The organism is Pedobacter sp. ASV1-7, assembly GCF_040203335.1.
Classification (GTDB): domain Bacteria; phylum Bacteroidota; class Bacteroidia; order Sphingobacteriales; family Sphingobacteriaceae; genus Pedobacter.
On record NZ_JBEHBV010000004.1, the window covers coordinates 403,701 to 461,371 of the forward strand.

Annotated in this window: 58 protein-coding genes, 1 tRNA gene, 1 other RNA gene and 1 pseudogene (2 of these 61 cut by a window edge); 34 read left to right on the plus strand and 27 right to left on the minus strand. The window is 36.3% G+C overall.

The features are described 5' to 3' along the window. On the plus strand, positions 1-632 hold the 3' portion of the coding sequence (locus ABDJ41_RS12100) for an agmatine deiminase family protein (protein WP_349786276.1). It extends 361 nt beyond the left edge of the window; the window shows 632 of its 993 coding nt (coding positions 362-993); the start codon falls outside the window, past its left edge; the stop codon is at positions 630-632. Between the two features lie 161 nt (positions 633-793). Here the strand turns inward: ABDJ41_RS12100 and ssrA are convergent. From ssrA to ABDJ41_RS12115, 3 genes are all read right to left on the minus strand, one after another. Beyond that, positions 794-1,158, minus strand: a transfer-messenger RNA (tmRNA) gene (ssrA, locus tag ABDJ41_RS12105). 65 nt (positions 1,159-1,223) lie between these two features. After that, positions 1,224-2,426 (minus strand): pyridoxal phosphate-dependent aminotransferase, encoded by a 1,203-nt coding sequence (locus ABDJ41_RS12110; RefSeq protein WP_349786277.1) that lies wholly within the window; start codon positions 2,424-2,426, stop codon positions 1,224-1,226. A 94-nt stretch (positions 2,427-2,520) separates the two neighbouring features. After that, positions 2,521-2,913, minus strand: a complete 393-nt coding sequence (locus ABDJ41_RS12115; RefSeq protein ID WP_349786278.1) for a DUF1573 domain-containing protein — start codon at positions 2,911-2,913, stop codon at positions 2,521-2,523. Between the two features lie 131 nt (positions 2,914-3,044). On the opposite strand from ABDJ41_RS12115, the gene ABDJ41_RS12120 reads away from it, so the two are divergent. After that, positions 3,045-5,468: an alpha-ketoacid dehydrogenase subunit alpha/beta gene (locus tag ABDJ41_RS12120; protein WP_349786280.1), complete on the plus strand. Its 2,424-nt coding sequence runs from the start codon at positions 3,045-3,047 to the stop codon at positions 5,466-5,468. Positions 5,469-5,561: 93 nt separating this feature from the next. Here ABDJ41_RS12120 and aroC read toward each other — a convergent pair whose 3' ends face one another. The 6 genes from aroC to ABDJ41_RS12150 all read right to left on the minus strand — a co-directional run bounded on the left by aroC (position 5,562) and on the right by ABDJ41_RS12150 (position 11,542). Then, a complete protein-coding gene (aroC, locus tag ABDJ41_RS12125) occupies positions 5,562-6,650 on the minus strand; it encodes a chorismate synthase (RefSeq protein ID WP_349786281.1) in 1,089 nt (362 codons plus the stop codon). A 23-nt stretch (positions 6,651-6,673) separates the two neighbouring features. Next, a complete protein-coding gene (gene aroA, locus ABDJ41_RS12130; RefSeq protein WP_349786282.1) occupies positions 6,674-7,933 on the minus strand; it encodes a 3-phosphoshikimate 1-carboxyvinyltransferase in 1,260 nt (419 codons plus the stop codon). Between the two features lie 2 nt (positions 7,934-7,935). Beyond that, on the minus strand, positions 7,936-9,075 hold the full coding sequence (locus ABDJ41_RS12135) for a chorismate mutase (RefSeq protein ID WP_349786283.1): 1,140 nt from the start codon (positions 9,073-9,075) through the stop codon (positions 7,936-7,938). Positions 9,076-9,130: 55 nt separating this feature from the next. Beyond that, on the minus strand, positions 9,131-9,964 hold the full coding sequence (locus ABDJ41_RS12140) for a prephenate dehydratase (protein WP_349786284.1): 834 nt from the start codon (positions 9,962-9,964) through the stop codon (positions 9,131-9,133). A gap of 304 nt (positions 9,965-10,268) precedes the next feature. Next, positions 10,269-11,336, minus strand: coding sequence for a 3-dehydroquinate synthase (gene aroB, locus ABDJ41_RS12145; RefSeq protein ID WP_349786285.1), 1,068 nt, complete (start codon positions 11,334-11,336; stop codon positions 10,269-10,271). Beyond that, complete coding sequence (locus tag ABDJ41_RS12150) at positions 11,336-11,542, minus strand: RNA-binding S4 domain-containing protein (protein WP_349786286.1); 207 nt, start codon at positions 11,540-11,542, stop codon at positions 11,336-11,338. The genes aroB and ABDJ41_RS12150 overlap by 1 nt, the downstream gene beginning before the upstream one ends. A gap of 96 nt (positions 11,543-11,638) precedes the next feature. Here ABDJ41_RS12150 and ABDJ41_RS12155 point away from each other — a divergent pair, with 96 nt between their 5' ends. Both ABDJ41_RS12155 and ABDJ41_RS12160 read left to right on the plus strand, forming a co-directional pair. Further along, complete coding sequence (locus ABDJ41_RS12155) at positions 11,639-12,820, plus strand: proline dehydrogenase family protein (protein ID WP_349786287.1); 1,182 nt, start codon at positions 11,639-11,641, stop codon at positions 12,818-12,820. 123 nt (positions 12,821-12,943) lie between these two features. Continuing rightward, positions 12,944-13,020, plus strand: a tRNA-Ile gene (locus tag ABDJ41_RS12160). A gap of 36 nt (positions 13,021-13,056) precedes the next feature. Here ABDJ41_RS12160 and ABDJ41_RS12165 read toward each other — a convergent pair. After that, positions 13,057-13,602: an AAA family ATPase gene (locus tag ABDJ41_RS12165; protein ID WP_349786288.1), complete on the minus strand. Its 546-nt coding sequence runs from the start codon at positions 13,600-13,602 to the stop codon at positions 13,057-13,059. 369 nt (positions 13,603-13,971) lie between these two features. Between ABDJ41_RS12165 and ABDJ41_RS12170 the strand changes: the two genes are divergently transcribed. From ABDJ41_RS12170 to ABDJ41_RS12180, 3 genes are all read left to right on the plus strand, one after another. Then, positions 13,972-14,370, plus strand: a complete 399-nt coding sequence (locus tag ABDJ41_RS12170; RefSeq protein WP_349786289.1) for a hypothetical protein — start codon at positions 13,972-13,974, stop codon at positions 14,368-14,370. 91 nt (positions 14,371-14,461) lie between these two features. Then, entirely contained in the window at positions 14,462-15,763 is a 1,302-nt protein-coding gene (locus ABDJ41_RS12175) for a sensor histidine kinase (RefSeq protein WP_349786290.1), read from the plus strand. 30 nt (positions 15,764-15,793) lie between these two features. After that, positions 15,794-16,291, plus strand: a complete 498-nt coding sequence (locus ABDJ41_RS12180; protein ID WP_349786291.1) for a GNAT family N-acetyltransferase — start codon at positions 15,794-15,796, stop codon at positions 16,289-16,291. Positions 16,292-16,296: 5 nt separating this feature from the next. On the opposite strand, the gene ABDJ41_RS12185 is transcribed toward ABDJ41_RS12180, so the two are convergent. After that, the gene (locus ABDJ41_RS12185; RefSeq protein ID WP_349786292.1) at positions 16,297-17,778 is read right to left on the minus strand and encodes an aminotransferase-like domain-containing protein; all 1,482 of its coding nucleotides are present in this window, start codon (positions 17,776-17,778) and stop codon (positions 16,297-16,299) included. A gap of 64 nt (positions 17,779-17,842) precedes the next feature. Here ABDJ41_RS12185 and ABDJ41_RS12190 point away from each other — a divergent pair, with 64 nt between their 5' ends. The 4 genes from ABDJ41_RS12190 to ABDJ41_RS12205 are packed head-to-tail and all read left to right on the plus strand — an operon-like array spanning position 17,843 to position 21,122. Beyond that, positions 17,843-18,469 (plus strand): hypothetical protein, encoded by a 627-nt coding sequence (locus tag ABDJ41_RS12190; RefSeq protein ID WP_349786293.1) that lies wholly within the window; start codon positions 17,843-17,845, stop codon positions 18,467-18,469. A 6-nt stretch (positions 18,470-18,475) separates the two neighbouring features. After that, complete coding sequence (bioB, locus tag ABDJ41_RS12195) at positions 18,476-19,462, plus strand: biotin synthase BioB (protein WP_349786294.1); 987 nt, start codon at positions 18,476-18,478, stop codon at positions 19,460-19,462. Continuing rightward, entirely contained in the window at positions 19,450-20,715 is a 1,266-nt protein-coding gene (gene bioA, locus ABDJ41_RS12200) for an adenosylmethionine--8-amino-7-oxononanoate transaminase (RefSeq protein WP_349786295.1), read from the plus strand. Before bioB ends, bioA begins: the two co-directional genes overlap by 13 nt. Positions 20,716-20,753: 38 nt before the next feature. After that, positions 20,754-21,122: a VOC family protein gene (locus ABDJ41_RS12205; RefSeq protein WP_349786296.1), complete on the plus strand. Its 369-nt coding sequence runs from the start codon at positions 20,754-20,756 to the stop codon at positions 21,120-21,122. Here the strand turns inward: ABDJ41_RS12205 and ABDJ41_RS12210 are convergent. The 3 genes from ABDJ41_RS12210 to ABDJ41_RS22995 all read right to left on the minus strand — a co-directional run bounded on the left by ABDJ41_RS12210 (position 21,112) and on the right by ABDJ41_RS22995 (position 22,163). Next, positions 21,112-21,447, minus strand: a complete 336-nt coding sequence (locus ABDJ41_RS12210; RefSeq protein ID WP_349786297.1) for an OmpA family protein — start codon at positions 21,445-21,447, stop codon at positions 21,112-21,114. The genes ABDJ41_RS12205 and ABDJ41_RS12210 overlap by 11 nt on opposite strands. Before the next feature lie 63 nt (positions 21,448-21,510). Next, positions 21,511-21,705 (minus strand): hypothetical protein, encoded by a 195-nt coding sequence (locus ABDJ41_RS12215; RefSeq protein WP_349786298.1) that lies wholly within the window; start codon positions 21,703-21,705, stop codon positions 21,511-21,513. A 215-nt stretch (positions 21,706-21,920) separates the two neighbouring features. Next, positions 21,921-22,163, minus strand: a complete 243-nt coding sequence (locus ABDJ41_RS22995; RefSeq protein WP_502930337.1) for a Pr6Pr family membrane protein — start codon at positions 22,161-22,163, stop codon at positions 21,921-21,923. 209 nt (positions 22,164-22,372) lie between these two features. Here ABDJ41_RS22995 and ABDJ41_RS12220 point away from each other — a divergent pair, with 209 nt between their 5' ends. Beyond that, on the plus strand, positions 22,373-23,263 hold the full coding sequence (locus ABDJ41_RS12220) for a phosphodiester glycosidase family protein (RefSeq protein WP_349786299.1): 891 nt from the start codon (positions 22,373-22,375) through the stop codon (positions 23,261-23,263). A gap of 20 nt (positions 23,264-23,283) precedes the next feature. Here the strand turns inward: ABDJ41_RS12220 and ABDJ41_RS12225 are convergent, their stop codons facing one another. Further along, a complete protein-coding gene (locus ABDJ41_RS12225; protein ID WP_349786300.1) occupies positions 23,284-24,201 on the minus strand; it encodes a bestrophin family protein in 918 nt (305 codons plus the stop codon). 129 nt (positions 24,202-24,330) lie between these two features. Between ABDJ41_RS12225 and ABDJ41_RS12230 the strand changes: the two genes are divergently transcribed. The 4 genes from ABDJ41_RS12230 (at position 24,331) to ABDJ41_RS12245 (ending at position 27,687) form a co-directional block, all read left to right on the plus strand. After that, positions 24,331-24,813, plus strand: a complete 483-nt coding sequence (locus ABDJ41_RS12230) for a nuclear transport factor 2 family protein (protein ID WP_349786301.1) — start codon at positions 24,331-24,333, stop codon at positions 24,811-24,813. Between the two features lie 51 nt (positions 24,814-24,864). Further along, the gene (locus tag ABDJ41_RS12235) at positions 24,865-25,413 is read left to right on the plus strand and encodes a hypothetical protein (RefSeq protein WP_349786302.1); all 549 of its coding nucleotides are present in this window, start codon (positions 24,865-24,867) and stop codon (positions 25,411-25,413) included. 21 nt (positions 25,414-25,434) lie between these two features. Further along, on the plus strand, positions 25,435-26,070 hold the full coding sequence (locus ABDJ41_RS12240) for an HAD family hydrolase (protein ID WP_349786303.1): 636 nt from the start codon (positions 25,435-25,437) through the stop codon (positions 26,068-26,070). A gap of 108 nt (positions 26,071-26,178) precedes the next feature. Continuing rightward, positions 26,179-27,687 (plus strand): catalase, encoded by a 1,509-nt coding sequence (locus ABDJ41_RS12245; protein WP_349786304.1) that lies wholly within the window; start codon positions 26,179-26,181, stop codon positions 27,685-27,687. 66 nt (positions 27,688-27,753) lie between these two features. Here ABDJ41_RS12245 and ABDJ41_RS12250 read toward each other — a convergent pair whose 3' ends face one another. The 5 genes from ABDJ41_RS12250 to ABDJ41_RS12270 are packed head-to-tail and all read right to left on the minus strand — an operon-like array spanning position 27,754 to position 34,419. Then, complete coding sequence (locus ABDJ41_RS12250) at positions 27,754-28,164, minus strand: response regulator (RefSeq protein ID WP_349786305.1); 411 nt, start codon at positions 28,162-28,164, stop codon at positions 27,754-27,756. Beyond that, on the minus strand, positions 28,154-29,230 hold the full coding sequence (locus tag ABDJ41_RS12255) for a hybrid sensor histidine kinase/response regulator (protein WP_349786306.1): 1,077 nt from the start codon (positions 29,228-29,230) through the stop codon (positions 28,154-28,156). The genes ABDJ41_RS12250 and ABDJ41_RS12255 overlap by 11 nt, the downstream gene beginning before the upstream one ends. 14 nt (positions 29,231-29,244) lie before the next feature. Beyond that, positions 29,245-31,359, minus strand: coding sequence for a sensor histidine kinase (locus ABDJ41_RS12260; RefSeq protein ID WP_349786307.1), 2,115 nt, complete (start codon positions 31,357-31,359; stop codon positions 29,245-29,247). Positions 31,360-31,400: 41 nt separating this feature from the next. Next, positions 31,401-32,117 (minus strand): hypothetical protein, encoded by a 717-nt coding sequence (locus ABDJ41_RS12265; protein ID WP_349786308.1) that lies wholly within the window; start codon positions 32,115-32,117, stop codon positions 31,401-31,403. Next, positions 32,104-34,419, minus strand: coding sequence for an Rv1355c family protein (locus ABDJ41_RS12270; protein WP_349786309.1), 2,316 nt, complete (start codon positions 34,417-34,419; stop codon positions 32,104-32,106). The genes ABDJ41_RS12265 and ABDJ41_RS12270 overlap by 14 nt, the downstream gene beginning before the upstream one ends. Before the next feature lie 118 nt (positions 34,420-34,537). Here ABDJ41_RS12270 and ABDJ41_RS12275 point away from each other — a divergent pair, with 118 nt between their 5' ends. From ABDJ41_RS12275 to ABDJ41_RS12290, 4 genes and pseudogenes are all read left to right on the plus strand, one after another. After that, positions 34,538-34,993 (plus strand): response regulator, encoded by a 456-nt coding sequence (locus tag ABDJ41_RS12275; RefSeq protein WP_349786310.1) that lies wholly within the window; start codon positions 34,538-34,540, stop codon positions 34,991-34,993. Positions 34,994-35,154: 161 nt separating this feature from the next. Beyond that, positions 35,155-36,290: pseudogene (locus tag ABDJ41_RS12280) on the plus strand (IgGFc-binding protein); the annotation flags it as partial. Between the two features lie 24 nt (positions 36,291-36,314). Then, a complete protein-coding gene (locus ABDJ41_RS12285) occupies positions 36,315-38,582 on the plus strand; it encodes a PKD domain-containing protein (RefSeq protein WP_349786381.1) in 2,268 nt (755 codons plus the stop codon). Position 38,583: 1 nt separating this feature from the next. Then, entirely contained in the window at positions 38,584-39,603 is a 1,020-nt protein-coding gene (locus tag ABDJ41_RS12290; RefSeq protein ID WP_349786311.1) for a PorP/SprF family type IX secretion system membrane protein, read from the plus strand. A 5-nt stretch (positions 39,604-39,608) separates the two neighbouring features. Here ABDJ41_RS12290 and rpoN read toward each other — a convergent pair whose 3' ends face one another. The 3 genes from rpoN to ABDJ41_RS12305 all read right to left on the minus strand — a co-directional run bounded on the left by rpoN (position 39,609) and on the right by ABDJ41_RS12305 (position 42,444). Continuing rightward, positions 39,609-41,081, minus strand: a complete 1,473-nt coding sequence (gene rpoN, locus ABDJ41_RS12295; protein ID WP_349786312.1) for an RNA polymerase factor sigma-54 — start codon at positions 41,079-41,081, stop codon at positions 39,609-39,611. 64 nt (positions 41,082-41,145) lie between these two features. Beyond that, the gene (locus ABDJ41_RS12300; RefSeq protein WP_349786313.1) at positions 41,146-41,781 is read right to left on the minus strand and encodes a DUF6266 family protein; all 636 of its coding nucleotides are present in this window, start codon (positions 41,779-41,781) and stop codon (positions 41,146-41,148) included. Between the two features lie 21 nt (positions 41,782-41,802). Then, entirely contained in the window at positions 41,803-42,444 is a 642-nt protein-coding gene (locus tag ABDJ41_RS12305; RefSeq protein WP_349786314.1) for a DUF6266 family protein, read from the minus strand. Between the two features lie 466 nt (positions 42,445-42,910). Here ABDJ41_RS12305 and ABDJ41_RS12310 point away from each other — a divergent pair, with 466 nt between their 5' ends. The 11 genes from ABDJ41_RS12310 to tsaB all read left to right on the plus strand — a co-directional run bounded on the left by ABDJ41_RS12310 (position 42,911) and on the right by tsaB (position 49,480). Beyond that, positions 42,911-43,654 carry a porin family protein gene (locus ABDJ41_RS12310; RefSeq protein ID WP_349786315.1) on the plus strand — a complete coding sequence of 248 codons (744 nt, stop codon included), beginning with the start codon at positions 42,911-42,913 and terminating at the stop codon, positions 43,652-43,654. A 31-nt stretch (positions 43,655-43,685) separates the two neighbouring features. After that, positions 43,686-44,150: a hypothetical protein gene (locus tag ABDJ41_RS12315; protein ID WP_349786316.1), complete on the plus strand. Its 465-nt coding sequence runs from the start codon at positions 43,686-43,688 to the stop codon at positions 44,148-44,150. Between the two features lie 71 nt (positions 44,151-44,221). Continuing rightward, entirely contained in the window at positions 44,222-44,653 is a 432-nt protein-coding gene (mscL, locus tag ABDJ41_RS12320; protein ID WP_349786317.1) for a large conductance mechanosensitive channel protein MscL, read from the plus strand. Between the two features lie 196 nt (positions 44,654-44,849). Further along, the gene (locus ABDJ41_RS12325) at positions 44,850-45,647 is read left to right on the plus strand and encodes a LiaF transmembrane domain-containing protein (RefSeq protein ID WP_349786318.1); all 798 of its coding nucleotides are present in this window, start codon (positions 44,850-44,852) and stop codon (positions 45,645-45,647) included. Positions 45,648-45,658: 11 nt separating this feature from the next. Further along, positions 45,659-46,024: a DUF4288 domain-containing protein gene (locus ABDJ41_RS12330; protein ID WP_349786319.1), complete on the plus strand. Its 366-nt coding sequence runs from the start codon at positions 45,659-45,661 to the stop codon at positions 46,022-46,024. Continuing rightward, positions 46,021-47,082, plus strand: coding sequence for a sensor histidine kinase (locus tag ABDJ41_RS12335; RefSeq protein ID WP_349786320.1), 1,062 nt, complete (start codon positions 46,021-46,023; stop codon positions 47,080-47,082). The genes ABDJ41_RS12330 and ABDJ41_RS12335 overlap by 4 nt, the downstream gene beginning before the upstream one ends. Then, positions 47,060-47,797, plus strand: coding sequence for a LytR/AlgR family response regulator transcription factor (locus ABDJ41_RS12340; protein WP_349786321.1), 738 nt, complete (start codon positions 47,060-47,062; stop codon positions 47,795-47,797). The genes ABDJ41_RS12335 and ABDJ41_RS12340 overlap by 23 nt, the downstream gene beginning before the upstream one ends. Before the next feature lie 113 nt (positions 47,798-47,910). After that, positions 47,911-48,069, plus strand: coding sequence for a 50S ribosomal protein L34 (rpmH, locus tag ABDJ41_RS12345; protein WP_316815381.1), 159 nt, complete (start codon positions 47,911-47,913; stop codon positions 48,067-48,069). A 65-nt stretch (positions 48,070-48,134) separates the two neighbouring features. Then, positions 48,135-48,548, plus strand: a complete 414-nt coding sequence (locus ABDJ41_RS12350) for a ribonuclease P protein component (RefSeq protein WP_349786322.1) — start codon at positions 48,135-48,137, stop codon at positions 48,546-48,548. Continuing rightward, entirely contained in the window at positions 48,535-48,765 is a 231-nt protein-coding gene (gene yidD, locus ABDJ41_RS12355; RefSeq protein WP_349786323.1) for a membrane protein insertion efficiency factor YidD, read from the plus strand. The genes ABDJ41_RS12350 and yidD overlap by 14 nt, the downstream gene beginning before the upstream one ends. 28 nt (positions 48,766-48,793) lie before the next feature. After that, positions 48,794-49,480, plus strand: coding sequence for a tRNA (adenosine(37)-N6)-threonylcarbamoyltransferase complex dimerization subunit type 1 TsaB (gene tsaB / locus ABDJ41_RS12360; protein ID WP_349786324.1), 687 nt, complete (start codon positions 48,794-48,796; stop codon positions 49,478-49,480). A 5-nt stretch (positions 49,481-49,485) separates the two neighbouring features. On the opposite strand, the gene ABDJ41_RS12365 is transcribed toward tsaB, so the two are convergent. Together ABDJ41_RS12365 and ABDJ41_RS12370 are read right to left on the minus strand one after the other, a co-directional pair. Further along, positions 49,486-50,925 (minus strand): DUF5723 family protein, encoded by a 1,440-nt coding sequence (locus ABDJ41_RS12365; RefSeq protein WP_349786325.1) that lies wholly within the window; start codon positions 50,923-50,925, stop codon positions 49,486-49,488. A 7-nt stretch (positions 50,926-50,932) separates the two neighbouring features. Beyond that, positions 50,933-52,501, minus strand: coding sequence for a hypothetical protein (locus tag ABDJ41_RS12370; RefSeq protein ID WP_349786326.1), 1,569 nt, complete (start codon positions 52,499-52,501; stop codon positions 50,933-50,935). A gap of 109 nt (positions 52,502-52,610) precedes the next feature. Here ABDJ41_RS12370 and ABDJ41_RS12375 point away from each other — a divergent pair, with 109 nt between their 5' ends. From ABDJ41_RS12375 to ABDJ41_RS12385, 3 genes are all read left to right on the plus strand, one after another. Then, positions 52,611-52,997, plus strand: coding sequence for a DUF423 domain-containing protein (locus ABDJ41_RS12375; protein ID WP_349786327.1), 387 nt, complete (start codon positions 52,611-52,613; stop codon positions 52,995-52,997). Between the two features lies 1 nt (position 52,998). Then, complete coding sequence (gene priA, locus ABDJ41_RS12380; protein WP_349786328.1) at positions 52,999-55,590, plus strand: replication restart helicase PriA; 2,592 nt, start codon at positions 52,999-53,001, stop codon at positions 55,588-55,590. Between the two features lie 100 nt (positions 55,591-55,690). After that, on the plus strand, positions 55,691-56,347 hold the full coding sequence (locus ABDJ41_RS12385) for a protein-L-isoaspartate(D-aspartate) O-methyltransferase (protein ID WP_349786329.1): 657 nt from the start codon (positions 55,691-55,693) through the stop codon (positions 56,345-56,347). A 4-nt stretch (positions 56,348-56,351) separates the two neighbouring features. Here the strand turns inward: ABDJ41_RS12385 and smpB are convergent, their stop codons facing one another. Next, positions 56,352-56,801 (minus strand): SsrA-binding protein SmpB, encoded by a 450-nt coding sequence (gene smpB, locus ABDJ41_RS12390; RefSeq protein WP_349786330.1) that lies wholly within the window; start codon positions 56,799-56,801, stop codon positions 56,352-56,354. A 23-nt stretch (positions 56,802-56,824) separates the two neighbouring features. Beyond that, positions 56,825-57,671, minus strand: partial view of an Nramp family divalent metal transporter gene (locus tag ABDJ41_RS12395; protein WP_349786331.1) — the 3' end only. Its footprint extends 1,025 nt past the window's final position; only the last 847 of its 1,872 coding nucleotides appear in the window; its start codon lies beyond the right edge, outside the window; it ends in the stop codon at positions 56,825-56,827.

The following is a 57,671-nucleotide window of genomic DNA, read 5'->3' on the forward strand; positions in this document are numbered from 1 at the left end:
GTCATTTTATTAACAAACCAATAATTGATCTTCCTTTGATTTGGGATGGTGGTAATTTAGTGCATAACAATAAAATTGGCTTTATTACTTCCAAAATTGTAGAGGACAATTCGTCTTTCAATCAGGAGTATATAGAGAAAATGATTGAGGAAAAACTGAATATAACACCTATTATAATTCCAAGGCAAGAAAATGATGTCATTGGGCATGTAGATGGCTATATGGCTTTTGTTAATAAAAATAATATTGCAATTAGTACTTACCCAGATATGGCCTTTTTAAAAAAGGATAACGAGTATTTAGAGCAGTTAAGGCTAATTGCTTCCATGAAGAGTATAAATGTTACCAGAATAAATGACAGGCCGGTAGATGAAGCAATAGCATGCAACTGCAATGAATTTAGACGGAAAGGCTGCTTTTATACGGCAAAAGGTAACTACATCAATAACTTAAGAATAAATGATACAGTAATATTGCCTGAGTACACTTTATCTACCAAACGAGAAACAGATTACTACAATCAATCTAATAAAGAGTTGTACGAAAGTATGGGGTTTGATGTAAAGACTGTTAACTGTGATGCTTTAGCACAATTTGGTGGTTCTTTACATTGCTTGAGTTTTACATACTGATAATTGGCCGAAAGGAAATCTTAAAAATTCTTAAAAAATTCAACTTATTATAATCTTTAAATGACCTTAATTGGCACTATAAAACGAAATTGTATGGGATCTTGTATGGGGAAAAAAGAAATCCGCGAGATTATTGAAATTTCGCGGATTCTTAATAAAATTTGTGGAGCCGAAGGGGTTCGAACCCTTGTCCAGTCGTGCGATAAATTATGCCTTCTACATGCTTATTTTCCAATTAATTGTAGGGATCTGGCGGGCTGGAAACCGACCTAACCGTTCACCTTAGGTGCTTTATCTCACAACTGTATCGCACCTTACAATTGCCAGCGTTGTTATTTCGATGCCCCATATTCTAACCTAACATCGCAGCAGTTAGAGGGACAAAAGCTATTTAATTCTAAATTAAGCAGCTAAGGCGTAGTTATTTTCGCCAATTATAGTGTGAACGTTCACTTTAAGTGCTCTCCGTACAACGCACTGCATGCTAACATACCTAGCATCACCCTGTCAAATCCAAAACGGCCCCAGTATGTCCTGATGGTGTGTGGTTAACAACTCCTTTCCAACCATCAGGATACAAAAATACTAAAATTATGCCATACTTCTACCAGGATATTGCTTTAAAGCGATATCAAGGCAATCCATGGCTTTATTAAGATCCTTGGTATTAAGTACATAAGCCATTCTGACTTCGTTTTTTCCTGATCCTTCTGTCGAATAAAATCCAGTAGCGGGAGCCATCATAACCGTTTGTCCATCATTATTAAAGCTTTCCAGTATCCACTGACAGAATTTATCAGCATCATCAATAGGCAATTTCGCTACTACATAAAAGGCTCCACCTGGGTTAGGACAAAATACACCTTCCATAGCATTTAATCTTTTTACCAATGTATCTCTGCGCAAGGTATATTCTTTGTTTACCGCTTCGAAATAACTATCAGGAGTGTCAACAGCTGCAGTACCTGCAATTTGTTCAACCATTCCCGGACTAAGTCTTGCTTGTGCAAATTTTAATCCAGCCTTAATTACTTCTTTATTTTTGGTGATTAAACAACCTAATCTTGCTCCACAAGCACTATATCTTTTTGAAACTGTATCTATTATAACTACATGCTCATCCAAGCCATCCAAATGCATTGGTGAGATAAATTCTCTGCCATCATAACAGAATTCGCGGTAAGCCTCATCAGAAAGTAGGAAAAGGTCATATTTTACGCATAAAGCTTTTAAAGCTTCCAGTTCTTCTCTTGAATATAAATAACCCGTAGGATTATTAGGGTTACAAATGATGATTGCTCTTGTACGCTCTGTAATTAGTTTTTCAAACTCAGCAATTTCCGGAAGTGCAAAACCATTTTCAATATGAGAGAGAATTGGCTTTACAACTACATTGCTCATACAGGCAAAACCATTATAATTTGCATAAAAAGGCTCGGGAATGATGATTTCATCACCTTCGTTTACACAGGTCTGCATTGCTATGGTAATCGCTTCAGATCCGCCAACAGTAACCAATATATCTTCAGGCGTAATGTTATAGCCTAATTTATTGTAATACTCTGTAAGCTTAGTTCTGTAACTAAGCGTTCCTTCTGATGGAGTGTATGCCCAAACACTAAAATCAATGTTTTTAATGGCATTTAACATTCCTTCAGGAGTAGCAATGTCGGGCTGACCAATATTTAGATGGTACACTTTTTTACCGTCCTTTTTTGCCTGGTCAGCAAATGGGGTTAGTTTTCTTATAGGCGAAGCAGGCATTTGGAAGCCCTTTTCTGAAATATTTGGCATAATGCAAAATTAATAAGTTAGTTTTTTCTAAAAGGTACAAAATTAAAAAACCTCGTTGATTAACGAGGTTTTAATCAAATATCTTTTCTGATTTCTATTTAGATGCCGCTGCTACAGTTTCGCCTTTAATGTATAATACCTTAGTAGTAGTTTTTGCATTTGAAGTAATTGTAATGCTTTTGCTAAATGGAAGTGCTCCGCCTGTAGGGTTGTAAGTAACTTTAATTGATCCCGATTCGCCTTTTTTAACTGGGATCTGAGTGTATTCAGGAACTGTACATCCACATGTAGTCTCAACCTTAGTAATAATTAAGGGCTGATCACCAATGTTAGTATACTTAAATTCAAATGTAGCAGGTTTATTCACAGGAATTTTACCAAAGTCATGTGTTTCTTTTTCAAACTTGAATTCAGCTGGTTTTGACTGTGCATTGACTGCAACACTTATACCTAGGATTAGCGTAAATAACAGAATTAGTTTTTTCATTTTAATGTTGTTTTAAAACAAATTTAATGTTTTCATTTATAAAACAAAAAGTATTCCATTATATAAATTCGGCTACACAGTTAAGTCATACTTTAGATTTTATGTATCTTTGCCGCATAATTGATTTGCTTATGATGCCAAATAGTAAACTTACCACTAATCCAATAGACACCTCGGAGTTAAGTTTTGATGACTTCAAGACCATCGTTGTAAACGACTATAAAATTGCGTTTGAGAGTAGACAGGCTAGTTTATTAGGACGAAAGGAAGTATTAACAGGCAAAGCTAAGTTTGGTATTTTTGGTGATGGTAAAGAGTTACCTCAGATTGCTATGGCAAAAGCCTTTAAAAATGGCGACTGGCGTTCGGGTTATTACAGAGATCAGACTTTTGCTTTCGCAGCAGGGATTTGTACCATTAAGGAATTCTTTGCACAATTATATGCTAACCCAAGTTTAGAGGCCGATCCTGCTTCTGCAGGCAGACAAATGAACTGCCATTTTGCATCTCGTTCTATAAATGAAGATGGAAGCTGGAAAGATTTGACAGATATGAAAAACTGTTCGTCTGATATCGCACCTACTGGTGGACAAATGGCTAGATTGGTAGGTTTAGCTTATGCTTCTAAATTATATAGACAAAATCCTGAACTCGAATATTTAAAGAATTTCTCAGTAAAAGGAAATGAAGTAGCATTTGGTACTATAGGAAATGCCTCCACTTCTGAAGGCGTGTTTTTTGAAGCCATTAATGCTGCTGGTGTTTTGCAAGTGCCAATGGCCATGTCGGTATGGGATGATGGTTACGGAATTTCTGTTCCTGCAAAGTACCAGACTACTAAAGAAGATATATCTGAAATATTAAAGGGTTTTCAGCGCGATGAAAATGGTGCTGGTTACGAAATATTTAAAGTTAGAGGTTGGGATTATCCTGCTTTATGTGAAACTTATCAACGTGCAATAGACGTATGTAGGGAGGAACATGTTCCTGTATTGATTCATGTTACTGAAGTAACCCAGCCGCAAGGACATTCAACTTCTGGTTCTCATGAACGGTATAAAGATAAAGCCAGGCTAGAGTGGGAAAAGGAATATGATTGCATTGTTCAGATGCGTAAATGGATGCTGGAATCAGCAATCATTTCTGAAGAAGAAATCTTAGAGTTGGAAGCTAAAGCCAAGACTTTGATCCGTGAAACTCAAAGAGAAGCCTGGAATGAGTTTTTGGCATCAATAAAAACTGAAAAGGATGAAGTTATCGCATTGATCACTAGTATGGCTAATGGGGATCCTACATTGTTAAGAATCAGCAGTCTGTTAGCAGGGACACCAGATGCACAGAGAAGAGAAGTAATTTCTTCTGCCAGAAAGGCTTTGCGATTGACAGTTAGAGATACATCTTCAGCAAGAAATAGTCTTTTGAACTGGTACAATGAGCAGATTGGACTAAATGAAGATAGATACAATTCTAAATTATTTACTGATGGGGCTGAAAGTCCGTTTTTAGTGAATGAACTGAAACCTGTATATCATGAAGATAGCAAAATGGTGGATGGACGTGAATTGTTAAATGCTTGTTTTGACTCTAATTTTGCACGTGACCAGAGACTTGTTGCTTTTGGTGAAGATTTAGGGGCTATTGGTGATGTAAACCAGGGTTTTGCAGGCCTTCAGGCTAAGTATGGCGATTTAAGAATTACAGATACAGGCATTAGGGAAATGACTATTGTTGGACAGGGGATAGGTCTCGCTTTACGTGGATTACGTCCGATTGCCGAAATACAGTATTTAGACTATCTATTATTTGCTTTAAATGTATTAAGTGATGATCTGGCAAGTTTATCATACCGTACTAAAGCAGGTCAAAAAGCCCCGGTAATTATTAGAACTCGTGGACATAGGCTGGAAGGTGTTTGGCATTCAGGCTCTCCGATCGGTATGATTTTAGGCTCATTAAGAGGTATGCATATTTGCGTACCACGTAACATGACACAGGCGGCAGGTATGTACAATACGCTTTTCCGTTCTGATGAACCGGCATTGGTAATCGAGTGTTTGAATGGATATCGTTTAAAAGAAAAGCTTCCTGAAAATATAGGAGAATACACTGTACCATTTGGAAAGGCTGAAATAATTAAAGAGGGGACTGATATTACAGTTGTATCCTATGGTTCTACTTTAAGAATTGTAGAGGAAGCCGCACAAGAATTAGCACAATTTGGAATATCGATAGAGATTGTAGATCCACAAACTTTGTTACCGTTTGACACAGAGCAAATCTGTGTACAATCATTAGCAAAAACCAATAAATTATTGGTGGTTGATGAAGATGTTCCAGGTGGTGGAACGGCTTTCTTATTGCAACAAATATTGGAAGAGCAGAAAGGATATTATCATTTGGATGGACAACCTAAAACATTGAGTGCAAAAGCCCATCGTCCTCCATACGGATCGGATGGAGATTACTTTAGTAAGCCGTCTGTTGATGATGTAATTGAAGTGGTTTATAGCATGATGAATGAGAGTAATCCAAATAAATACCCCGCTATTTTTTAAAATTGTTTTCATGACCTCTCCCGAGGTTTAAGTATAAAAGAAAAGCCCTGCAAAATTTTGCAGGGCTTTTTATTTGGACAGATTCGCTTGTTCTTATAGCTTAACGCTTTTATTTCTTAGCAAATGATCTGCAATAACCAAGGCTGCCATTGCTTCAACAATCACAACAGCTCTTGGCACTACACATGGGTCATGTCTGCCTTTACCTTTAATTTCTGCTGCTTCACCTGCAGCATTAATCGTTTGCTGATTATGCATAATTGTAGCAACTGGTTTAAAAGCAACAGTAAAGTCGATTTCCATGCCATTAGATATTCCACCTTGTATACCACCAGAAAAATTAGTGAGTGTTTTAGGTTGACCTTCATTGACCAGGAATATATCATTGTGTTCAGAACCTCTCATTTCACTACCACTAAAGCCAGAACCGTATTCAAAACCATGTACAGCATTGATGCTGAGCATTGCTTTACCAAGATCGGCATGTAATTTATCAAATACAGGTTCTCCAAGTCCTACAGGACAGTTTTTAATGATGCAGCTTACTTTGCCACCAACTGTATCTCCATCTTTTCTAATCCCATCAATGAATTCAATCATTTGATGTGCGGTTGCAGGATCAGCACAGCGTACAATGTTTTCTTCTCTTATTTCAAGCAATGAAGGAATATCGCTATGACTTAAATTTGGTGCCTGAATCTGACCTACGGCAGAAACATGTGCAAAAATTTCAATGCCATGGTGTTTTAATAACAGTTTAGCAATAGCTCCAGCAGCTACACGTGCAGCAGTTTCTCTTGCAGAAGAACGGCCACCACCACGGTGATCACGAATACCATATTTGGCATCATAAGTATAATCTGCATGAGAAGGGCGATATACGTCAGTATTATGGCTGTAATCTTTACTGCGCTGATCTTCATTAGGAATCAGCATAGCTATTGGTGTTCCTGTGCTTTTACCTTCAAAGGTACCAGACAAAATCTGTACAGTATCACTTTCCTTACGCTGTGTTGTGATTTTAGATTGTCCAGGTCTGCGTTTATCTAATTCCGACTGGATAAAATCCAAGTCGATAGGTAAAGCTGCCGGACAACCGTCTAAAATAACACCTATAGCTACTCCGTGTGACTCACCAAAGGTGGTGATGCGAAATAACTGACCGAATGTATTACCTGCCATATAGATTTATGATTTTTAATGTTTTAAATTTCTTTTATTGTAAAACCTGCTTTCTCCAGATCTTTCCAGAAATCAGGATATGATTTCTCTACAACCTGGTAATCTTCCATCTCTATTTCATCAATAAACAAGCTTAATGGAGCAAAGGCCATAGCCATTCTATGGTCATCATAGGTTTGGAACTGAACTTTTTTAGGAAAGCTTAATTGAGCACAATCTAAAGTATATACCTCATTGTCTTCCGTTAAAGTAACGCCAATTTTGGCCAGTTCTTGTTGTAATGCCAATACACGATTGGTTTCTTTAATTTTTAAAGTCTCCAGTCCTGTAAATGAAAGATTTAAGCCTTTTGCTGCTGCACAAACGATAATGGTTTGGGCCAGGTCCGGGCAGTCTTTTAAGTTTAATACTTCGTTTATGGCAACAGATGTTCCTGATTTTAATGCTATTCCTCCAGGAGTTTGTGAGGTTCGAACGCCAAAAGGAACCATAATGTTTCTGATTGCGCTATCTCCCTGCAAGCTGTTTTCTTTTAAATGTGGCAACGAAATGCTCCCTTGGTCGGCCAGGGCAACAATACTATACCAGTAAGACGCAGCACTCCAATCGGGCTCAACAATTAACTCACATGCTTTAAAATTCTGCTTATCAATATGGATGGTATTATTCTCCCACTTATGATCAATGCCAGCTTCCTGAAGCATACTTAAAGTCATTTCCAGATACGGTCTTGATGTTAGTTCTCCTTCTATTTCTAAAGAAAGACCCAATGGGAGAGAAGGTGCAATCATTAATAATGCAGACAAATACTGACTACTGATGTCACCTTGAATTTTTACAGTACGGCTGTTTTGTGCAAATTTACTGCTGATGTCAAGTGGTGGAAAACCACCCTCTCCAGCGTATTTGATACTTGCACCCAGTTTTTTTAATGCTTCAACCAATAATCTAATCGGACGCTCTTTCATTCTTCCAGAACCTGTAAGATGGAAGTTTCCATTTGCAATGGAAAGGTATGCTGTTAAAAAACGCATTGCCGTTCCTGCATGACCAACATCAACAGTAATAAAAGAATCGTTATTGCGACCTGCTTTTACCTGACCAAGTATATTATTTAGGGTTACCGTATCAACTGCATCAGATAAATTAGCTACTTTAACAATGCCTTCAGACAGGGCACTGATGATCAGTGCCCTGTTGCTTTCGCTTTTTGAACCCGTTAGGGCTATTTCAGCATTTATATCTTTAATCCCTTTAAAAGAAACGATTGCGTTTTTGCCCATTATTACGCCTTAACTTCAGTATGTGTTTCTGCTGCAATTCCTTCTTCAGCTTTACCAGCATTCATAATTTCTGTTTGTTTACGGATAGATTCACCATGAACAAGTTCTAAGAACTTTTCAGTAAAGTTTAAGTCTAATTTTAATGCTTTGGCAAATGAAGTACCTTTTCTAATGATCTCATCCCAACGATTAACTTGTAAAATTGTTACCTGATTATCACGTTTGTACTCACCAATTTTACCAACAATTGCCATACGCTCACCAAGCTTTTGCAATAAAAGGTCATCAATTTTGTCAATTTGTTTACGCAATTCAGCAAGTTGATCTGTGAATACTTCGTTTTTAGATTCTGGTTCACGAACAGTTAAACGTTCAGCAAGTTCACCAAGAGCTGCTGGAGTAAGTTGTTGTTTAGCGTCTGTCCATGCTATAGAAGGATCTACGTGTGACTCAATCATTAAACCTTGCATATCCAAATCCAATGCTTTCTGAGAGATGTAAGGGATTAGCTCACGGTTACCGCAAATATGGCTTGGATCATTGATGATTGGTAGGTCTGGTAATAATGTTTTCAATTGGATAGCAAGTTCCCACATTGGTTCGTTGCGGAATGAACTTTTCTCATAAGAAGAGAAACCACGGTGAATAGCACCTAATTTAGTAATACCAGCACGGTTAATACGTTCTAATGCACCAGCCCATAATTGTAGGTCAGGGTTAATTGGGTTTTTAACCAATACTGGAATGTCAACACCCTTTAAAGCATCAGCAATTTCCTGTACAGTAAAAGGGTTTACAGTTGAACGTGCACCAATCCAAAGGATATCCACACCAGCAGCTAAAGCCTCTTCAACGTGTTTAGCATTTGCAACCTCAACTGCTGTAGGCAATCCAGTTTCAGCTTTTGCTTTTTTTAACCACTCTAAACCAATACTCCCGATACCTTCAAATTCTCCAGGACGAGTACGTGGTTTCCAGATACCAGCTCTTAATACAGATACTTTTCCTGTTGCTGCTAATAAATTTGCTGTAGTTAATAACTGCTCTTCTGTTTCTGCGCTGCAAGGACCAGAGATAATTAATGGTTCGTTTTTCGTGTCAAGCCATGAGCTTAATGGCTGGATGTTCAATTGTAGTTTCATTTTTTTGGGGTTTAAATTGTTGTTTTTATTTTACGAAGGGTGTGTTTACTGAAGATTATACTTGATCATTCTTCTGATATTCGCCCATAATGTTAAAGTTTACGGTGTATTTTAAGGCCTGGCGTACAGCTTTGTCGTACTTTTCCATATTTTTCCATTCAAGGTCAACATAGAAATGATATTCATTTCGTTTTCCTAAGACTGGCATACTCTGAATTTTGGTTAAGTTAACCTGTTGTTCTGCAAAGATGTTTAACACTTTAGATAGTGCACCTACAGTATTACCTACCTGAAAACAGATAGAAGCTTTATTAATATTTTTTAATTCTTCAGTTTTATCTGCTTTAAGAATCAGAAAACGAGTAAAGTTTTTCTTATTTGATTCTATTCTTCTCTCAATTATGTTCAATCCATATAATTCAGCAGCAAGTGTGTTTGCAATAGCTACAGTATCAGTTAATTGCTCTTCTTTGATTTTTTTAGCACAAGCTGCGGTATCATTACCTTCTATTACCTGGATGTGTGGATAGTCATAAAAGAAATCAACACACTGGCGAAGCGCAATAGGATGTGAGGTCGCAAATTTTACATCTTCAAATTTAACTCCAGGTAAAGCCATTAGGTGAAGTTGTATCGCTAAGTATACCTCGCCAACAACTGCGAAATTGTACTCGCGAATTAAAGAGTAGTTTGGTAAAAGGCTACCTGCAATAGAGTTTTCAATAGCCATGATTACAAAGTCTGACTCTTTGTTTTGCAGGTTTTCACAAGTTTGTTTAAAAGAGCTACACTCGATGGTCTGAATGTCCTTTCCGAAAAATTTGAAAGCTGCTTCTTCATGAAAAGATGCTTTGATGCCTTGAATTGCTACTCTTATTGGTTGTTTCATTGTGGTTGGTTTTACCTTTTTTATAGTTTGTTTTTTGCATTAAACAAAAAAAGTCCCGGCAGTTGGCCGGGACTTTTCGTATACATTTATCGTGATGATATCAGTGCATATTAGTCCCGGCTCTTACTAAAGTAGTAGAAGTAACCAAACCAATATGTAGTGATGTTATTCATCTTATTTTGTTTCTTTTCTTATTTGTTTCGCCAAATATAGTAACAAAATTTAATTTGTCAAATATTAAATATAAAAAATATTTTTTTGTTGCTAATTGAATGTGTCTTGGTGGTCAAAACTTTATGAATTTCTATTGGCCGGCGATGTTATTAAAATAAGCAAAGCTTTCTAAAATATCATTTTCAGAGACCCTGCAGTTATAATCGCATTTGCCGATGCTGCCTAATAAAGAAAACATGATTTGTCCATTTTCATTTTTCTTATCGCTCTGCATGAATTCCATTAATTGTGGAAAGCTTTCTGCTTTGATGTGGTATGCAGGATAAAGTTTACTGATATAATCAGTTACATCATTTAAGTCATCGGCACTTAATGTATTGTTTTTCTGTGAAAGGAAAGCTTCACAAATCATTCCAACAGCAATAGCCTCACCATGTGTTAAAGGCTTTTTATCATTAATCAGCGAGTAGGTTTCAACTGCGTGTCCGATAGTATGTCCGAAGTTTAAGATTTTCCTCAGACCTTTCTCATGAGGATCTTCAGTAACTACTTCATTCTTTATCTCTACTGAACGGTAGATTGCCTGGGCATCAATATTCAGATAATCACTGTTCTTAAGTTCATTATAATAATTGCGGTCTACAATTAAGCCATGCTTAATCATTTCTGCAAAACCTGATAATAGTTCTCTGTCAGGCAATGATTTTAAAAATGCTGTTTCAATAAAAACTGATTGGGGCAGGGTGAAAGTACCCACCATGTTTTTAACATTGTCAACATCAATTCCCGTTTTTCCTCCAACTGAAGCATCTACCTGTGAAAGTAGCGTGGTAGGGATATTAATGAAATCGATACCTCTTTTATAAGTACTTGCCACAAATCCACCCATATCGGTTATTACACCACCACCCAGGTTAACCATCAGGCATTTACGGTCGGCACCGAAATCAAGTAATGTTTTCCAGATACCTATACAAAAGTCAATGTTTTTGTTTTCCTCGCCCGGATCGGTTTCTATGAGATCGAAATTGTTAAAATCGTTAAGCATTTCACGAAATAAAGGAACACATAACTCCGATGTATTACTATCTACAAAAACAAATATTTTACTGTATTTTCCGGATTCGAGTACCTCTTTAAGAGGGGTTAGCTGAGTTTCAAAATGTATAGTGTGTCCGGCGCTGTTTAGTTTGTTCATTAAATAACTGTTATTTTTTGTCCCATAAAGTCAATTACATCGCCTACGCGAACTTTGAGCCTTTTACGGTAGTCAACTTTTCCGTTATATTTTACCAGGCCATCCTCAACAACGGTTTGTGCTTCACCTCCGCTTTGAACTAGTCCTGCTGCTTTTAGCAATTGAATGAGGGGAATAAATTCACCTTCTAATTTAAAATTTATCATCGCAACGCAAACTTACAATTAATTATAAAGTGTTTTACCACCAATAGCAAGGGAATTTATACTTTTGCATGCAAATTGACTAACTGACATTCGTAAATGGAACTATCCCCCAAGAAAGTATTAAATTTCGATAATACCGAAATTGCTTTCCGTAATAAATCTAATGGAGATTTAAACGCTGCATATTGGCTGTTTAAAGTGATTAGCAGTAACTTTTTAACAAAAGTTGGCCCACCGGTTACAAACCTTTTTCTGAATATTGGGTTGCCAGTTAAAGGCATCATTAAAGCAACAATCTTTAAACATTTTTGTGGTGGAGAAACTATTGCAGAATGTGAGCATACTATTGAGCAGCTAGCTTTGGGTAATGTAGGTACAATTTTAGATTACTCTGTTGAAGGGGAAGATGAAGAAGGTGTATTTGATTTTACCTGTGAAGAGATCATCAGAACTATTGAACGTGCAGCAGGCGATAATCGTATTCCTATTACCGTTTTTAAAGTTACAGGTATTGGTCGGTTTGGTTTACTTGAAAAGTTAGATGCTAAAAAAGCATTAACTATCGAGGAGCTTGCTGAATTTGAAAAGGTAAAACAGCGTTGTGAGAAAATCTGCAGGACTGCTTACGAGAAGAATGTACCTATCATGATTGACGCAGAGGAAACCTGGATACAGGATACTATTGATGAACTGGCTATTGATATGATGCGTTTGTTTAATAAGGAGCGTATTATTGTTTATAACACTTATCAGATGTACCGTCATGATAAGTTGGCTGATATGAAAGCAGACCATTTAATTGCCAAGGCTTCTGGTTTTATTTTAGGAGTGAAAATGGTTCGTGGTGCTTATATGGAAAAGGAGCGTAAGAGAGCTGAAGAAATGGGTTATCCATCACCAATACAGCCAGATAAGGCATCTTCTGATCGTGATTACGATGCTTCTTTGTATTATTGCATGGAGCATATCAGTGATATTGCTTTCGTTTGTGGTACGCACAATGAGAACAGTTGTAAGGCGTTGGCTCAGTTGTTAGATGAGTATAAGATACAACATAATCATCCACATGTGTATTTTGCGCAATTATTAGGTATGAGTGATAATTTAAGTTTTAATTTATCAGATGCTGGTTATAATGTAACTAAATATGTTCCTTATGGTCCTGTTAAAGCTGTTATGCCTTATTTATTTAGAAGAGCCCAGGAAAACACTTCTATTGCGGGACAAACGAGTCGTGAGCTTGGTTTAATTATAAAAGAGAAGCAACGTAGGAAATAGCCAGAAAATTAAACTCGCAGTATATCAAAGAGAAAGAAAAACCTTTGGAAATATGTACAGAAGAAATTTTGTGATTTCAGGAAAAAGTCTTAATATTGCGCCCTGCTAAGGCAGAAACAATGGGGGCCTATAGCTCAGTTGGTTAGAGTAGAAGACTCATAATCTTTTGGTCGCTGGTTCGAGCCCAGCTGGGCCCACCAAACAAAAAGCCGTTTTTCGATAAGAAGAACGGCTTTTTAGTTATTCAGAGTTTTTATAATAAACTCTGCTCTTTCTGCAGGAGCTAAGCATGGGACTTCAATTAAATCATAATCTAAACTTTCATAAGTATCTTTTATCACATTGTAGGTTTCCTTAGCAAGCTGAAAATCTTGTTTTCGTTCATTATCTGTTTTGTATATTTCTTCCCAGGGAGGGAGGATGAAAACAACATTATTGTATCTGTACTTGTTTACCATGAGATTTAAACTCTCATCATAATCAAAGCTCATCAGGCATTCATAAGCATAGGTGTCTGGAATCCCACGGTCAAAAAAATAAAGATCATTAGCATCTAGTAGTTTGACAAAATCACGAACAGAATCTGAAAGCATTAATTTAGAATATTCTTTTGCATTTTTCCAAGGCAGAGCCTGACCATTGTTTTTTAATTGATCTTTAATAATCTCTCTGGCCACTTCAGGAATGCAGTTCATTTGTTGCTGTTGCAACTCATTTATTAAAGTTGTTTTGCCAACTCCTGGGCCACCGGTTATGATGTAAAAATTGTTTTTTATAATCATTTTTGTTAAATAGGTTTTTCTGTAAAATAATTAGAAGGGAGTGTGACGGTATCAGATAAAAATAGAAACCAGAAAATAAAACCTGATATTTGTATATGGGAAGTTTAAGAAAGAGATTCTCAGGCAGATTTCGTTGTCTCCTCTGTTCACAAAGATAGTGAAGTTTTTTTTAGATAGAATCAGGACTTTGATTGAAAACAGAGGTTGTAATCGACTGTTTATGGAAATCAAAAGAAATTGAATCCTATTAAAGAACATAAAATTCCTCTGATGAATAAAAGACTATTTATTCCCGCACTATATATAATTCTTCTTTTTTCGTGTAATAGAAAAACATCAATAGATTCTGTTTACGACCAAATTGCTGATATGATAAAGACAACAAGATCCAGTAAAAAAGATCATTTGAAAATTGAGATAGTTGGTGGTCATAGAGCAATGTTTGGTAAAAGGGGCATAGCTATAACAACATCACAGGATCAATGTCAGGTCCAATACTTTAGTACCCTTAACGATATCATACTTAGCCGGGGTCAGGATATTTTAAACGCAGACTATTCAATCAAATTAGATACAACTTATCAGGTGTCTGCAAAACAATTAATTGAAAATCTGATAACAGAAAAAAAAAGAGATCTCATGCGGCCTGCAACCTTCCAGATGCAGTATTATATCAGAGTTATTAAAAATCAAGATACAGCCAGCTTCACTTCCAGAGATGCCACGGGATTGGAAACTCTTTTTAGAAAAAACATATTAAAGGATTGATATATCCAGCGATATTATACAACCTTAAAAAGGTTTAGGTTTTGCAAACTATAGTGCTAAATTTGATAACTATAGTAGTTTATATTTCTTCATGCCAAAATTCAAATTCAGGACTTTTAATGACCGCTTCTCGAAAAAAGATACTTTCTGGTCTGAGCTGATAGGGAGTCCATTGATATTCTCTTTAGAAAGTAGAATATTTCATTCTATCAGCATAAGTCTAATGGTTGTGGCTTGTTTATATATACCGTATAATATATATGCAGGCTTATATGCTGCAGCACTGTCCGTTTTTTTATTTGCTTTGGTTTTTCTGCATCAATATTATCTTTCGAGATTTCATGGGAAAGTACATAACAGTACGTTATTCGGTTTAATAGGTGTTTTAATTTTAGGAGTCAATTATTTTTTAAATTCTGGAATCAATGGATCCACCGATCTCATATGGCCTGCCTACCTGCTGCTGGTATTTGCAATTTCTCCCCAGCGGCAACACATTAAATGGTTAATTATCTATTTGTTGTGCTTTCTGGTATTGCATATTATAGAATATTATTATCCTTTATTGGTGAAATATCCTTTTACTGCTGGAAAAGGACAGTTTATCGACAGGATTACCGCATTTCCTCTACCGGTACTTGTAATTTACATTGTCATTAGATTTATGAGGCGGAGTTATTATAAAGAACGAAAAGCTACAGAGGAAAAGACAATAGCAGTCCAGACATTAATGTCTATCATTTCGCACGACATGAAGGCTCCACTTATCAACATAAAAAGCTATCTGGAGTTATTAAATACACATGAGTTAGACTCCAAAGACCGACCTGTACTTGAAAGGGCATTACTTAAATCCACTAATAATGCTATGGAAATGCTTTCAAGTTTGTTGCATTGGTCGAAGTCACAGATGGAAGGGCCAAATGTAAATCTAGTTGCTATAAACTTGCTGACAGTACTGCAGGGGACGATGGAGATGGAAAGGGAACATGCCTTGAAAAAGAATATATCCCTGAACTATTATATCCCGAATGAATTAGAAGTAATTGCCGATGTAAATATGCTCCAGCTGGTGGTACGTAACTTGATCAGTAATGCGGTGAAATTTACGCAGCAAGGAGGACAAATTATTATTGAAGCTGAAGTGATATCAGGTGAATGCAGAATTACTGTTAATGATAATGGAAAAGGTATTCCCCTGGATAAACAGGAAAAGATTTTTTCTATCAGGTCCGATCCCGAATTTGGTACGGATAATGAAAGGGGCGTTGGTTTAGGTCTGGTGCTCTGCAAGGAGTTTACAGAGCGACAAGGTGGGAGGATAGGGTTTGAAAGTAATCCGGGGATTGGTTCCCGCTTTTTTATATTTGTAAAATTGAATTCAAAAAAATAGTGTCAGATTGGATGATTAATTAAAACTACTATGAAAATTATTGCAGCTGGGCTGACAGATATCGATCAGATTATGCTCATTGTTGAGCAGGCGATACGTATAATGCGTGAGAATGGGAATCATACACAATGGATAAATGGATATCCGTCAAGGGAAATTATACAGACTGATATTCTTAATAAACATGCTTTTGTATGTTTGGTAGATATGGAAATAGTAGGTTACTTTTGCTTTATGGAGGGGAATGATCCCGATCCGAATTATAAAGTAATTGAAGGAGGTACTTGGCTCAACAATGCTCCATATGGAGTGATACATCGATTGGCTTCGTCGGGAAAGGCAAAAGGAGTTGCGAAAAATGCTTTTGATTTTGCATTTAGTCGTATTAAGAATGTTAGAGTAGATACGAATCATGACAATATTCCAATGCAGAATTTTCTTAAGAATAGCGGCTTTATCTATTGCGGAGTCATCTATGTAAGTGATGGAACTCCAAGGGATGCTTTTCAGAAAGTGATTTTTAATTAACAGCTTTAGATTTCTTCTAAAACACTTTTGATGATCAGTAAACTATTTTCCATTTCATCAAAAGTCAAATGACCAAAGCCCATTCTAATGGCAGTAATGTTTTTGTTCTGATATAGTAGTGTTTTGGGAATAAACAATTGCTTTTTCTGACATCTCTGGCTGAGTTGCATTAGGTTTACTGGTTTTTTCCAGCGTAACCAAAGAGCAAGACCCCCAGTAGGAATGTTAACGTCTACCCAACCATTTAAATGTAAATGCAATAATTTTATACAATGATCACGACGCTCTCTGTATACTTTTAATGACTTTTTTAAATGACGATTAATGATGCCATCATCAATCATTTCTCCTAAAGCTTGTTCCATTAGCACATCACCCTGTCGGTCTATAATTCCAAGGTATTTCTGCATTTCTACCATCAGATTTTTTGGAGCTACAATAAAACCTGTACGGAATCCCGGCGCCAAAGATTTTCCAAAGGAACTTACATAAACAACCATTCCTGAGTTGTCTGTTGCAGCAAGTGGTAAATTGTTTAGTTTTTCATACTGAAAATCGTAATCATAGTCGTCTTCAACAATGATAAAGCCTTTCTCTTTAGCTAATTCTAAAAGAGCTAAGCGTCTTTTAGATGATAAGCTGACTGTTGTAGGGTAATGATGATGGGGAGTAACATAGACCATTCTTGGTGTTTGTTCTTTGCAGGTTTCTATCAACGAATCAATGCATAGACCTTCTTCGTCTATAGGGATGGATTGAATTCTGGCTCCGGATTTTTGGAAAATCATATTGGCAGAAAAATAGCTTAGCTCAGCCACAATAACCAAGTCGTCAGCTTGTAATAACAGTTCAGAAATGATGTACAAACTCATCTCAATACTACGTGTAATCAGTAGGTTTTGAGGAGAAATGTGAAATCCACGCGATACATTCAAATAATTGGAAAGGTGCTTTTTGAAATACTCACTTCCTTCCTGATTGTAATACCCCATTTTCTTGCGATTACTTTTGCGCTTCATATTTGCTGAATAGAAACGTGATAAGTCGTCTATTTGCGTTAATCGTATATCGGGTGTACCATCATTAAACACAAAATCGCAAGGGATGTATTCAAACGGATTGTCTAAAAGATTGGATTCTTGAAAAGAAAATCCTGTTTTTTGAGGGTAATAAATGTCGTTTTGTATTGATTTTGTTCGTTTGTTGATGTTCTCGTTTGAAAAGGGAAGTACAAAAGCTCCCTTATTTTGTTGAATGTTTATCCAACCTTGTTGGCTCAGATCTTCATAAGCGGCGGTAACCGTATTTCTATGTACTTCGAGTTCAGCACTTAAAGTGCGTGCTCCTGGTAATTTTTGATCGGGATAAAGAATTCCTCTTTGAATTGCACTTATAATATGATTTGAAATTTGTAGATAAATAGGCGTTTCCAAATCACGTTGTATTTGTACAAATGAAGCAAAAGGGAATCTAACCGGACTATTCATAATCTAAAAACCGGCACCTTGTAGCCGGCCGGAAAGTTACGAGTTTTGATGCAAACAGAAAAAGATGGATGAAATACTTCAATATGTCGTAGAAAATAACGTTCTGCATGCTAAGTGGCTTAATACCTTGTCTTTTTTAGAAAATGTGGGAGCCAGGAAAATTTCTGCTTGTGAGCAAGCTAACTCGGTAGACTTAATTCAGTTGAAACATGCTGCGGAGGAACACAGACATGCGTATTATTTGAAAAAACAAATCAGTAAAGTTGATGCATTAGCCTGTCCATTTTATGAAGCTAAAGATTTGCTGGCAGCACGCGAAACCTTTCATTACCTCAACGGTTTGGACCTGAAATGTGCCAGATTTTTGAAGAAGGAATTTGATTTGAGCGGAGATGCTTTGAAGTACGCATCGTATTTGTTTGTTACATATGCTATTGAAGTTCGGGCGGATGCTTTATATCCAGCTTATCAAGATGTTTTAACAAGGAATCAAAGTAAGGTGATGGTAAGGTCTATAATCGTTGAAGAAGAAGGGCATCTGGAAGAAATGATTCAACAATTGGAAAAGTTTCATCCCAATTGGAAAGAGTATGCTGATAAAGTAGTGGAAATGGAAACAGAATTAAATGAGAATTGGTTTTCTGCGATTTCAAAAGAAGTATTAGAAGTGATTACCGAACAAATACCATAAAATAAAATGACAACAGATTTAAGACACGACTGGAAAAAAGATGAAATATTAGCCATTTACAATAAGCCTTTATTGCAATTGGTATATGAGGCAGCAACGGTTCATAGAGCTTATCACAATCCAGAGGAAGTGCAGATTTCCACCTTATTATCGGTAAAAACAGGAGGTTGTCCTGAAGACTGTTCTTATTGTGGACAAGCAGCACGTTATCATACTGACATTAAAGTTCAGGCTTTGTTACCTACAGAGACTGTTTTAGCTCATGCAACAAAAGCAAAAAACAGTGGTTCTTCAAGGTTTTGCATGGCAGCAGCATGGCGTGAAGTGCGCAACAATAGCGATTTCGACAGAATTATCGAAATGGTGAAAGGTGTAAATGAGATGGGACTTGAGGTGTGTTGTACCCTGGGGATGTTAACAGAAGAACAAGCGCTTCGATTACAAGAAGCAGGATTGTATGCTTATAATCACAATCTGGATACTTCTGAAGAGTTTTATGATGATATCATCTCAACGCGAAAGTTTGACAACCGTATTAATACCATTAATAATGTACGAAAAGCAGGTATAACGGTTTGTTCTGGGGGTATTATTGGTTTAGGGGAAACAGATAAAGACCGTATTTCTATGCTTTGTACATTGGCAAATATGCAAAAACATCCAGAATCAGTTCCGATTAATGCATTGGCCCGTGTGAAGGGAACTCCATTGGAGAATAATCCGAAAGTGCCAATTTGGGATATGGTTAGAATGATTGCCACTGCAAGAATAGTGATGCCGGCTTCTATGGTACGATTAAGTGCGGGAAGAATTGAAATGAATGAAGAAGAACAAGCCTGGTGTTTTATGGCAGGTGCAAATTCTATATTTACAGGAGAACGCGAAACTTTGTTGGTCACTCCAAACCCGGGTGTTACGGAGGATATGCAGATGTTGGCAAACTTAGGTTTAAAGCCTATGGTAAAAGAAGCAAAATCAGTATGCTCACATTAAAGGAACGTGATAAAAAGGTAAACTGGCATCCTTATACGCAAATGAAAACTGCGCAGGATGTTATTCCTATTGTTAAGGGAAAAGGAACTTATTTGTATGATGATGAGGGTAAACAATATATTGATGCAGTTTCCTCTTGGTGGGTTACCCTACATGGACATGCTCATCCTTATATTACCGAAAAAGTTTCAGCGCAATTAAATACATTAGAACAAGTGATTTTTGCCGGATTTACGCATAAACCGGCCATTGAACTTTCAGAACGCTTACTTCAGCTTTTACCAAAGAATCAGCAAAAAGTTTTTTACACCGACAATGGATCAACAGCAGTTGAAGTTGCGTTGAAAATGTGTTTGCAATTTGATTACAATCAAGGGAAAAGCAGGAATAAAATCCTGGCTTTTAAAAATGGATATCATGGAGATACATTTGGCTCAATGTCTGTTAGTGGACGCGGTACATGGACTGAGCCTTTTAGAGGGATGCTATTCGATGTGATTTTTATCGATGTGCCGACAGAATCTAATTTGGATGATATTAAAAATATCATTAATTCTCATGAAGATATATGCTGCTTTGTGTATGAACCATTAGTGCAGGGAGCAGGAGGGATGCTGATGCACAAAGCGGAAGATTTAAGTGAATTGTTGGCATTTTGCAGGAGTAAAAAAATCTTATTGATTCAAGATGAGATTTTTGTAGGCTTCGGAAGAACCGGCAAAATGTTTGCTGCGAATCACTTGTCGACCGCTGCTGACGTGATGTGTTTTTCCAAAGGATTAACGGGGGGGACAATGCCTTTAGGAGTGACTACCTGCAATCAGGAAATTTATGATGCTTTTTATTCAAATGATAAAACTAAAGCATTGTTTCATGGGCATTCCTTTACAGCAAGCCCTCTGGCTTGTTCTGCCGCATTAGCTAGCATGGATTTACTTTTGGAAGATCAAACACAAAGTAATATCGCAAAAATTTGTGATCAACATGCAGCTTTTGCTAAGAAACTAAAGGATCATCCAAAAGTAGCAAAGGTTCGTCAGCAAGGAACTATTTTCGCTATGGAATGGAAAACAAATGAGCGTACTTCTTATTTTAGTGAAATGCATGATATTTTATATCCCTTCTTTTTAAGTAAAGGGATTTTGATGCGGCCACTTGGAAATATTATTTATCTGGTTCCTCCTTATTGTATCAGTGAAACCGACTTGAATTATATTTATGAAACTATATTGGAAGCACTGATGTTAATTTAAAACTTGAGATTTTAATAGATAAGGACTAAATTCAACAAATGGAACTCAAAACACTATCAATTCGTCCCTTTATTGGTGCAAAGGATTTTGAACTTTCTAAGAGCTTTTACCGTGATTTAGGTTTTGAGGAGGTAATCTTAACACCAAATATGTGTCTGTATAAGAATGGACAATTAGGATTTTACTTACAGGATGCCTATGTGCAAGACTGGGTAGATAATACTATGATCTTTATTGAGGTAGAGAATGCTAATAAATCTTATGAAGAACTACTTGCTTTAAAACTAACGAGTAAGTACGAAAATGTAAGGTTGATCCCTGTCAGGAATGAAGATTGGGGCAGAGAATGTTTTTTACATGATCCCTCAGGTATTCTATGGCATTTCGGTGAATTTTTTAACAAGTAGAATAATTAGTGCTATGTTTTATGAAACATAGCACTCGATTTTTTGCTCTACCTTCAGGTGTATCATTGCTTGCAATCGGATGTTCTGGTCCATAACCTTCAGCAGATAACCTATTCGCATCTATACCCAATTTTACTAACTCTTGCATTGCAGCGTTAGCTCTATCATTAGATAATGTTTTATTTAAAGAGGCATCACCGGTGTTGTCTGTATATCCTCCCATTTTTAAATGTACATTGGGATAAGCCTTTAAGATGGCAGCCATATTCTTTAACTGTTCTTGTGATTCTGGTTTTAAAGTAGTTTTACCAGTTTCAAAGTGCAATCTGTCAAATGTAAACCAGGTCGTTTTGTCAACTGGTTTATCTTTATCTTCAATAAATGAGATTTATTTGTTTTCTATTGAGTTTTCAGCAATGCTGATCTCGGCTCCGTCAGGAAGTTTTTTACGGATTGTTGCACCTAAATCTCTGACAAAATCTCCTGCCTCATTTAATTTTCCGAGACTAGAATCTATACGACTGCCTATAGCTTCTATACTACTTCCTATAGAATCCACACGTGTCGATAATGTATCGGTCATCCCTTCCATTTTCGTTTCATTACAACCTGATCTGCTCATTAACCACCATGCAGCAATCAATACAATGAGAATGGGTATTAATCATTTTAGGAATCCCCCTCCCGATTTTGTTTCTTGAACAGTGCCATATTTCAAAGGAGGTGCTTTAGGAATCTCAACCTTAGGAATGTTGACCTCAGGCATTTTTATAGCTTTTGGATAGGGTAGTGTGAAAATCATTTGACTTTGGTCACTGGTGCTTTTTTTGTAATCAGTTTTCCAACCCAAATAAATATTAAGGATAATACCAGAAAAACGATTAAGAGATAAAAACTATTTAAGATGACTTTATTGTATCCAATTGTATTTACATCAATAAATGGATAGGGGTAAAAATCAGAAATTGAGCCTCTTTGAAGAACTAATACTAAATCAGAATACCGCCATAATATTCGTTTGAACAGTGAAGTAACTGAAATACCTGATAATAGATTCTATCGCAGGGATTTGATTATTTACGATAGTGAGATAAAGTTGTGTTATTAAAGCAAACCATCCTGTGAAAAATCGGGCAATCAAGAATAATTTATTGGCTTTGTCACGATTTTGATCCATATTGCGGTCTATTAATTGACTATTGATTATAGTTGTTTTCCTTAAAATTGCATTAAAATAAATAGATTAACACATGCTTAAGATTAAAAATTTACAAAGAGGAATATTATTTCATATCATCACTCTTTGTATGACCTTTTCTGCGCTTGCGCAGGATAAAGATTCTGTATTGTTTGTTAATACAGCTTTTGAAACCAAAAAAATTGCATCCGGTGTAATTTGGAAAAGTCATAATTTTCAAAATAAAGACCTTTTTGGAACTAACCAAAACATCAATATCCTGGAAGTGAAAGCTAAAAAACGGAATCGGTTTTTTATAGGTTTTGAGGAGATTGAACTTAAACCGGTATCCGAATTTGCTAATAGAAGTGGAGCCGTGGCGGGGATTAATGGAACTTTTTTCGATGTTAAAAAAGGAGGGTCGATAGATTACATCAGGGTTGAAGGACAAACGAAAACGAAGAATAGACTTTCTGCAGCTGGGAAAAGGGATCCAAAACATCAGACAGCGGCAGTAGTTATCAATAAAGGAAAAATATCCATTCAAAAATGGGATGGTTCTGAGGATTGGGAAGAAAGGTTGACAGGAGAGGATGTTATGCTTAGCGGACCTTTACTTGTTTTTAATAGTAAAGAAGAAAAGTTAGACTCTACAAAATTTGCTCTTAGCAGACACCCACGTACGGCAATAGTTCAGACTAAGAACAAAAGAATCTTGTTAATTACTGTAGATGGGAGAAATGAAAATTCTGCGGGGATGAGTCTTTTTGAACTCAGCAAGATCATGAAGTGGTTAAATGCTAAGGATGGAATTAATCTTGATGGAGGTGGTTCTACAACATTTTGGATTAAAGGGCAGTATGATAATGGAGTTGTAAATTATCCAACAGATAATAAAAAATGGGACCATAATGGTGAAAGGAAAGTTGCTAACGCAATATTGTTAAGTTCCCCTGGAAAATGAAATTTCAAAGATAGATAGTCCTAATCCACAATAGGGGCACTTTCAACTCCAACCTCAGGCAGTTTTTCTCCAGCTAACTCTAATAAAGTGGTTTCAATTGTTATACACATTGCATTCAGAGCAAGAGCATTTGCTTCGGTGCCAAAAGGTTGTTCAATCTCATCGGCAATAGCTTCAAAAGCAACAAACGTATATGCAATAAAAACAACAATCAATGGGGTGAGCCATTGCAAACTATCTACCAAACCGAAGGGCAATAGAAAGCAGTATAGGTAGACAGTACGATGTAGTAATACTTGGTAACTATATGGAATAGGCGTAGATATAATTCTTTCACAACCTCCAGTTATATCGGATAATTTATCCAGATTCTCGTCAAATCTAGCCTGTTGTATGGAGTCAATTTTATGATCTCTTTTAGCATTTTTAACCCATTCGGCCATAAGCTTCATAATCATAATAGGTTTAAATCTTGATGTTGAAATCATCTTAAACTGTTCTTCATTTAAACGGGTTTTTAGATCTTGTTCAGCATCTGTACCTCTGAGCTGATGTTTCAAAGCGTATGTAAATGATATAAGTAACTTAATAAAGTCAGTTGTAAGCTTATTGTCCATCTCGACATTTGGTAAGGTTAGCGCTTGACGTGCCAACGATCGGGTATCAATTAATAAGCCACCCCAAAGTTTTCGCCCTTCCCAAAAGCGATCGTAGCTAACACTGTTGCGAAAACCAAGGAATAGAGCAAGGACGAATCCGAATAAAGTTAAAGGTGTTGGATTTAGGGGAACCTTGAATGAGAAAATAGTCCCACGAAACCATACCACACAAATCGACATAATAAGAAGTAAAATTAATCGTGGAAGAACTGTTGGTAGCACAGATCCCTGCCATATAAAAAGCATTTTAAACCAGTGTTCTTTCTTTCTTATAATCATTCAGCAAATTTATTAAAAAAGATTAAGCCTTAACTTTAGCAAGTGGACTATTATAGTGATTTTTAATTAGCTGTAAAAGTTGATTTTTATGTCCATATTTATATGTTTTTAATTGAGATAATGTAGATTATGATAAAGATAATAATGATTCAAACAGTCTCAATTTTGTTTAGCTGTTTGTTATGGACATCGGTTTTTTCACAGTCAAAACCTTACACACCTGTTTCTAAAGAATTGTATGCAACGATTATGCAAATGGATAGTCTTCTATTTAATGCATCTAATGCTGGTAATATAGATAAACTTAAAACTTTCTTTACTGAAGATCTTGAATTCTTTCATGATGTTGGGGGCCTGGCAGGGTACAAGGAAACTGTTGATAATTTTAGAAGAGTTGCTAAAAATTACAGTAATACAAGGCGGGTGTTAATTCCTGGCAGTGTAGAAGTATATCCAATCAAAGATTATGGTGCTATCCAAACTGGATTACATAAGTTTTGTCGTCTTGAGAATGGCTCTCTGATCAATTGTGGAACTTTCAAATTTGTTCATGTTTGGAAGCATACGCCAGATGGCTGGAAGGTTTCAAGAGTTATTAGTTACGGTCATTAAAAAGTTTATAAATCAAGATAAATTACAAAAACCATTATGAATTAACCAGAAATGGATAAGGTTATTACTTTTACAAGGATATTTTCAGACTACCACATTAGAAGGGGGGAGCCTACATATTTTGTGGAGCAGATATTGAATAATCTTAGCAATCAAAATATTAATTGTAATGTTATTCATGTCGAAAAACAACTGGGACATACACTACTTGCTGGATTTAGAACGAAATGCGGGTCAAAAGGACATACTATACGTTCAGGCTATAATTGGAGCGTTGGAGATAAATTTTCTGTGGGAATATGGCTGGATAAACCAAATGTTTCTGAAATGTTAATTCTTGAACCAATTATTGAGATTAAAAAGATCTGGACATTTGATTGTGATGATAATGGAGAAATTAAAGTAGATGGCATTTGCATAGATCTCAAATTAATAGAGAAAATTGCTAAAAATGATGGCTTGTCACTGCAGGATTTTGAAGAATGGCTGATTGTGCCTTGTCGTAAAGCTAAAAAGCCATTTAATGGGCAGATCATTTGCTGGGATGAAGCAATAAAATATGAATTGCATTCTCTAAATTTGAAAGACAATACTTATTAATTACTTTTTAAAGATAAAATAGTGCAGAACATTAAAAATATCATATTTGATTATGGAAACGTAATCTTCGAAATAGATTTCAAAAAGACGCAGGAAGCTTTAAGCCAATTAGGAATTACAAATAGTACAGAGTTTTTTGCACATAAAAGTCATCATAATCTTTTTAATGATTTTGAAACTGCAGCAATTTCTCCAGCTCAGTTTAGGGAGGGAATACGTGAAGCTGCAGGCAATAATGATTTAACAGATGAAGCAATTGATGCGGCATGGAATAGTCTGTTGATTGGTGTACCTCCAGGTATTCATGATGTATTGTTAAGAGTTAAGCAAAAATATCGTACTTTCTTACTAAGCAATAACAATGAAACTCATTACAACTACATTGTTGATTATCTGAAAAAGGAATTTGACATGGCAGATAATAGTAGCCTTTTTGAAAGAGCATATTATTCACAGCAAATGTATTTACGTAAACCTAACGTAGAGATTTTTGAATCGGTGATTAAAGAGAATGGACTGAGTCCTGCCGAAACCCTGTTTATTGATGATAGTCCGCAACACATAGAAGGAGCTAAATTGGCAGGATTGAATACCTTGCTTATGACTAAACATCCAAGAGAATTGGAGCAGGTATTGATTGATAATCATATCTTATAATTGATAGATTTCCTCTATATCTGTATAGATATTTACAGTTTGTTTTTCGATTGCATTATCCATAAATTTATGTAGTTCCTTTTAAATGAACAATTAAATTAATATGCAATGGAAGACAATAATACAAACAAACGCAAGCTGACAACAGCATCAGGAAGACCTTATGCTGAACATGAAAATACGCAGTCTGTAGGTAGTAGGGGGCCTTTATTATTGCAGGATTTTATTCTGCATGAAAAAATGGCACACTTTAATCGTGAAAGAATTCCAGAACGTGTTGTACATGCCAAAGGTACAGGTGCTTATGGAACTTTTAAAGTAACACATGATATTTCTAAATATACTAAGGCGAAGATTTTCTCTAAAATTGGGAATGAGTGCAAAGTATTCTTAAGGTTCTCTACTGTAGGTGGTGAGAAGGGCAGTGCAGATTCTGAGAGAGACCCACGGGGATTTGCAGTCAAGTTTTATACAGAAGACGGAAACTGGGATCTGGTAGGTAACAATACACCTGTATTCTTCGTTAAAGACCCTAAAAAATTTAGTGATTTTATCCATACACAGAAAAGAGACCCGAGAACAAATTTAAAGAGTCCGACTATGATGTGGGACTTCTGGTCATTAAACCCTGAAAGTTTGCACCAGGTAGCAATATTGATGACGGATAGAGGAACACCTTTCTCTTATCGTCATATGGATGGCTTTAGTAGTCATACTTATTCAATGATTGATAAGGATAATAAAAGAGTTTGGGTTAAATTTCATTTTAAGACTCAACAGGGTATAAAGAACTTTACCGGCCCAGAAGCTGATGCTATGCGTACTACAGATATGGACCATTCACAACGTGATTTGGTAGATGCTATTGATCGTGGTGATTTCCCTAGATGGAGTTTGAAAATTCAAGTGATGACAGAAGAGCAAGCTAAAACATTTAGATGGAATCCATTTGACCTGACTAAGGTTTGGCCACATGCTGAATTCCCTTTGATTGATGCAGGTGTTTTAGAATTGAATCAGATTCCAAGAAACTATTTTGCGCATGTTGAACAGTCGGCATTTGCTCCTTCAAACACTATTGACGGTATTGGTTACTCTCCTGATAAAATGCTTCAGGGAAGAATTTTATCTTATGCAGATGCACACCGCTACAGATTAGGGGTAAACTATGAGCAGATACCTGTAAATGCCTGTCCTTTCATGATAAATAACTATCACAGAGACGGCCATATGCGAATTGATGGAAATGGGGAAGAAGGACCTAATTATTATCCAAATAGCTTTGGCGATGTTGTCCCTGATGAAAGCTATAAAGAACCAGCATGGGAATTGGAGTCTAATGTGGCCGATTGGTATGACAGGAATGCTGGCCCTGGTGATGATGACCACTATACACAACCAGGCGATCTTTTTCGTAAGGTTTTAGACGAGGAGGGTAAAAGAAATATGATCAATAATATTGTTGGTGCCATGAGCGGCATTACAGGGCCTAAACGCGACAAAATTATCAATCTGCAACTTTGTCATTGGTTTAGAGCAGATATTGGTCTTGGAATGGCAATAGCTAAAGGCTTAGGAGTAGATGTAGATCAGGCAATGCCTAAACAACACAGCTAGTTAATTCTGTCAGCTTAAAATGCATTTAAAGGAGGATGTCATAAATCTAAAGGATATCCTCCTTTTTTATGATGGAAAGAATGTTTTTAAAAGATCTTTTAAATCTGCAATTAACAAAGGTTTCTTAAGTAATCTGGCTACATATAAACTGGCTTCTGCTCTTTGAATGTCTCCAAAATCAAGAGTTGAAGAAAGCATTGCTATTAAACAAGAATCTGTAAATCGTTTAGGAAGCTTTTTATAGAGTTCTAAGAAATCAAAGCCATCCATGTCGGGCATTTGTATATCCAGTAAAATTAAATCAGGTAATTTACTCTTGTTGTTAAGTCCTTTATTAAGAAAAGCCAAGGCTTCCTCACCTGATTTACAGGTTATGATTTCATTAAATAAGTTAGATAATTGAATGATTTTTGAATTGATTTTTAAATCAACAACATTGTCATCTATTAATAAAACAGTTGTGGGCTTATTTAACATTAGGAATTGTAATTTTAAATGTAGTGCCTTCAGTGTCAGAGCTTACAGCTATTTTTCCATTAATCTTGTTTAAGGCCTCTTTTACAATAAATAGGCCTAATCCACTACCATGGTTAATACTACTTTTGAAGAACTGAGTAAATATTTTTTCTAAATGCTCATTTAAGATTCCCATACCATTATCTGCAATTGAAATCTCTGCGAATTCTTTACTCACTTCAATATTTATATTTACCTTTTTATTTGTCTCATTCTCTTTTTGATATTTTATGGCATTAGAAATCAGATTACCAAGTATGACTTCTATCCGAAAAGCATCACCATAAAAAGCTGTCTGCTGATTGATGTTAACAGTAAAGGTAGTTTTCTTATCAGTAAAAGAATAAAGTTCTATTAGACCAGGTATTAGCTGTTCAAAATCCACCAATGTGTGTTCAGAAATCATTTTATTATTTCTGTAATATTGAAGCGTTTTCTGAATATAATAATCCAACCTGTTTGAACAGGTTTCTATCAGTCCCCAATATTCACTATTAGCCTCATAAACACCTTCCATCTTAACCAGATTGATTACTCCCATAGTTGATACCAAAGGAGCCCTGAGCTCATGAGAAATGCTGTAAATGAATCTGTTTAATTCGTCGTTTGTCTTTTCTAGTTCCGCAACTTTATTTCTAAGATCAATCTTAGCCCTATAAGCATCATAGGCATTTTTGATGGAATTATGAAGCTCCAGATCATTCCATGGTTTTGTAATATAACGGTATATATCACCATGGTTAATTGCATCAGCAAGCGCTTCAATATCCGTATAACCTGTAAGCAAAATTCTAATTGGATCAGGAAATGTTTCTGTAATGCTTTTAAAAAACTCTACACCTGTAGTACCTGGCATTTTCTGATCTGCAAGGATAACCTGTATTGATATGTTTTGAAGTATCTTTAAGCCTTCAGCAGCAGAAATAGCTGTATAAATCTCGTACTGTCGCCTAAAACTGGCTTTAAATGCCTGTAGGTTATTTTCCTCATCATCGATATATAGAACTCTTACATTCGCTGCGGCCATATTATGAGATTTGCTTATTTTAATGTATTAACAGGTAATGTAATGATAAATTCTGTACCCTCGTTTAACTTGGACAAAACATCAATATATCCTTTATGTTTCTCAATAATACTAAAAACAATTGATAAACCTAGACCAGTTCCTTCGCCAACTTCTTTTGTTGTGAAAAAAGGTTCAAATATTTTATGTTTCACCTCATCAGTCATCCCACTTCCAGTATCTTTAATGCTAATAATGACGTTGTCATTCTCATAATGAGTGCTAATGGTAAGGAGTTCTTCCTCTCTGTTTATTCCATTTGATTTTATAGCCTGTATAGCATTGGATATCAAGTTCATAAACACCTGGTTAATTTTTCCTGGTAAACATTCTACTTTTGGTAGATTACCGAAATTCTTAACCACTTTAAGGTTATCAGGCATTGAGTTTTTAACCAAGACTAATGTGGAGAACAAGCCTTCATTTAGGTCTACTGGCTTCAGGTCATCCTCATCCAAACGGCTGAAATTTCTTAAACTCCTAATGATCTCCGCAGTTCTTTTCGCTCCATCAGTAATACCGGTTAGTAAAGAATCAATCTCATCATTAATAAATGCAAGGTCTATTTGCTTTTTAAAAGCCTCAATTTCTCCTAGTTGACTTTCAATATCCGGTGCTGAAAAATCAAGATTTTCATATTTATTAATGATCTCTTTTAGGTCAGCAATATCAAGCTGTAATGGCTTGATATTGGACGTTACAAAATTGATGGGATTATTAATTTCGTGAGCAATACCCGCAGTTAATTGTCCTAATGCAGCCATCTTCTCTGCATCTACCAGTTGAGATTGTGCCGCTTTAAGGTTGCTTAATGCACTATTTAGGTTAGAGTTAGTTTCCTGTAAGGCCTCAGTACGCTCATTTACTTTTTTCTCTAATTCTATGTTTTGTTGCAATATCAATTGCTCATTTTCTTTAGATATGAGTAGTGCGCGTTCTTGAGCAAGTTCGTTTTCCTTTTTAAAGAAATTAATACGATCTGCAAGAGCAAAGGAAAGAAGCATGACTTCTATTACTGATGTAAACTGTACGGCATACATCGTATAGGTATTGTAAGGTAGTATTTCATAATCTTTTAAAATAAAGATCAACATACCAAAAAACAAAAATGACCAGGAAGCGAGATAGTATCCTGCAGGCTTAAATTTCTTATGAAAGAATGACTGATAAGCTGTATAAGTTCCAATAATGGAACCTGCAAGGATTAAAATCTGCATAGCAATAAACGAAAATTGTTTAAAGCCAACCAGTAATAAAAGTGTGTTAAGAATAGATAGGGCCAATAAGATATTGATAATCTTATGGTTTTTTGGGGCATTTACCTTAGTACTAAGAAAAGATTGGGTAAACATAATAGAAGCCACCAACCCCAGATTAGCAAAGAGACAGACGGAAATATTATTAAGCCAGCCTTCATTTAGCAGAAAGTATTTGGTAAAATAACCTTGAAGTGCGGTTTGCGTGGCCCAGGTAAAGAAAATGCAGAATATATAGTTCAGATAACTACTGTCTTTAATACTAAAAAATAAAAACAGGTTATAGGTAAACATAATAATCATTACGCCTGTATACATTCCGAAAAATATATCCCTTTGAGCAAAAATATTATCAAAAGAATACTTTGGAGCAACAAAAACCGGAGCAATCACAATCTCATCTGAATACAATTTAAGGAAAATCTCCGGTTGTTGTTCTGCTACAGATCGTGGGAGTAAATGACTCTTTATGTTCCCAGGAAACTCGAGATCGGCAATAGTGGCATAAGGTTCACCTACAATTTTATAGATCACCATGCTGTCTTTCACAAAATAGATGTCAGAAGTTTTCATTCTGGCCTGATCTATCATAATGCTTGCATTGGAGAAAGAAGAGAGCTTAATCGGAGCTGCCTTTAACCATACTGGTTTACTAATCTCTGCAAAATTAATAAAGGGAGCATTTAAGGGTGTAAATTTATCTTGAGTCTTAATCACCCAATTAATAGATGCACTATCTGGAAACTCAGTTAAAATTAACGAATGCTGTGTGATATTAACTATTGAATCCTTTTCTTGATGAGGGATAGCCTTTACAAGAAAGGTGTAGCTCATGCAGAGAATAAGAAGGAACAGTTTTTTTAAAAAAACTTTTGTCATATAACAATGTCAATATGCATATCTATAAACCCGTCGTTTGTTTTGTTTGGCATGGTAACGATTTGTTTTGGCTCTTTTCTTAAGGCCATTACAAAATCGTGGGATTCCTGTGTTGCTGTAGGAAGTGTATCCAGCTCATCATTTAATACAACTGTGGCAGTTAAATCTTCTTTAGGATAATAGAATTTACCATTAATGCCAATCTCTTTAACTACTCTAAAACCACCTCTTACGGCATTGCGATAAGTTGCCGGTGCAGTTAAACCAAATAATGATTGTAAACCAATCAAGCTGGAAAGTGCTACCGTAATCTGGCTAAGTACCCAGCTACCAATTCCTAAACCTGCAATTTCCCAGGAATTCCAAACTCCACAGAGTTCACCGGTTCCATTGGCTACACGTTCAGCTACCATATTGTAAATCCTGTCATCCATGTCGCCAACAGCAGTTTCAACAGGAAGGGGAATTTTACCGTCTGCAATATGCACTCTGCTTCCAGCGAGTGCCTTACCATTTTCTTCTGCAGAAACTAATACTACATATACTCCTGGGTTAAGTACCCAGTCGATATTTGCAGAGGTAATTTTAGTAATACCAAATATTTCTAATACATGGGTATGCCCTTCAATGAATTTCATGCAGCCCTCACGGTTGTCTATGGCTCTAAAAGCTTTAAAATAAAGCTTATTGATTTGGGTTTTATGCTCTTCCAATTGATAAAATTTTATTAAAAGGTTTCCTAATTGTACGTTGTGGTGATGACTCTGCTTTAAATATTCTAAACATGAATACTTCTGCAATATTATCAGTTATTTTAAACAAATGTTTTAATTTTTGATGTAAATTGAAAATTTGTGTTCTACTTTCTTCAGGGAGATCATTTAATTGTCCAAAACTATTCTTGTAAAAGAATATTAAAGGAACATTAACGGGGTGAATTTGATAGCCTAATGCTGTAGCCGCAAGCCACAGTTTTTCTACTGCCATACCTCCTTTTAAATAATTTAAGGGGGTATGCTGCGGTAAAGTAATTAGACCAATAGCGGGGGATGATTGGAATTGCTTTAGGGCAAGGTATTTAAAGGCGTTTCCACCTTTTATTTTCTTAAGAAATTCAACAGCTCTTTCATCTTTCATTAGGCGAAGGCCAATCTGGTCCTGATTACTCAGGTCAAGGGTATTGATGCCAATGCCGTCTTCTGTCTCCTGGATCTGATCCTGGTTCCATCGCATCTCTTTCTTTATAAAATCTTCATGAGCTGCGGGAATAAACATCCGTAACAGGTCAGCCTGGCCAGATATATCTCCCAATTGTGTTTTATCTTCAGCACTCGTAATCCAATGCAGGTCGATTTCGTCAGAATCGATAAGTGCTTTGAAATGTTCCATTTCTGTCTGATTGATTTCCTGAGACACTCCGAATTTTCTGTTAGTATGTCTGTTATCAATTTGTGCAGCAAGTGTTTTTTCTAGTTCACTGGTTATGTGTTTGCCATTGAAATTAAAAACAGCAATATGATCAGGGAAAAGTTCTGGTGTTAATTTCCAGTTAACCTGTAGCTCATTTACAGAGGCCTCGAGTAATAAATTTTCTATAGCAGCACCTAAAGAAGCGTAAGAGGATAAGTAATCAGGATCTAAATACGCACCAGAAACATGTTTATTTAAAAATAAATGTAATGCCCCCTTGTCATAATGCCAATGCCATGGCTGATTGTTTCCTCCTGACGGCGCCTTACTTGCGGCTGCTATTAATTTATCAATCAGTTCAATTGGAATAGCTTCACCAATTTTCTCTGGGGCAATTTGGTGTTTTGAGAAAAAACTACTTATTTCTTCAATACTTAATTGTTTAACACGAACTGTTTCGGGTGTTTCTTTTTCGACTGGATGATCTGTTATTAATTCGTCAATATCTATAAAAAATCTTCCAGATAGTTTAAGATTTCCAAGGAGTATTTTTCTAGATAAGTCTGCTGTAATTCCACCCCCGTAAGTAACGGCACTAGCCAATTGTGGCCAAGTGGAGATGGTGCTCATAATTTCTACAGCAGAAGCTTTCATCCTTGGTGAAAGGGTTTCAATTCCTGTAACAGGAGCAATATAAGGAACCTTTTCATCCAATGTTTTTAACGATTTAAAAACGCTCATGTCTATATGCTCTACAAAGCCATGTAAAACCGGACGTTCTGGCTCGAGGTCAAATCTCTCGATATCAATAGTGCATCTGTCGCTGCCTTCCATTAAAACAGGAATACCTAAGGCCTTAGCTTTTTCTCTTGCCCCGATTTTAATATCAAAGCTATCGCATTCATCAATTAATAAATCGAGTGTGCCATTTTTAGTTAAGAAATCGTCTATATTATTATCCGTAATACCATCGTGGAAACATACCACGTTTAAAAAAGGATCTAATTCAGCAATTTCACGGGCAACAATTACTGTTTTTTGTAGTGTTATATTATGTATCCCAGTGCGTATACGATTTAAATTTGATAAATCAAGTTCATCAAAATCAGCAATCCGAAGTTCTCCGAAACCTCGCTCAATGGCCAATGTTAAAGAGACAGATTGTCCAACAGATAAACCTATTACACCAACCTTTTTGTTTGAAAGAGTTTTTTGCTCTTCTTCAGTAATTTTATGTTTATTCCTGTTTGTGCGGACAATAATAAATTCTTCTTCATCAAGAATGTGTACTAGTTTTTCTGACCATGGATAGTATACCCATACACCATAATTCTCCAGATTTGTAGAGCCACGGTGATTTTCGGCTGCTTTTTTTACCTCAGATGGGGGAATGCCAGGCTTTAAACATTTGATTAACTCTTCTATTTGAGATTCGATACTGTCGAACACTTGTAAGTAAGGCTTTTCAGTTAAAAGATTTTCAAGATTTAATTTTTCGGTATTGTTTTTGGTATTAAATAATACAGGCTTATATAGTTTATTTAATTGCTTCGTGGTATTAATCAGGGATTCAAAATTCAAATTGGAATACGCTTGAGACTGCATTTTTTTAATATATCTATACTATAAAAATAAAATAATTAAGTAAATTATTGAAAGAACTAAAAATAGGCTTTTAAGAGTAATAATAAAAAAGTATTTTTAACTTTTATTTCCAGACAAAATGAATGTAAATATCCTATATGTTGATGATGAACCTCATAATTTAAGTGCTTTTAAAGCTACTTATAGAAGGTTGTATAATGTTTTTACTGCTGAGTCAGCCGACGAGGGCAGGGTTATTTTAGATAAGGAAGAAATTCATGTCATTATTACCGACCAAAGAATGCCGAAAACAACAGGTGTCGAATTTTTAGCATCTATTTTAGATAAGCATCCGGATCCGATCAGAATGATTCTTACCGGGTATACTGATATTGATGCTGTTATCGATGCGATCAATAAAGGGCAAGTGTATAGATATATCCAAAAGCCCTGGATGGAAGCCGATTTGAAAATTAATATTGAGAAAGCATATGAAATTTATATGCTTAGAAAGGAAAATCGTGAACTTACAGCTAAATTATTAACAGCTAATCAACAACTTGAGTTTTTATTAAGGCAAAATCTTTTATCTTAGTTATCCTAAAGGGATAATTAAGATTTATGTATAAATGGGTTTTAATGATATGGGCGCTCTCGTGCTTTCCGTTTATCAAAGCGAAGTCGCAAAACACTTCAAATAAAGGAAAAGAATTTTGGATAGCGTATACAGGTCATATTGATGGTCTGCAATCCAAGATGTATTTATACGTCACCTCAGATGTTAATACAACAGTAGATGTAAAAATAGGTGGACTGAACATTGTCGGTTCACCGTTTACAATTAATGCGAATGCTATTCGAGCTATTCCTATAGACCCAAATATAGCTTATGTGGGGTCTTCCGATGTTATCGAAAGTGGAAAAGCAATTGAAGTTATTGCCTCCCACCCTGTAGTCGTTTACTCACATATTTTTAAAGCAGCAAGATCAGGCGCGACATTGGTTCTTCCTGCAAAAGCATTAGGTAGAGAATATTACACAACTAATTTTGTACAAAATAAGCTTTCTGGATCAGGCTATTCTGAATTTACGATCGTAGCTGTTGAGGACAATACGCTTGTTGAAATTACTCCAAAAGAAAAAGATATAGCTGGTAATCATCCAGCAGGGCAATCTTTTCAAAAGACATTGCAAAAAGGAGAGATTTATCAGTATATGTCGGACAGAGACCTTTCAGGGTCACATATTATTTCTATCGCAGGTACTAATGGAGTTTGCAAACCAATAGCTGTTTTTTCAGGCAGCTCATGGGTTGGTTTTTGTAAGGATAAGGCTCCCGGCTCGAGTGGCGATAATCTTTATCAGCAATTGTATCCGGTAACAGCATGGGGGAAGGAGTTTATCACTGCACCTTTTATCCGTAAACCTTATGATATTTTCAGGGTATATTTAGCAAAGATAATACTACCTTAACACTGAACGGAATAGCAGATCCAACTATCTATAATAAAGGAACATTTTACGAATTTACATCAACTGAAGCCAATAGCATTAAAGCTTCAGAACCAATAAGTGTGGTACAATATCAGGTTAGTCAGAATTGTGATCCCGACAATGACGGTTTCAGCAATACAGCAGCTCCGCATCCCGGAGATCCGGAAATGACCATATTGAATCCAGTAGAACAAACCTTATCTAAAATTACAGTTTATTCTGCAAGAAAAAATCAGACCGTCCCTGCTACTAACATCTCCCAGCATTATATTAATATAATTATTAAGGATGAATTTAAAGATTCATTTACAATTAATGGTGCTGCACCTCAAGGTATATTTAATTCTATAGTTGGCACAGGGTATTCGTATTTACAGGAAGATGTTACGGTCAGGTCTTTAACTAATCCAACGCATACATTAATGGCTGATGGGGGATTCTCAGCAATCGCTTATGGATATGGGCCGATAGAATCCTATGGCTACCTTGCTGGTGCTGATGCTAAGAATTTATATGAAAACTTACAAATATTTGATGCTAATACACAGTTGCAAAAGTCGGATGTGTGTGTCGGAGAAGCTACTGGTTTTACTGTGGTTTTACCTTTTCAACCGTTTCGATTAATCTGGACTGTAGACGGTAATGAGGAAGCTGCAATAGATAATCCGATTCATAATGGTACTGAGGTGATCAATGGCGTACAGGTATATAAATACAATTATGGCAGTAGTATACAATTTAATCAGGTTGGAACACATCAGATTAAAGCTACAGTATTTAATCCAAATGCTTCTGGATGCGATCCTAGACAGGAGATCGTTACAGATTTTGAAGTTTTTGCATTACCAAAGAGTGATTTTTTACCTAGTACATTACAGACCTGCGTGGGTACAGCTATTACATTTACAGATAAGAGCATATCAAATGGAAAAAATATAAGTAAATGGTATTGGAATTTTGATGACGGTAGTAATATTCCACCCAAAAGAAATGCCGAGCCATTTGATCATATTTATACAAGTCCAGGTGATTATTATGTAACCCTTATGGTGGAAACTGAATCGGGATGTTCATCTCCGGTAAGTGATCCAATAAAAATAACTGTTAATAAATTACCGGAAGCTAAGTTTAATTTTACTGTTCCTGGCTGCGAAACCATTCCAATTACTTTTACTGATGAATCAATTCCCAATGAGTGGATGATTATAAAATGGAACTGGGATTTTGGAGATGTAAATAGTGTAACTGGTAACCTTAATACTTCATCACTTCAGCATCCAATACATACTTTTTCTATGCCTGGAACTTACAGGGTGACTTTAACGGTAGAAACAGATAAAGGCTGTATCGCGGTTTTACCACAAGATGTCATTATTAATAAACTTCCGGTTATTCCTGATTTCAAAATACCTGATGCCTGTTCAAGTGATGCCGCCGTGAAATTTATCAACACTTCAGTTAATACGATAACAGGTTTACGATACATGTGGGAGTTCGGAGACCCTGGATCTGGCGCTCAGAACACATCATCAAATGAACATGGAGAACATCAATATACTTCGGCTGGTGATTATACGGTAAAATTCACCGTCATTACCCCAGCGGGTTGTTCCCTTACCACAACTAGACCATTTAGAGTAAACGGTAATACACCAGTTGCAGATTTCGATGTACTGGAACCTGATAATTTATGTAGTAACAGAGAGATTCTGGTAAAGGACAATTCTTCAATAGCGGGTTTTGATCGTATTACCCGATTGGAATGGTACATTGATGGGATGTTAGTAGCTGAGATTCAGAATCCTGTACTTAACGATACTTATCCATTAAATTATCCGGCTTTTTCTACTCCTTTATCACGACCTGTTCAAATAAAATTAGTCGCTTTTTCGGGGGCTGTAGATGGGCCATGTCAAAACCCAAAAGAGAAAAATATTACACTGCATGCTGTTCCGGTGTTGCAGTTTGATGCTTTGTCATCGGTCTGTCTTAATGCAGGAGAGATTCCGATCAAAGTGCCGGTAATTGGAGATGTTCAAGGTGAGGGAGTGTTTTCTGGTCCTGGTATAAGTACTTCCGGGTCATTTGATCCCCGAATTGCAGGGGTGGGTACCTGGAACCTCAGCTATACCTTTACTGGTTCCAATGGCTGCACGGATACTAAATCTCAATCAATAACTGTGAAGCCAATTCCAAAAGTTAACATTGAATCAGATGTTTATGCATTTGTGGATGGAACGGTGCAGGTGAAAGCAAGTACGACAGAATCTGGTTTGCAGTTTAAATGGTTTCCTTCAAAAGGGTTGAGCAGGGATGATATATTAAATCCTGTAATTACGGCTGATGAAGATAGGTTATATACCTTAACAGTTACCTCTCCTTTAAGTTGTGGGGAGACGTTCTATTTAAGACTGCATGCATTAAAAGATATTGTCTCTCCCAATGCATTTAGTCCGAATGGCGACAATGTAAATGACGTGTGGAAATTAAATTACTTAGAGTCATACCCCAACTCAACGGTATCGGTATTTAATAGGTACGGTGAAAAAGTTTTTTTTAGTCATGGATATTCAATACCTTTTGATGGCAATTACAAGGGGAAACCACTTCCGGTTGGGACTTATTACTATATAATCAGTCCTGGAAATGGAAAAAAATCTGTAACAGGCTCATTAACTTTGATTAGATAAAATGAAACGTTCTATATATATAATCATTTTACAGTTCGTTTTTAGTTTTTATTGTGTTGCGCAGCAGCGTCCACAATATACCCAGTATGTTTTCAATAACTTCCTGCTAAATCCTGCTATAAGTGGAATAGAGAACTATGCCGATGTGAAAATAGGTTATAGAAAACAATGGGCAGGAATTGAAAATGCTCCACAAACTTCATTTGTTACAGCACACTGGAACCTCGGGTCCGACTATCTATGGAAAAATGCTTTGTCTTTACCTGATAAGGGTGATGATCCGATGAGTAGGAATTATATGCAAAATTACACTTCTTCACCTGCACATCATGGAATGGGAGTTACTGCAGTATATGATGAGCTGGGTCCACTTTCAAGGTTAGATGCAAATTTAACTTATGCTTATCATTTAAAGCTTAACAATACTTTCAATTTATCGGTAGGTGTAGCGGCAGGGGTAAGCAGAGTTGCATTGGATGTCAACGCACTGACTTTTGAAGATCAGACACGTATCGATCCTTCTATATCAAATGGTATTGTCAGTCAGCTTAAACCTGATCTTGGTTTGGGTGTCTGGCTATACAGCGGTCGACTTTTTGCTGGCGCATCTGTTCAACAGATTTTACCACAAAAGTTATCATTTACAGGCGATCGGAATTATAATACCGGTAAAGATGTTGCCCATTTTTTTGTTACTGCAGGTTATAAATTGTTTGTTGATGATGAGATTTCGGTAACTCCATCTATTATGGTAAAACAAGTGAGTCCTGTACCTGCATCAATTGATGTGAATTTAAAGATGGCTATTAAAGACAGGTTTTGGATAGGAGGAAGTTATCGTAAAGATGATTCATTTTCAGCATTGGCAGGGATAAACATCAGTAAATTATTAAACCTTACTTATGCTTATGATTTTACCACATCTGGTTTAAATCAGGTAAGTAACGGTAGCCACGAAATTGTACTTGGCATCCAGTTAAACAATGTCTATGAAGTGTTTAGTACTACCAGAATGTGGTAAAACTGCTAAAGTTCTTTTCTTAAACGTGCAACAGGAATATTCATCTGTTCCCTGTATTTAGCTACTGTTCTTCTGGCAATATTGTAACCTCTGTCTTTCAGAATTTCAGTTAGTTTCTCGTCTGCTAAAGGCTTGCGTTTGTCCTCATTGCCAATACAGTCTTCCAGAATTTTCTTTACTTCTTTATTAGATACCTCTTCACCACTTTCAGTTTGAATGGCCTCAGAGAAGAATGATTTTAATAAGAAAGTACCAAATTCAGTTTGTACATATTTTGAGTTAGCTACCCTTGATACAGTAGAAATATCCATATCAATTTTATCGGCAATATCTTTCAAAATCATCGGACGCATTTTTCGCTCATCACCAGTAAGCAAATATTCATACTGGTATTGCATAATTGCATTCATTGTTTTTAACAAAGTTTGCTGTCTTTGTTTAATGGCATCGATAAACCATTTTGCAGAATCCAGTTTTTGTTTAACAAACTGTACTGCTTCTTTTAACTTTTTATCTTTCTGAGCAGCCTTATCATAATGGTCAAACATATCTATATACGATCGGCTAACGCGTAGCTCAGGAGCATTTTTAGAGTTCAGAGTAAGGATGAGAACTCCATCATTATTAGAAACATGGAAGTCAGGGATAATCTGTAATTGTTTGGTCGTAACCTGATTAGAATCACCGGGTTTTGGATTTAACCTTAATATTTCCGCAACAATTTCTTTTAAATCTTCACTGTTCAGGTTTAGTGATTTTTCAAGTTTATCGTAATGTTTTCTGGTAAATTCATCCAAATAATTCTCTACGATTAAAATCGCTTTTTGAATGATTGGATTATTAGGGTCTTTACGTTTTAATTGCAAAGTAAGACATTCCTGTAAGTCTCGGGCAGCAATACCCGGTGGATCGAAATTCTGAATTACTTTCAGCATTTCCAGCACATCTTCTTCTTCAACCATTACGTTTTGAGAGAATGCAAGATCATCGATCATTGAAGTGACAGGCCTTCTTAAATAACCATCATCATCTAAGCTTCCGATAATTTGTTTTCCAATAATAAAATCCTGATCAGACAAGGGAACAAGGTCAAGTTGTTCCTGTAAACTTTCAAAAAAAGTACTTTCAATAGCTATTGGGGTTTCCTTTTTTTCCTCATCGTCATCATTATTGTTATACGAGGTACTGTAATCATTTACATCATCATCCTGCAAATAATCATCTACATTAAATTCATCAGTGTTTTCTTCCTTTGCACTGGCATCAAAATCGTCTGGCGTATCATTCAGGTCATCGTACTCACTTTTAGGCTCCTCAGCAATCATTAAACTAGGATCCTCTAATGCCGGATTTTCTTCTAGCTCTTCTTTTATGCGGGTATCTAAAGCAACTGTTGGTACCTGCAACAGTTTTATAAACTGAATCTGTTGAGGTGATAATTTTTGAAGTAATTTTTGTTGTAAATGTTGTTTTAGCATAAAAAGGTGATGATGTATTTATGTACCCGCTTCAAAAATACACATTTAGTGCAGATAAAAGTAATTACGCAATGATAAATCCAATATATACACTGTCGCCGACAAGTTTTCCATCGGCTGATGCAAAACTCATGTAGCAATGCAGGGTATTCCCTTTGTAGTCTATCGGTATTTTTACACTATATTCTTTATCATATCGATCAGCAACATCGATAAATTGAAGGTTTTGTTCTTTTTCTTCGTTGTAAAGTAGAAAAGAGGCACGATCTGAAAATTGGCAACTTGGATGTTGTGCTTGTGCTGCCCAGGTAAATTGAATGAGGTTGTCGGTAAGAATTAGTTCAGTATCATCTGGTGTAGCAATGCGGCCTTTACTGTACATGATTTCGGGTAGATTCAGCGATATATGATCCTCCGTAAAGATAAATGCATGTGGGAAATTGAATTTATAGGCAGCATTCACTTCTGTTTTTGATGTTGCGTATTTTTTGAAACCAGGTTTTACCAATTGGTCTATGTTGCTTAAAAAACTGTTTAACAAACTGAATTTAGTTTGTTCATTTAATTGTTTTGCCGTTGGTGGTTTGTTGCTGGTTCTATATGTGGCAGTAACTACGTTTGTTTTGCGATGTACGCGATTTACAGATGGCCCAACTTTTTTGCGTATTGGCCCAACGATGCCTGATTTTATGACTCCCATGATTGCTGTAGTTTAAATTAATTACGACTTGTTAAAACTTCCGGTATAGGTACTGTCGGCAATAGAGGTTCTGTCGGCCGATGAGAAGGATATATAAGTTTCCATATATTGTCCTCTTAAGCTGGCAGGAATTTGCAATGATGCTTTACCTGATAAACGATCAGTACCAAAAAGTGTATAAAAAGCTTTCTTCTTTTTTGGGAAATAGGCGAGGACCATGACTTGATCCGTTGCCATTGGAAATGCCATTTTTTTATCGGTATCCCAGGTGAATTCTAATCCTGTTCCGGTTTCCACTACTTGTGGATTTTGTGCTGGTGTTAAATTCCCTTTACTTAATATCAGTAAGTCGTATTCTATCTCCAGATTTGGGTAAGAGCCGCTAAACATATTTGGTTTGTTGGCTGTTACCGCTAAATTAAATGGATTATACGCTGCATTGGGGCTTTCCACACTATAGCCGACATTTATGAAATCGTGTATATGCTGAAAAAAGTTGCTGCATAACTTTGTTCTTAATCTTGCGTCACGTTGTTTTTCTGTGTCCCGATCTTTGTATACACCTATGGTTCGAGATACGTTTTTTCCGTTTAATGTGTAGTAAAGTACATTGCCTAATCTTCCTCTGTGGAAGCCACCAGGACCATCATTTGCGATTGCCATAATAATTTAAAGGATTAGAGGTTAATATTAAATCTTTAAGATAAGCTGTAAAAGGCTGAAATACAATAGTGTTTTGTAATGATGACTATATGATGACAGTAAGATCACTATCTAAATACAGGGTTGAGCTACCCTTGAGCTACCCTTGGCATAGGGTTGAGCTACCCTAGGGGTATTTCAACTGTAGCGCAAGGGTAGTTTAAGGGTAGTGCAAGGGTAGCGCAACCCTGTAATCATCCTGTAGTTATCCTGTAATTAAGTAGTAATGATATCAAAAGAACCATAATGAAGGAGGGTTGACACACCAGAAATTTAAAATTGTGATTAATTTGAGTAAATATTCGTTGTTTCATCCGGCCTTCTTTCTTTTAGCTTTCAGGCTTGATTTGGATGATTGATCAGTCTTTACTAAAAATTGAAAGATATTTTGATGTGTTTCTTATTCTTACTACTTTGGGGAAATATTATGAGAAAAACGCTTTTCTTAGGCTTCTGCCTGTTGTTGTTGAAGTTTAATACTTTGGCACAAAGTTCCTTTGTTAAACCTGTAATTTTTGGAGTAAAAGCAGGAATTAATTCCTCCCTCTTTATTGCAGATGTTGGACCTTTTGATCCGAATAGCTCGTTTAATAATGCTTCTTTTCAACGATTTTTACGCTTCTCAGCATTTGCTGGATTAACAGTTGATTATATGGTTAAGGAGAGGTTGTCAGTAGGAGCCGAGCTTTTATATAATTCAAGGGGAATGGCCTATCGGCAACAGAATAATGGGGTTTTGATGATTGGTAATGGTGGGCAGGAGCAGGCATATAATTATTTTAAATATAAGATAGATTACCTGGAGCTTCCTTTGACTGCCAATTTTAATGTTCTCAATGTGGCCTCAGATAATTGGCTAACTGGTTATGTAGGGATTGCTCCAGCTGTTGCACTACACAAAAGTGTGAAATTAGACTACCCAGAAGTAAATGCGGGACCATGGAGTGGCGAATCTGATCAAAGTGGAGATCTTGAAAATGTAAGGTCTTTCAATACCAGTGTGTTAACTGGTATTCAGTTCGGAGGCGTCCCATCCCATATGGGGGTTTATATGGATCTTCGTGCAAGTTATACGTTATTGCCAGTCTTCAATGTAAAACAGGATGTCAATGCAGACAATTTGAATACAAGGATGTTTAGTTTTTCTGTGGGTATTGGAGTTAAATTTTAAGCGGTTAAACTTTTATTTTTAAAATATAAATATGATGATGAATAGGATGCAAATCAGTTGCTTTACATTAATGATATTTCTTTTTATTGGCACAGCGAGTGGACAGACGGATTATATTATTAACAACGATAATGTGAAAATTATGGGTGAAGTGAAAAGCTTAAACTTTAATAAAGTCAAATTTATTCCTGCTGGAGAAAAAAAAGTCCAGAAGTTTAATGCAAGACAAATTAAGGAAGCTTATAAAGCTGGTAAGCCAAAAGTTAGATCTATTGAGATGGCTATAGGCGAGCGACCTTTATTTTTAGATGTTTTGGAAGATGGTAAAATTAAACTTTACGAATATTTCAGAAGTGCTCCAGGCTATGCGGGGGGCGGGGTAGGTGGTTTTGGTGGAAGTGCTGGTAAGTTCAATTTTGATCTGGTACGATCGCTTATTGAGGAGTATAATAATTTGATAATAAGTGGAGTGAATAAAAAAATAGAAGTAAAATAAATATTAAAGATTTAAATACCTTAATTTTGGTATCATTTTTATAAATTAGAGTAGAATAAAAAACAACTATTATGGGATTTGTAAAAGAATTTAAAGAGTTCGCTGTTAAAGGCAGTGTAATGGATCTTGCTGTCGGTGTTATCATCGGTGGAGCATTCGGTAAAATTATTGACAGTGTGGTAAAGGATTTAATTATGCCTTTAATCTCTGCTGTTATCGGATCTGTAGATTTTAGTAACCTATATGTTGTACTGAAGGGTGAGGTAGGATCTAATCTTGCATTAGAAGAAGCTCGTAAAATACCTGATACTGTTATTTTTGCCTACGGTAACTTTATTACTGTTGCCATAAACTTCCTTTTACTAGCGCTTGCAGTGTTTATGCTGGTTAAAGGTATCAATGCTATGAAACGTAAGCAAGAAGCTGAGCCTGTTGCAGCACCAGCGCCAACAACAGAGGAAACTTTACTTACTGAGATCAGAGACCTTCTTAAAACAAAATAAATTCAATATAATTTATTGTATGCCCGAACAGTTTTATTTAACTGTTCGGGTTTTTTTATTGGAATATTTTACCGATGTAATGATGCTGTTTACCGATGATTACTTGCGATATAGACAGTACTTGTTTCTAGTTGTGTAAAGAAACCTAATTTTGAGTACGTGATAAATAAAAAAATACATTCAATTCATATAACAAATGGAAGAGGTAAGAAATAGTAATTCGAGCAGGATATACGGAGGGTTGATCATTATTGGAGTCGGAATGGTTTTTCTATTGAGAAATTTTGGATATTATGTTCCAGATTGGATATTTAGCTGGCATACTTTGCTCATCGTCATTGGGTTGTTGATTGGTTACAAACGTAATTTTAATGGGGGAGGATGGATAATTATGGTTTTGATTGGTGTATTTTTCACTGCCCGTGAAATCATTGACTTCGATATCTCTAAGTATTACTTCCCTTTAATATTTATTCTTCTTGGCTTGATGTTGCTATTGAAACCAAAAAAGTCGGATATGGATCGTGGTAGAAGATGTAAGGCCAGGTGGAAGAATAGGATGAGAAGGAAGTATGAAATGATGGGTGATTTAAATATCCCAGGTGATGATGCCAGTAACCCAATGGGAAATGATAAATACGCTGGTATAGATAAAAATGATATCGTAGAATCTGTAAGTGTTTTTGGAGGTAATCATAGACAGGTTTATTCAAAGAATTTTAAAGGGGGGGAAGTAGTTGCTGTTTTTGGAGGTTCTGATATTAATTTAACACAGGCTGATTTTGAGGGCGTGATTAGGATGGACGTTGTTGCAATTTTTGGAGGAGTAAAAATTGTTGTTCCGCCTGGATGGGAAGTAAGATCGGAAGTAACTGCAATTTTTGGTGGCCTTGATGACCGCAGGACCTTAGGGGTACCCGCTGTTGAGCCTCGTAAGATATTGATAATTGAAGGGGTAGCTATGTTTGGAGGGGTTGATATTAGAAACTTTTAAAACAAAAAAAAATGAAATGGTTTATCGTAAGATACGTTTATCAGATAGTTACTGGCAAAGGAAATCATGCCTCACAATTTGATGAACAGTTAAGGTTAACAATGGCAGGAAGCTCTGACGAAGCACTCACAAAGGCTGAGAAACAGGCAGATGAATTTCATCAGCCATTTAGGAATCACAATGGAGAAATGGTAAGATGGAATTTTATTTGTATTGCCGATCTTTATGAAATCCAGTCTCCAACAGATGGAGCTGAAGTAGCTTCAACATTGCATGAACCGAATGATGTGGATGCTTTTCTGGATCATATTAACCAACGTAAAAACTACTTACAGAAACTTTTACCATATTCTACACCCTCAATTAAATTGTTTTGACAACAAGACCTTTATCTGTTCCCAGAATTAAAAAGATAGCTTCTCTGATTTTTCTTGGATGGGTATTGATATTTATATGCATTTTTTATTCTACTCTAAATTTCAGTTTAACCATATCGGTTGCTGATAGTCTCATTACAAATGGTTTACTTGGACTTGCTTGCATTATTCTAAGTAATATGCTTGGCTTTTATCAGCCTAAAAATGAAACTATTGTTTTTGTATTGGCGCTTACTTTTTTTAAAGCCCTTGTGATTACTTTGGTAAGTAAGTTTCTGCTTGTTTTTTTGTTTAGTGAAGAAAAGACGTACATCAGTTTTGTTAACTTTTCTGTAATGGTGCGATTCCTGATCTTATTTGTATTTCTTGCATGGTGTGCATTAGCTAACATTTTATGGTATAGATTAGAAGAACAATCTGAAACACAGGAACGTTTGCTTGATGCTCAAAATCTGTCTAAAGAAGCTGAATTGAATAAATTGCGCCATCAGTTGCAACCACATTTTTTGTTTAACAGCTTAAATTCTGTTTATGCGCTGACTATTGTGAATCCTAAAGAGGCTGGAATAATGATTACCCGTCTGGCAGCATTTTTAAGGGGGACATTGAAAAGAGATGATGAGGTTTGGGTAAGTGTGGCGGAAGAAATGGAGTACATTCAGCTTTATCTTGATATTGAAAAAGTGCGGTTTAGCCATAGATTAAACATAGAGGTGGAAATAGCAGAAGAAACCTTAAATTTATGTTTGCCTGGAACATTTTTACAACCTATCGTTGAAAATGCTATAAAATTCGGCTTGTACAATACATCGGCTGCTATAACTATATCAATATTTGTAAAGCTGGAGCATAGTCATCTGATCGTTGTGGTGCGAAACCCCTTTGATCCTGAAATGAAAGTTAGTGAAGGAACGGGTTTTGGATTAACAGCCATCCGCAGGCGTTTATATCTTTTATTTGCAGATGAGCGTTTGCTGCAGACTAAAGTAATTAATGAAAATATGTTTGAAACCACGCTTAAAATACCTCAACAACATGATAAGAACAATATTAATTGACGATGAACCTTTAGCCCGGGATGTAGTAAAACATTACCTAATGGGTTTTCCTGATGTTGAGGTAGTTGCAGAATGTAATGATGGTTTTGAAGGGATAAAGGCTATTGCGACACATCAGCCAGATCTTATATTTTTAGATATACAAATGCCTAAAATCAGTGGGTTTGAAATGTTAGAGTTGGTGGATAAGCATCCTGCAGTAATATTTACTACAGCTTTTGATGAGTATGCAATTAAAGCTTTTGAGGTAAATGCGGTGGATTACCTTCTTAAGCCTATTGAGCAGAAGAGATTTGAACAGGCTATGCAGCGCTTACCAGCCAGATTGAATAATGTGGTGGCTGTTGAGCAGGAACTGCTGGATGTGGCAGCTTTAAGTCCGGCACAAAGTAATAGAGTGGTGCTGAAGAAAAATGGCGTCATTAAGATTATTGCAGTATCGGATATTCATTATCTGGAAGCAGACGATGATTATGTGAAGCTGAGTACTGCTGAGGGGGTTTTTCATAAAAATAAAACAATGAGTTTTTTTGAACGAACCCTTGAAAGTAATCAGTTTATCAGAATACACCGTTCATATATAATAAACCTGGCTCAGGTTAGTCGTATTGAATTAAAAGAAAAGGATAGTTACATTGTGCTATTAAAATCAGATATTTGGCTGCCGGTAAGTAAAACCGGGTATATAAAGTTGAAGGCCGCATTGGGAATGTAAGTTGGTTTTTAAGAAATTGAGAAGTATAACTAAAATGTATTTGCAATTAAATAAAAATCGAACTATATTTGCACCTCTTATTTAAAAATAAATAGTCAAGATATAATACAGTTATGAAAAGAACATTCCAACCTTCGCAAAGAAAGAGAAGAAACAAACACGGCTTCCGCGAAAGAATGGCTACAGCAAACGGTAGAAGAGTATTAGCTTCACGTCGCGCAAAAGGAAGAAAAAGATTAACGGTTTCAAGCGAAGGCCGCCACAAATCATAATTCGTTGATTGCAGCACTATAAGTGTTAGCAGATCAGTATTTTCTGCAAAATTGCAATCAAAAGGATGAAAACATTTAAGAAAGAAGAACGGTTATGTAACAGACGATATTTAGATCTGTTATTTGTTGACGGTTCTTCTTTTTTGTTATATCCGTATCGTGTATCTTATATATTTATACCTGCTGAGAATCCTATTCCTACACAGGTTGTAATTAATGTTTCGAAGAAAAGATACAAGCTTGCGGTAGATAGAAATCAGATCAAGCGCCGCATTCGCGAGGCTTACCGTTTACACAAAGAACAGGAATTATATATAAAGTTACCTGGAGGTCGTGAATTACTTTTGCTTTCTTTACAGTTTGTTGGTAAAAAGATTTATGACTACTCTTTTATGGAGAAGAAGTTGATCGATGCGCTGAGAAAACTGACTTCTATTATTGAAGCTAACGAAGCAAAGAAAGTAAATGGAGGCCATTAAAAAAGTTATCGGTTGGTTCTTTCTTTTGCTGATTAAGCTTTACCAATGGCTTATATCTCCATTATTAGGAGCAAACTGCAGATTTACACCTACTTGTTCACAATATGGAATTGAGGCTATAAAAAAACACGGACCATTTAAAGGTGGTTGGTTAACTTTGAAACGCATTGGCCGTTGTCACCCATGGGGAGATCATGGTCATGACCCGGTTCCTTAATTTATTTTTTTATTTTAAATTTAATATAATGGCTACCATACTTCAGCTTGAAACTGCTACACAGGTTTGTTCTGCAGCAATCTCTATAAATGGAGAAACTGTTGCTTTAAAAGAACAAATGGCCAGCAATATTCATGCGGGAAGCTTAACACTGTTTATTAAGGATGTGATGGACACTGCAGGTTTGAAGTTTACAGATCTGGATGCTATAGCTGTAAGTAAAGGCCCGGGTTCTTATACAGGCCTGCGTATAGGTGTGTCTACAGCAAAAGGATTATGTTTTGCTTTAGACCTTCCTTTGATTGGTGTCGATACTTTGCAGATGATGTCTGCCGGTTTTCTGGCTACTCAGGAAGGTTATGAAGGATCAATCTGTGCAATGATCGATGCACGTAGGATGGAGGTGTTTACAGCCTTGTTTGATACACAATTGAATTATATTGGCACTACTGAAGCAAAGATTATTGATGAGCATAGTTTTATCAATGAATTGAATGCTGGTAAAATTACTTTTATCGGTGATGGCGCGTTGAAATGTGCTGCGGTTATCCAAAATGCTAATGCATCGTTTTCTGAACTGAACTTTAATTCAGCAGCAAATATGAGTAAGCTGGCTTTTAAAGCTTATAACAATGCTGAGTTTGAGGATGTGGCTTATTTCGAGCCTTTTTATCTGAAAGATTTCGTGTTGACTACACCGAAAAAGAAAGTCTGAGTTACCTATTTTTTCTTAGAACCTCCAAAAATACGTTTAAAAAAGCTGCTTCCCTCATCTCCTATACCGGGCATGTAACTGCTATTTTGAGGATGATTAACGGTATTCCCGAATTTTATACCTATACCCATATAAAATGAAGCTCCATTGTAGCCACTACCAATAGTGCGGTCTTGCTGGATAATGCCGTTAACTTGTGTAACGGTTTTAAATAGGTTGTCTGAACCAAGGAACACTTCAAAGTTTGGCGTTTGATATAAGCCTTGTAAGCCCATTAAAAATAGCCCGTTGAAATTGTATGTTGGAATAGCACTTAACGCTATCCCGTTGTATTTAAATTTATTTACAAACGCTGCATCACCTCCTTTATAGAACAGGTTTTTAGAAACGATAAGACCTGGCGTATAAGAGAAAGGATAACTAAAGCTAAATGCTTTTGAAATCATGAAATCTACTTTCGCATTGGTCGGGCTAAGGAAACTTTTATGTGTTTCGTTGCCTGTTGCAATGCGGGTGATTTGTCTTTCAATAGAGGACGCACTTGCCTGCGGATCATCAATGATTAATGGATCATTCAGGTTATTAAACTTATTGTAATATGAGCTTTTTGCCCATTTGATGAAGCCCATGTCTTTTAAATTAGCCATCAGAAATACACCGCTTTTTGAGGTGTAACTCGTTCCCAGACTAAAGGAAAGTCCGGGGTTTTTAAAAGTAGGAATTGCATCTTTCCTGGATATTTCTTCTCTTTCAATAAAGCTTGCTTTGTAAGTTCCACTGAGTGCTGCTCTGAGTGGGACAGAAGCTGATCCTGGATTGAAATAGGATTCTACAACGTTCAGCTTGTTGTAAGTGATACCACTTAATAGGCTGACTTTAGCACCAAAAGCTAATCTTTTATTATAGTTCTCGCGATATGTGAAGCTGAATTGATGATAGGATTGTGCATATCCCTTGTTGTTAAAGGCATTTGTAAAGTCTTCGTTCTCATAAGGCTGGAATCTTTTGTAGTCGTCCAGCATTGCCAGTGTTTCGTTGGTGTAGTTTATGTGTCCATCGGTTCGTATCTGCCAGGCAAAACCCATTTCCTTTTGGAATTTATAAGACTGAAATATTCTGAAAGTAAGGAGGTATATATTTGAATTCTGATATGCCGCATTAATTTCAGTACCTCTTAAAGGAAGGTCTTTCATATTGTACTTTCCTTCGTTGATCAGTCTTCTGATAAAATCTGAATTTCCTTTATTGGCTATATTGAGGCCTAAATTTGGCAAAAGGAAGTTAGAAGCAAATTTCCGGGATGAATCTAAAACAAAAGTTTTCTGCGCAGGATTTTCAAACCCATCAAAAAGGGTTCTGGTATTGAATAGTCCATACTGCTGTGCCCATACAAATGGAGAAAGACAGCAGCAAAATAATGTTAATGCAAAATGCTTTTTACTCATAGAGATGCTATAAAGCTAAAGAATCTTTTTGTAAAACCTGAGGCTGTTTATTAAGTAATATATTAGTTTGGAACTTACCATTATCACCACTTAGCTGATAGGTAAAGGAATCATATTTCTTTAATCCTTCTTCAGATTGCAAGTGTTTATAGTATGGCAAATAAACATTCTTCCTGATTATTTCACTTGAGTTGTTGTGGTCGATGTAAAAGTTGATACTCGAATTGTAGGGAAGTTGGTTCGCTGCACTGATATAATTGGGTGTGTTGATCAGTAGTTGATTGTTGTCATAATTACTTAAAAAGGCCTGTAACGTTGAAGCGTGATTGGCGAATACAAGGTAGTTGTCAAATATAATATAATATGGCTTTTTAAAACCTTCAAAAGGCAGTCCAAAGTAGGCATAAAGTATACCTTCTTCTTTTAAAACTTTTATATCGTCACTGTAATTGTTGCTCAGGTCTATTAAGAGTTGTGATAATTTATCTCCATTACTTAGGTTTATGGCTCCTATTTTTTCTGATGTGCTTAATTGAAAAGTGACCATTTGGTTCTTAAAGTATTTTGGGACGATTTCATCTAGGTTGAGGTGGTATTTAGTGTTTATATTCTGAATAAGCTCGGAAGACTTTTTGTCACGCATGTTGTTCATCCATGTTTTGAGTTTTTTTTGCCACTCTGGATAGTTAGCTATTGCAAATATGGTGTATGAGGAAGTGTTTTCCGGAAGCATGTTTTGTATACTGTTTTTTTGAGCTTCCTGATCAGAGAAAAGGTTATAATAGTTGTTTTGATCGTTGGCAATTGTTGTTCCGGTGAGGAGTAACTTATCTTTACTATAGTTATAAGTTAGTGCTGCAAAGGCATTTTGTTTATTAAAAACAGAGAGTTCACCATTCAGTTTTCCTGCAATTATATTCGTCAGTATGCCTGGTAGTTTATTGAAGTTGATATATAACCGGGCCAGACTGTTTTTATTGATTTTATCATTGGTATTGATAAAATCTGCAAATTCATTAGTCTTGTCTTTTTGTGAGGCCAAGTAATCACTAACTTGCTCTGATGAGTTAGAAAGTACAACCAGATTCTCTTTTATGGTCAGGTAACAAACGGTACTGTCGGGCAGTGTTAATTTGTTCATGTCTTCCAAAGATTCTGTTGTTGTTCCTGCAGCTTTAATTGCACCAATTATCTGGTGTACATAATTCGGATCATGTACCTGAGTAAAGCAGATGAAATCTATTTTCTGTTTATTGTTGGGAACAAATCCTATGTATATATATTGATTGGCTGTTTCCTGATTTACGATTGGTAATGTCAGAAGGTGTTTTTTGATCGAAGATAATTCTTTGTATTTTTCTTCTCCCAGAATTTCACTGAAGAGGGGTTGTTCTTTTAAAATGTCAGTGATTCCTTTTTCGTTTTCAAAAGAAAAGATAAGTCCGGAGCTAGAGGTAGCGGCATGCAGACTTATATCGCTGGTATTGCGATCTGCATTTAATCTGGAAAAATATAAATAGGCCATAGCTACAATAGCTATAAGCAATAAGCCAATAATAATTGCAATTTTTTTCATGTGTTCTTTACAAATTTAACTGAATAGTTTGACTATTTAATTTAATACTGGTGTTTACTGGGGAAATGCCTGTATTTTGTTAATTTTGCTATATTAAAGCCGATCTATCATGAGCAGACGTATTATCTTAACCGCTTCTTTGTGCGGTGCTATTGCCGTTATATTTGGTGCATTTGGTGCACATAGTTTAAAGAATGTATTGAGTGCTGGTGCTGTGGAAATCTGGGCCAAAGGTGTTGAATATCAATTTTATCATACTTTTGCTTTGTTGTTCCTTTCACAGTTTGCAATGGTTAATGATAAACTGGTAAAGTGGTCTTACATTTTCTTTACAATGGGTATCGTATTGTTTTCGGGTTCCTTGTATTTACTGGCAACAAGAGAGATTTTAAATATTGGTTTTCTGAATTATATAGGTCCGATTACACCAATAGGTGGGTTGTGTTTTATCCTGGGCTGGGCTTTGTTATTTATTGCCGCTTCTAAACGTAAGTAAAATGAGTCCTGGGTCGTCTGATTTTGGTGAAAGTTCCGGGGAGAACTTTGGGGAACTCTCAGGGGAGCGTTTCGGTGGGCTTTTTGGAACACAAGGAAATTCTGGAGAGCATTCTGATGAGCTTTTTAAAGAGCGGGAAACACTTTTTGTAGAGGTGATTCTACCTTTATCGCTTGCTAAGAATTATTTGTATCGGGTGCCGTTCGAATTAAACGAACAGACAGAAGTAGGCAAGCGGGTGGTGGTGCAGTTTGGTAAGAATAAAATCTATACGGCACTTATTAAAAGCATCAGCCAGACCCCACCTGAACATTATCAGGCAAAATATATCATTGATGTGGTAGATGAACATCCGATTATCACCTCTCAGCAATTACAGTTGTGGGATTGGATGACCAGCTATTACCTCTGCAATGAAGGTGATGTGATGTCGGCAGCACTGCCGACTGGCTTAAAGCTGGCTAGTGAAACTATTATTGTACTTAAAGAGGATACTGAGTCAGAAGCTAAGGAATCTGGTCCGGTTCTGACAGATAAGGAAAGTAGATTGCTTACTGCTTTAAATAGTCAGAAGCGGTTAACTATTGATGAGGTCTCAGCGCTACTTGGACAAAAGACCGTATATCCGATTATCAATTCTTTAATTGAAAAGGGACTGATCTATATTGCAGAGGAAGTTGTAGAGAAATATAAACCGTTACTTAAATCTTTTGTATCGTTAAATCCTTATTATCAGGAGGAGGAGAATCTGAAAGAATTGTTCTCTATCCTGGAACGAGCTCCTAAGCAGTTAAATGTATTGTTGACTTTCATTAAACTTTACAGGCAGCAGAATTTAATTCCGAAACAACAGTTGCTGGAAGAAAGTGATTGTGGACAGGCTGCTTTTAAAGCTTTACAGGATAAGGAAATATTTATAGTGGAGAAACGTCCCGTAAGTCGTTTAAGAGAAAACGAAGACGATTTTATTCTCAATTTTGAATTGACTGAGGTTCAGAATAAGGCTTTGACTCAGATTGAAGCTGGGTTTGAAGAAAAGGATGTGGTTTTATTACATGGGATTACAGCTTCCGGAAAAACTCAGGTCTATATCAAGCTCATCGAAAAAGCAATAGAAAAAGGGGGACAAGTATTGTTTCTGCTTCCAGAAATCGCTTTAACCACTCAGATTGTACAACGTATCCAACGCTATTTTGGTGATGCAATTGGTGTGTATCATTCTAAATTTAATAATAACGAGAGGGTCGAAATCTGGAATAAGGTTTTGAATGGAAAATATAGGGTTGTACTTGGTGCCAGGTCTGCTGTGTTTCTACCTTTTAAAGAGCTTAAGCTGATAGTTGTAGACGAAGAGCACGAATCTTCTTATAAACAACAAGAGCCTTCACCAAGATATCAGGCACGTGATGTGGCAGTTTTTCTTGCTCATTTGCATCAAGCAAAAGCAGTCCTTGGTTCTGCCACACCATCCATAGAGAGTTATTATAATGCAGTGAATAATAAGTATGCACTGGTGACTATAAATGAACGTTTCGGTGGTGTTGAATTACCTGTTCATGAAGTTGTAAGCATTGCTGAGGAAACGAAGAAAAAGAAAATGGTTTCTTATTTTTCCAGTAAGCTGATTGATGAGATTGCTTATACCATGGAGCAAAAAGAGCAGGTAATCTTGTTTCAAAATCGACGCGGTTATGCTACAATTCTGATATGTGCAACTTGTGGTTATGCCCCAAAATGTGTGAGTTGTGATGTTTCATTAACTTATCATAAAACAAGTGGCAAGTTGCATTGTCATTATTGCGGTTATCATCAGAGTAGCATTAATATTTGTCCGGCATGCGGTTCTGTTCATATCGAGCAGAAAGGATTTGGAACGGAACGGGTAGAAGAGGAGCTGAGCCTTGTTTTTCCTGATGCAAAAATTGCCAGACTTGATGTTGATAGTACGCGCACCAAAAATGGTCTGATGCAGATCATTACTGATTTTCAGGATAAGAAGACTGATATTCTGATAGGTACTCAAATGGTAGCTAAGGGGCTCGATTTTGATAATGTGACATTAATTGGGGTTATTAATGCTGATACGCTGTTCAATTATCCTGATTTCAGAGCGTTTGAACGCAGTTATCAGCTGCTTGCTCAGGTGGCTGGCAGAGCTGGAAGAAGAGATAAGCAGGGGAAAGTTATCATTCAGGCTTATGATGATCAACACCGCATCATTCGACAGGTGATTGAGAATAAATATCTGGATATGTATAACGATGAACTTACAGAACGCAGACAGTTTCTTTATCCTCCTTTTACCAGGATGATATTTATCAATATTAAACACAAAGATCAGGATCTTTTAAATGTTGCAGCACAACGTTTTGCTACTGTTTTAAGGGAGCAGCTTGGGCGTAGGGTTTTAGGTCCTGAACAGCCTATGGTAAGCCGGATCAGGAATTATTACATTAAACAGGTCATTATTAAATCTGATAAAGAGACTTCAATTCAAAAAGTTAAGTCCATACTTAAGGAAACAATTTTAGCTTTTCAGGCTGAAAAAGATTTTCGTGCTGTAAACATACAGGTAGACGTTGATCCATACTAGATTTTATTGGGATTGATTCTGTGTCGATTAGCCTTCATTAACGTATTTAGCCCGAAAAAGATTAAATTATTAGTTTTCAAAACGCGATATTTGATGTGAAATGGCATATAAGTTTGTTGACAATTACAGAGAGCAGGGAGCAAGGAAGCGTTTGGTGGTTCACCTTGAGTCAAGAGGGATAGCCGACAAAAAGGTATTGAAAGCAATAGGGAAAGTTCCAAGACATTTCTTTTTCGATGAAACTTTCTGGAACCAGGCTTATAAGGATATAGCATTTCCTATTGGTGATGGACAAACTATTTCTCAGCCTTATACTGTTGCTTATCAAAGTGAGCTGCTACACATAAAAAAAGGCGACAAAGTTTTAGAAATCGGAACAGGTTCTGGCTACCAAACTTGTATTTTGATGGAGCTAGGTGCTAATGTTTATACAATAGAACGTCAGGAAAGCATATACCGTCATACGATTAGAGTTCTACCAGGTATGGGTTATAATGCACATTTCTTTTTTGGAGATGGATCTAAAGGCATTGCTGATCATGCTCCATACGATAAGATTATTGTAACAGCAGGTGCTCCATTTGTGCCAGAGATTTTATTGAAACAACTTAAAGTTGGCGGGATATTGGTAATTCCGGTAGGTGATGAGCATTCTCAGAAAATGGTTACAGTGATTCGTGTAAGTGAAACGGACTATGAAAGAATCGAATTAGATACTTTTAGATTTGTACCGTTAGTGGGTGACCAAGCCTGGTAACCTACTAAAATTTCATTGCGCGATCCAGCTCTCTTTTGGATTCTCTTTCTTTAATGCTGTCTCTTTTATCAAATTCTTTTTTACCTTGTGCTAAGGCGATTTCGATTTTAGCAAAACCTCTTTCATTGGTAAATATACGTAACGGCACTATTGTATAGCCCTTTTCTTCACTTTTTACTTTAAGCTTTTTCAGTTCTTTTTTTTGAAGTAAGAGTACACGGTCACGCTTAATCTCATGGTGATGAAAGGAACTATGACTGTATTCTGAAATATGCAGATTTCGCACGTATAGTGTATTGCCAATAAACATGCAGAAAGCATCTGTCATATTTGCTTTACCTTGTCTTATTGCCTTAATTTCAGTACCTAGTAAAGCTAAGCCCGCATTGTATTTGTCAATAATGTGGTAATCGAAATAGGCTCTTTTATTTTTTATTTGAATATCATTCTTCATAAGAAGCTGCTAATATCTCAATTTTATCTCACAATCAGTACAGGAATAGACACTTTATGACGTACAGAATTGACTGTAGTGCCTAATATAAGGTCTTTTAAGCCTTTATGACCGTGCGCTCCCATTACTAATAATTGTATGTCTGTTTCCTTGCTTATCGCTACAATTGCTTTCACTGTACCCCCAAAACCAATGTGTGGACTAGCTTTATAACCAAGTTCGGCAAGGTTGTCGCAGTATTTTTGAAGGTTTTCTGTATCACTTTGTGTTTCATAATCTAAGGCTGAATCTCCGTAATAATTTGCTGCTGCGGTTTCTACTACATGGATGAGGTAATAGTGTGCATGTTTACCACCTTGGATGAGTGCATGTCGGATAGTATTCCGGTCATTTTTAGAAAAGTCGACGGTAATACCGATACGAGTGTAATTGATCTTTTCTACACTTTCAATATCTAAGGCTTTACCATGGGGTACATTACTGCTTTCACGTTTTAAACGACTAATAAGGGGATATATAAAAACATACAAAAGGAGTAAGCCGATGAGTATTGCCAAAGGGATTATAACTGCATACACATACCATTCTCCCTCAGCTCCCCATACCTTTATTTCTTCTACTACGAGTTTTACATTTAACGTTACGATGATAATTGATGCGGTCCATGCAAGAACTTTTACCCAGGTTTTAATGGCAAATCCTTTCATTGCTTTTTTATCTGATGTAAAATGAATTAAGGGAATTACGGCGAATCCGAGTTGTAAACTTAAAACAACCTGGCTTAGAATTAATAAGCCTCCCAATGCATCATCTCCATACCATAAAATAGTGAAAAATGCAGGAATAATAGCTAGTAATCGAGTAATTAGA

What these genes read in the sequence shown, in the direction of transcription:
- ABDJ41_RS12110 (WP_349786277.1), bottom strand. Translation starts at nt 2,426, where the DNA reads ATGCCAAATATTTCAGAAAAGGGCTTCCAAATGCCTGCTTCGCCTATA.
- ABDJ41_RS12115 (WP_349786278.1), bottom strand. Translation starts at nt 2,913, where the DNA reads ATGAAAAAACTAATTCTGTTATTTACGCTAATCCTAGGTATAAGTGTT.
- ABDJ41_RS12120 (WP_349786280.1), top strand. Translation starts at nt 3,045, where the DNA reads ATGATGCCAAATAGTAAACTTACCACTAATCCAATAGACACCTCGGAG.
- aroC (WP_349786281.1), bottom strand. Translation starts at nt 6,650, where the DNA reads ATGGCAGGTAATACATTCGGTCAGTTATTTCGCATCACCACCTTTGGT.
- aroA (WP_349786282.1), bottom strand. Translation starts at nt 7,933, where the DNA reads ATGGGCAAAAACGCAATCGTTTCTTTTAAAGGGATTAAAGATATAAAT.
- ABDJ41_RS12135 (WP_349786283.1), bottom strand. Translation starts at nt 9,075, where the DNA reads ATGAAACTACAATTGAACATCCAGCCATTAAGCTCATGGCTTGACACG.
- ABDJ41_RS12140 (WP_349786284.1), bottom strand. Translation starts at nt 9,964, where the DNA reads ATGAAACAACCAATAAGAGTAGCAATTCAAGGCATCAAAGCATCTTTT.
- aroB (WP_349786285.1), bottom strand. Translation starts at nt 11,336, where the DNA reads ATGAACAAACTAAACAGCGCCGGACACACTATACATTTTGAAACTCAG.
- ABDJ41_RS12150 (WP_349786286.1), bottom strand. Translation starts at nt 11,542, where the DNA reads ATGATAAATTTTAAATTAGAAGGTGAATTTATTCCCCTCATTCAATTG.
- ABDJ41_RS12155 (WP_349786287.1), top strand. Translation starts at nt 11,639, where the DNA reads ATGGAACTATCCCCCAAGAAAGTATTAAATTTCGATAATACCGAAATT.
- ABDJ41_RS12165 (WP_349786288.1), bottom strand. Translation starts at nt 13,602, where the DNA reads ATGATTATAAAAAACAATTTTTACATCATAACCGGTGGCCCAGGAGTT.
- ABDJ41_RS12170 (WP_349786289.1), top strand. Translation starts at nt 13,972, where the DNA reads ATGATAAAGACAACAAGATCCAGTAAAAAAGATCATTTGAAAATTGAG.
- ABDJ41_RS12175 (WP_349786290.1), top strand. Translation starts at nt 14,462, where the DNA reads ATGCCAAAATTCAAATTCAGGACTTTTAATGACCGCTTCTCGAAAAAA.
- ABDJ41_RS12180 (WP_349786291.1), top strand. Translation starts at nt 15,794, where the DNA reads ATGAAAATTATTGCAGCTGGGCTGACAGATATCGATCAGATTATGCTC.
- ABDJ41_RS12185 (WP_349786292.1), bottom strand. Translation starts at nt 17,778, where the DNA reads ATGAATAGTCCGGTTAGATTCCCTTTTGCTTCATTTGTACAAATACAA.
- ABDJ41_RS12190 (WP_349786293.1), top strand. Translation starts at nt 17,843, where the DNA reads ATGGATGAAATACTTCAATATGTCGTAGAAAATAACGTTCTGCATGCT.
- bioB (WP_349786294.1), top strand. Translation starts at nt 18,476, where the DNA reads ATGACAACAGATTTAAGACACGACTGGAAAAAAGATGAAATATTAGCC.
- bioA (WP_349786295.1), top strand. Translation starts at nt 19,450, where the DNA reads ATGCTCACATTAAAGGAACGTGATAAAAAGGTAAACTGGCATCCTTAT.
- ABDJ41_RS12205 (WP_349786296.1), top strand. Translation starts at nt 20,754, where the DNA reads ATGGAACTCAAAACACTATCAATTCGTCCCTTTATTGGTGCAAAGGAT.
- ABDJ41_RS12215 (WP_349786298.1), bottom strand. Translation starts at nt 21,705, where the DNA reads ATGACCGATACATTATCGACACGTGTGGATTCTATAGGAAGTAGTATA.
- ABDJ41_RS12220 (WP_349786299.1), top strand. Translation starts at nt 22,373, where the DNA reads ATGCTTAAGATTAAAAATTTACAAAGAGGAATATTATTTCATATCATC.
- ABDJ41_RS12225 (WP_349786300.1), bottom strand. Translation starts at nt 24,201, where the DNA reads ATGATTATAAGAAAGAAAGAACACTGGTTTAAAATGCTTTTTATATGG.
- ABDJ41_RS12230 (WP_349786301.1), top strand. Translation starts at nt 24,331, where the DNA reads ATGATAAAGATAATAATGATTCAAACAGTCTCAATTTTGTTTAGCTGT.
- ABDJ41_RS12235 (WP_349786302.1), top strand. Translation starts at nt 24,865, where the DNA reads ATGGATAAGGTTATTACTTTTACAAGGATATTTTCAGACTACCACATT.
- ABDJ41_RS12245 (WP_349786304.1), top strand. Translation starts at nt 26,179, where the DNA reads ATGGAAGACAATAATACAAACAAACGCAAGCTGACAACAGCATCAGGA.
- ABDJ41_RS12250 (WP_349786305.1), bottom strand. Translation starts at nt 28,164, where the DNA reads ATGTTAAATAAGCCCACAACTGTTTTATTAATAGATGACAATGTTGTT.
- ABDJ41_RS12255 (WP_349786306.1), bottom strand. Translation starts at nt 29,230, where the DNA reads ATGGCCGCAGCGAATGTAAGAGTTCTATATATCGATGATGAGGAAAAT.
- ABDJ41_RS12260 (WP_349786307.1), bottom strand. Translation starts at nt 31,359, where the DNA reads ATGAGCTACACCTTTCTTGTAAAGGCTATCCCTCATCAAGAAAAGGAT.
- ABDJ41_RS12270 (WP_349786309.1), bottom strand. Translation starts at nt 34,419, where the DNA reads ATGCAGTCTCAAGCGTATTCCAATTTGAATTTTGAATCCCTGATTAAT.
- ABDJ41_RS12275 (WP_349786310.1), top strand. Translation starts at nt 34,538, where the DNA reads ATGAATGTAAATATCCTATATGTTGATGATGAACCTCATAATTTAAGT.
- ABDJ41_RS12285 (WP_349786381.1), top strand. Translation starts at nt 36,315, where the DNA reads ATGGCTGATGGGGGATTCTCAGCAATCGCTTATGGATATGGGCCGATA.
- ABDJ41_RS12290 (WP_349786311.1), top strand. Translation starts at nt 38,584, where the DNA reads ATGAAACGTTCTATATATATAATCATTTTACAGTTCGTTTTTAGTTTT.
- rpoN (WP_349786312.1), bottom strand. Translation starts at nt 41,081, where the DNA reads ATGCTAAAACAACATTTACAACAAAAATTACTTCAAAAATTATCACCT.
- ABDJ41_RS12300 (WP_349786313.1), bottom strand. Translation starts at nt 41,781, where the DNA reads ATGGGAGTCATAAAATCAGGCATCGTTGGGCCAATACGCAAAAAAGTT.
- ABDJ41_RS12305 (WP_349786314.1), bottom strand. Translation starts at nt 42,444, where the DNA reads ATGGCAATCGCAAATGATGGTCCTGGTGGCTTCCACAGAGGAAGATTA.
- ABDJ41_RS12310 (WP_349786315.1), top strand. Translation starts at nt 42,911, where the DNA reads ATGAGAAAAACGCTTTTCTTAGGCTTCTGCCTGTTGTTGTTGAAGTTT.
- ABDJ41_RS12315 (WP_349786316.1), top strand. Translation starts at nt 43,686, where the DNA reads ATGATGATGAATAGGATGCAAATCAGTTGCTTTACATTAATGATATTT.
- mscL (WP_349786317.1), top strand. Translation starts at nt 44,222, where the DNA reads ATGGGATTTGTAAAAGAATTTAAAGAGTTCGCTGTTAAAGGCAGTGTA.
- ABDJ41_RS12325 (WP_349786318.1), top strand. Translation starts at nt 44,850, where the DNA reads ATGGAAGAGGTAAGAAATAGTAATTCGAGCAGGATATACGGAGGGTTG.
- ABDJ41_RS12330 (WP_349786319.1), top strand. Translation starts at nt 45,659, where the DNA reads ATGAAATGGTTTATCGTAAGATACGTTTATCAGATAGTTACTGGCAAA.
- ABDJ41_RS12340 (WP_349786321.1), top strand. Translation starts at nt 47,060, where the DNA reads ATGATAAGAACAATATTAATTGACGATGAACCTTTAGCCCGGGATGTA.
- rpmH (WP_316815381.1), top strand. Translation starts at nt 47,911, where the DNA reads ATGAAAAGAACATTCCAACCTTCGCAAAGAAAGAGAAGAAACAAACAC.
- ABDJ41_RS12350 (WP_349786322.1), top strand. Translation starts at nt 48,135, where the DNA reads ATGAAAACATTTAAGAAAGAAGAACGGTTATGTAACAGACGATATTTA.
- yidD (WP_349786323.1), top strand. Translation starts at nt 48,535, where the DNA reads ATGGAGGCCATTAAAAAAGTTATCGGTTGGTTCTTTCTTTTGCTGATT.
- tsaB (WP_349786324.1), top strand. Translation starts at nt 48,794, where the DNA reads ATGGCTACCATACTTCAGCTTGAAACTGCTACACAGGTTTGTTCTGCA.
- ABDJ41_RS12365 (WP_349786325.1), bottom strand. Translation starts at nt 50,925, where the DNA reads ATGAGTAAAAAGCATTTTGCATTAACATTATTTTGCTGCTGTCTTTCT.
- ABDJ41_RS12370 (WP_349786326.1), bottom strand. Translation starts at nt 52,501, where the DNA reads ATGAAAAAAATTGCAATTATTATTGGCTTATTGCTTATAGCTATTGTA.
- ABDJ41_RS12375 (WP_349786327.1), top strand. Translation starts at nt 52,611, where the DNA reads ATGAGCAGACGTATTATCTTAACCGCTTCTTTGTGCGGTGCTATTGCC.
- priA (WP_349786328.1), top strand. Translation starts at nt 52,999, where the DNA reads ATGAGTCCTGGGTCGTCTGATTTTGGTGAAAGTTCCGGGGAGAACTTT.
- ABDJ41_RS12385 (WP_349786329.1), top strand. Translation starts at nt 55,691, where the DNA reads ATGGCATATAAGTTTGTTGACAATTACAGAGAGCAGGGAGCAAGGAAG.
- smpB (WP_349786330.1), bottom strand. Translation starts at nt 56,801, where the DNA reads ATGAAGAATGATATTCAAATAAAAAATAAAAGAGCCTATTTCGATTAC.